This window comes from Quisquiliibacterium transsilvanicum, assembly GCF_014202215.1.
Lineage (GTDB): Bacteria > Pseudomonadota > Gammaproteobacteria > Burkholderiales > Burkholderiaceae_E > Quisquiliibacterium > Quisquiliibacterium transsilvanicum.
Map to the genome: position 1 here is coordinate 1 of NZ_JACHGB010000001.1, position 56,838 is coordinate 56,838.

Below are 56,838 nucleotides of genomic sequence, written 5' to 3' on the forward strand. Positions count from 1 at the left end.
CGGCCAAGGCACCACGCGGTTCATCTCGTCGAGAAACTGCCGCTTGCGCGTGCGTTTCGTCGTCAGGTTCAGTCCAAGGTCAGCTTGCTTCATGGCTCACATCGTCGCTCGCAACACGGGTCCCGGACAAGCTGATCGCGGGTCGATTTTGCAGACCTTCCTTAGCCGGCAGGACCGTCCAGCAGTACTGGTTTTTCTGGGCACGTCTGCTGCTGCGGATCCGCAAGCCGCTGATCGTCGGGGTGACTGGTACTGCGGGAAAGACCACCACGGTGAGCATGATCGGCGCGGTGCTGGAGCGCCCAGACGCTGCCCGAGTGATCGGCCCGGCCGCACACACCGTGCGGAACATGAACGACGACATCGGGCTGCCGCTGACGGTGATGCGCTACGAGCGCTGGCTCAACCCGCCCGAGACATTGGCCGCAGTGCTGCTGCTGCCTTTCCGGACTCTGGCGCTGGCGCTGTCGCCGCGTTACCCGAAGGTGCTGGTGCTGGAGTTCGGTACGCATTCGGAGGGCCACCTGCACTGGCTGGTGAAGGTTGCGCGCCCGGATATCGGGGTGGTCACCACCATCGGCCCTGCGCACCTGGATACCCTGAAGACCATCGCGGGCGTGGTCCACGAGAAGGGCGCGGTGGTCCAGGCGGTGCCCGCCGCGGGCCTGGTGGTGCTGGGCGCTGACCACGAGCATGTCGCCGATCTCGAGGCGCTGGCGAAGTGTCGGGTGATCAAACTGCCGGGGCGTGGAGTGGAGCTTGCCCGTGAAATAGCCCGGGCCGTTGGCCTTCACCTGGGGGTTTCGACGCAGACGATCGAGGCCGCGCTTGCAAGCCATCGCCCCGAGAAGGGGCGTCTGAACCTGCTGCAGCTTGGGGATCTGACGGTGATCGACGATCACGTCAACGCGAACCCACTGTCGATGCGGCTGGCGCTCGACACCCTGAACGAGCTTGCTCGGCCAGGTCAGCGTCGGGTGGCGATGATGGGCGCCATGCTCGAGCTCGGCGAGGAAACCGTGCGCTATCACGAGCAGTTGGGGGCGTTCGCGCGTCAGCGGGCGGATGTCGTGATCGGCGTGGGTGAGCTTGCCCGGCAATTCCAGCCTGATCGCTGGTTCGCCAGCAGCCCGGAATGCGCCGACCACGTCGAGGAATTCCTGCTGCCCGGTGATTTCCTTCTGGTGAAGGGGTCGAGCTCCATTCAGATGAACCTGATCGTGGACCGGTTGCGGACCCGTTCGGATGCGGGCTCGCCGCCTGGTTCACCCGGCTGATGCTGATTCAGGCCGCTCGGTAAGCGTCTTCGCCTTTCGCAGTGCGCGCACGGCCGCGCCGGCCAAGGCATTCCGGTAGAAGTTCACGTGGTAGACGTCCCGCGCGCGGTCGGTCCAGCGCGTGTGCCATTCCATCAGCGGGCCATAGAACTCGACGCGGCGGATCTCGTCCTCGCGGAACAGGGCCTCGAACATCTCTTCGCGCAGCAGGGTGGCGGGCGAGAAGGGATGCACCGATTCGTCGTGGGTGGTCTTGAGAATGACGATCTCGTCACCGTGGCACACGCAGAGCTCGCAGGCCACCAGCGATTCGCCGAAGAAGTAGCGGTAGACCCTCGCCTTGCCCTGCAGCGCGAAGCGCTGGAGCATCCGGCGGTAGAACTCGAACTGCCGATGCTCCACGTTCACCGCGGTGCCCTCGGCGGCCTTCCAGCCGCGCGACTCGAGCGCCGCGTAGTCGGCCACCGCGCGGATCATGTCCTCGGGCCGGGTCAGCACCTCCATGCGGGTGGCGATCGATTCGCGCACCAGCCGGTTGCGCTGCTTCTTGACGTTGGCGCGCAGGTTCTTGCCGCGTGCGGCCCAATAGTTTTCGAAGCTGCCGTCGAGCTCCACCCAGGCGGTGCGGATGTAGTCGACGGTGTCGACGCGCGCGGCCTCGTCGGGCCGGGAGAGGAAGCGGGGGTCGAGCTGGCGCATGCTGAACTGCAGCGCGAGCGGGGTCTCGGCGATCAGCGTGTCGCAGGCTCGCTCCATCCGGGTGTCCTGCGCCTGGATCCATGCGCCCAGTGGCATCTGCGGGGCCACGAAGGCCTCTGGGCGCACGGGGTCGCTCAGGTCCAGCAGGGCCAGCGCCCTGGGATGTTCGGGCGCGCCATAGCAGGCGAAGCGCAGCCCGGGCCTGCCGAGGGTTTCCGCGCAGGTGAAGACGAATTCCGGAAGGAGCACGGCGCTGTCTCCCGCGTGCGCGGCGAGTTCACGCCAGGATTCGCGCTGGTAGCGGTCGTCTGCGTCGAAGGGTTCGATGTGCCAGTCCATGACGTGCCCGTGAACGAGTCCGGACTTCAGTCATGGAAAGTTGGTACTGCTTACACTGCGATCGGCAACGGTGAACTCGTGCGCGCGGCGGCCGCGTCTCTAGGCACTGTCCGGCCGGGTTCGTTCAGTACGGCCAGTGCGATCCCCGCCAGCCCAGCCGCCCGGTGCGGCTCCTGAAGGCTGGCCGCGCGGGCCCGTCCAGGAACCGCTCGAGGTCGCGCGCCTTCAGAAGCTCGCGGAAGGCGGTGTCCAGGAAGCCCTTGCGCATCGACTGCTGCGGCAGGTCGACGTCGCCGAACCAGTTCGCCTCCAGCATCACTGGGCCACGCTCGCAGAGCGCTACGTCCCAGCCTTGGCAGAGAAATCCGGGGAATGCCATTGCGCCGCGGCGGACGTAGTCCAGCGCCTCATGGAAGCCGGGCAGCCGGAACCCCAACAGGGGCTCCCCGGAGACGGGGTGCGCGCGCAACTCCCGCTGGTGCGGGCCGACGCCTGCGATCACGCGAATCACCTCGCCGGTGTGCAGGTCCACGTCCGCGAGCATGTTGCCGCTGGTGCCGTGTACGAAGTTGTCCGAGTCCAGGGTTCCCAGGTTCACCTTCCAGACCACCCGGTGGATGCTCACGCCCTCGCGGCCGATGAACGGGTGGACCCGGAGGCTGGAAACACGGTAGCCGCAGATGCGGGCGATCTCGGGATGAGCCGAGAGCGCCTCCTGCACAAGCCACCCCATGCCGGAGCGGTCTTCCAGCGAGCGGCAGAACTCCATGATCTCCACGCGCGTGCCGTCGCCCAGCGTGAGGAACCCGTCGGCATGGGCCACCACCCTCGTGTTGCCGCGGCCGTAGGCGCCGAAGGAGGGCTTAAGGTAGATCGGGAACACAGCATCATTTGCGATGAACGCGGCCAGCGCCTCCGGCGTGTCCAGCCTGCGGCCGGGACATGGACGGGCGGCCTGGCAGTACAACGCCGGCATCTCAGGGATTGGGAATCCGTAGCCCTGCATCAGCGTGTAGAAGGTGAGCTTGTCCAGAGCAAGGAACTTGGAATAGACGTCGACCAGGATGTCCTCGAGTACCGCCTGGCCGCGGTAGCCGCAGAACTCCAGCTTCTCGGCCATGTCGAGATCGTTCTCGTAGAGGCGGAAGTCGAAGTACTCGGAAATGCCCAGCCGGCCCGGGCCGCGGCGCAGTTCGTAAATCTCACGAATCAGGTCGAGGTAGGGGCGCCCGGTTGCGTCACGCGCGTCCTTGAGTAGCGACAGCAGTGCGAACTTGCTCATCGGCCGGCTCCGTTGAATCGATCGTGTCGCGGCAGGCGCAGATGCGAGGGCTGTCTCATGAGGCACGTCCGTGACGCTCCACGAACTTCCGTAGCCGCGCGTCGTAGAGGCCCTGCCCCGATGCGATCTGTGGCAGTTCGATCCCACCCGGCGAATTGCATTCGACGATCACGGGTCCATTCCGGGTGATCGCGACATCCCAGTGCTGGAAGCGGAACATGGGGATCAGGGCGGAGGCGAGAAGCACGAGATCGCAGGCTTCCCGGAACAGGGGCAGTTGCCAGCCGAGCAGTCGAGCGCCCGTGTCGGGGTGTGTCGAGTGAGTCGTCATGGCAGCGCCAACTCCCGCGATTACCCGCTCGATCTCACCGGATTCCAACGACACCCGCGCAGCGAGGTTTCCGGTGCGGCCATGCCGGCCGAAGTTGTCCGTCATGTTGGCTCCCGTGGGTATGCGCCAGACCACTCGGAACAGCTCCGGGCCATGATCGTCCAGCAGCACGATGAATCGCAGGGTGGCCACGGTTTCTCCGCACACGGCGGCGATGAGCTCATGCTGCTGCAACCGCTCCTGGAACAACCAGCCAAGCGCGGGCGTTGCGCCGGGCGAGGAGCGGGATAGGCTGTCGGCGAATGCCGAGACGGAGACCTGTTGGCCGCTGGCCAGGACGAGTTCGTCGCGGGTGCGGTCGATGCTGTCCACGGCTGCAGCGCCGCCGCCGGACACACCAAATACCGGCTTCGAGAAGAAGGGGTAACTGATCGCCTCCCTGAGGAAATGCTCGACGTCCTGCGTGTGACGTAGCACCGGAACGTTGCCTAGCCGACGGCCCGCCGGATGGAAGAGTCCGAGGACCCGTGGCACCGGGATGCCCTGCAGCACGCATATCGCATGGAAGACGCACTTGTCTTCGATGATGCCTCGCCACATCCGGCCGTTGAGCCGTTCGTCGAGCCAGCCTTCCATGCGCCAGCCGGCGAAGTCCACCTTGTGACCGCCGAAGGGAAGCGGCTCGTACAGCCTGTACTGGAAGTAGTCGGACAGGCCGAGCATGCCTCCCGAGTTTCGCAGCCTCAAGAGTTCGCGGGCGATGGACAGCCAGGAGCGCCCGCTGATGAGGCGCGCCTCCCTCATCGCTACGGCCAGGTCGGACAGCGCTTCCAGTCGGCTCATGCGTTCTCACTGCGCTCAGGAAGCCGCGCGACGCTTCACCCATCGAACAAGGCCCAACGGCGCCTTGATCGCCCGGTACCTGAGCACCGTGAGGTGATAGACGTGGCGCGTACCGGTGATGAAGGGTGCAATCGCTTCCTTCACCTGCCCGTAGATCTCGAAGTCCCGAGTGGGGGGCTCCCTGGTCTGGCTCCATTCCAGGATGAGGTAACGCTGGATGACGCCGGGCGCATAGGCACTCAGGGACTCGTCGTAGGTTGTCTTCAGGAAATAGGTGATTCCATCGCAGTCGATCGCGATCTGTTGTGCCGCGGGGCGGTCGCCGAACATCAGGACGAACATGCGCAGATCTCCGCGCTCGGCAGCGGCCCGCAGCATGTCGCGGTAGAAGAGGCCCTGTGCATCGTCGAAGCCCACCGCGGTTCCGGCTTCGCCCTTCCAGCCGCGTGACTCGGTGTCCGAATAGAGGTGAAGGAATTCGTCGATGCGTTCGGCCGACTCCCAGACCTGCAGCGAGGCCGGCCCGATCTCCGCCTCGGCCTTGCGCAGTCGGCGCTCCAGGTTCTTGCGCGCTCGCGTCGGGATGGCGGCGTAATAGTCGGCGAAGTCGTGGCCGACGAAGATGGCGCCCGTCTCGAACCGGGGACTGATCTCCACGTCTGGTGCGGCGGCCGGCATCGCCACGAAGCGCTCGTCCAGGTGCAGCAGCGTCAGTGCGAGTACGGTGCCTGGCAGCGCGCGCAGGAGCGAGCGCGCTGCGTCCGCCACGTCTTCGCCCGGGGCGAGCAGCACTGCGGCAAGAGGCGCCTGCGACGGTTGGAAGCCCTCGCATCGCAGTGCGGCTGGCCGGGTGAGCAGCATCATCGCCGCCGGCGTGTCAGGCTCGCGGCGACCGATGGCGACGAGTTCCTCCCCGGTGCCGAAGTGCCGGAGCGCCGGGAGCAGGAACCAGCTCTGTATGAGTGGTGATCGGCAGCCGCGTCGGTTCAGCTCGTCCCATGCGCGCGTCCAGCGGGCATGCTCGTGAGCCGGAACGAGGCTCCAGTCGAGCGCGGGGAGGCGCGGCCGATCGATCGCCGCAGTCATTGGCGCGTGCAGTCGTCCAGCACCGCGGCGAGCTCGGCCGCGCGGTTGCCGCGTTCGAAGCGCGCGGCGCGCTCCAGCGGGAGCACCGCGGCGGATCCGTCCTGCACTGATTCCAGGAAGGGGCCGAGGCCGGCCAGGATGCCTTCGGCGTCCTCGATGGGAAGCACGGTGCCCACGCTTTCCTGCTGGAGCAGCTTTGCGGTGTCGCCGTTGGCGTCGAGCAGGGCCAGGATGGGCCGCCGCGCGCGCAGATATTCGTAGGCCTTTGCGGGAATGGCCGGGTTGGATGTGTATCCCTGGAAGATCAGCAGCACGTCCGATGCAAGCATCTCGGCCAGCGCCTCCCGGTACGGAACCGGCGGGGCCAGCGTCACCGTATCTTCCAGCCCCAGCGAGGCGATTACGGGGGCGTAGGTGCTGTCGTACGCGGAGGCGCGGAACACGATCTGGAGCCGACAACGCCACTCGGGGCGTGCTGCCAGGAAGTCCGCCACTGCGCGCAGGAACTGCGAGGGGTCGCGGTCCGGACCGGGGTAGAGCACGCCGCTGTGCAGCATCCTGATGGGGCGCTTTGGCTCGTGCGGCGCATCGACGTTCAGCTCGATTCTGGCCGAGCGGAACGCATCCTCGTCGAAGCCGTTGGGAATCACCACGGCGCGTTCACGCGGGAACTCGGGATAGCGCTGGGCGAAGATCTCCAGTGCACCGTTGGTGCAGAACACCACACGTGCGGCACGGCGTGCGCACAGCCGCTCGATCCACAGGCGCGACCTGCGGATCTTCATGTCCCCCGGTGCCCAGGCCTGCCTGCGATCGTTGTACTCGACCATGGGGTCGCGGAAATCCGCCACCCAGGCGATGCCTGTGAGTCGCTGCAGCGCCCAGCCCACGATGTGGGCGGTGGCGATGGGATAGGTGGACCAGATGGCCTTCGGACGCAGGCGCCGGCTCATTCCCCATCCCTTGAGCACTGCGCCCGGCAGCCATCCGATCCAGCGGTCCGGCACTGCCGCCCAGCCGGGGTAGGAGCCCCGGATCGCGAGGTGCCTGGCGGTATCGACGGCGAATGCGCGCTCAACAATCACGTCGGAAGGAATGTCCTTCATTCGCTCGTCGGAGACCCCTGGATAGGCGCGCGGATGCGGCGCCAGCACCATCGGCTGCCAGCCGAAGCGGGCCAGGTGGCGGCAGAAGCCCAGCGTGCGCTCGAGGCCGCTGCTGCCCTTGAACGGGGGAAAGTGGAAGGCGATCAGCAACACCCTTGGCAGCGGGGCTGCGCCAGTCTGGTCCACGGGGGTGCGACCGTCGTTCTGCATGTCTTCCTTGCGTTCCGGGGATTCAGGCCCGGATCAGGCCGCGCCGCAGCCTGGCCTTTGCCTGGTGCCGCAGTCGCGCCACCGCGCCGCGAAGCCCCGAGTTGAACACGGAGTAGAGGGCGACCGAATAGGCGGTCTCGGTCCAGCGCATCTTGTGCGGCTCGCATGCACCCATGAAGTCGTAGGCGCGCACGCCTCGCTGCGCCAGGGCGTCGAAGTAGAGCCGGCGCAGCACGGTGGCTGGCGATTGACTGGAAAGGTCCTCGACGTAGCTGGTCTTGAGACCGATGGCGGTGTCGCCGAAGCGGATCGCAAGGCAGTAGGCGATCGGCCGCTCGTCGAGCAGCAGCAGCCCGGCGAGCAGTTGGCCGGCGGCCGCGGCGCGTGGAAGCAGCGTGGGGTAGAACCGCTGCTCGCGCTCCTTGGCAGTGATCGACGAGCCGGCCGTCTCCTTCCAGGAGGTCTTTTCGATCTCGATGATGGCGTTCCAGAGGGTGTCTGTTTCCGCCGCTCCATCGATGATCTGCAAATCGAGCGTGCCCATGTCCCTCAGCCGCCTCTCGCGCCGCTGCGTCTCCTTGCGGAAGTTCTGGCTCAGGGCCCGCAGGTACTGGTCCAGGTCAGCGGGGAGGATCAGGTAGGGAGAAGTTGTCTCCTCTGACCTCACGACGCGTCGTCCATGGTTGCCGGCAAGCTCGTCGAGCATCCGGTTCGATCGGCCGCCGAGCGTGGTCCGGAACAGGAGTCGATCCCAGCCCGATACCTGTCGTGCAAGATGGTCCAGCATCGCGTTCAGCGTGTCCGCGGACCCCGCTCGGACGAGCAGTCCGTTGCGCCCGCCGTTCAGTTCCGTGAGAACCGCCAGGGCGTCGGAGTCGGGTGCAGTGCCTCCGTACTTGACCCAATAAAGGGGCAAAATGCCGCAGACACCCCGCGCGTCGGATGCCACCACGATCATCCACTGACCGTCGTCGAGGAAGGCATCGATCAGCGCGCCGGCCCATTCGTGGGTGGAGGTGGCATCCATTCCCTCCGGGCACGCGGCGTCTTCGGCCAGGAGCGCATTCCAGGCGGGCCCCAGGCGGTCGAACTCAGCTCGCTGCGAGATCAGTTCGACGCGCAAGCCACTGCCTCCGCGCAATAGCCGTTGATGGTGTCGGCGTATCCGTCCATGTCCTCGGTCGTCAGCAGATGGTGAACGGACACCAGCAACAGCGTGTCCCTCAGGTGAACGGCATCGTCCACGACGTCGGCGGCGGCGGTCTCGAAGAGCACCCTATGCAGCGTGCTTCCGAAGGTCCACACCGGCACCTCGCGTTCGCGCAGCCGCAGGTCGTGCGACGAGCGGTCCGGCACCAGCACAGGGTAGGCCAGCGGCGAGATCCGCGGCGGCAGCACCGGCAGGGCGCTGCGGATCAGCGCGGGCGGGTCCAGCCGCGCGGCCAGCGTGCGGTAGTTGTCGCGCCGCGCACGAACGATGGCAGCGAGGTCCACGCGGGACATGATGTGCTCGGACATCCACGGCAGCCGCGAATGCGCCAGCCGCTCGCTGAAGAAATACTCCTTGGCCTGGCCTGCCGAGATCGAGTCTGCGACGCTGGCGGCGGAAGGCTGCGGTGCGGCTTCGCCGGCCGAGGGCCGGGTCAGCCACCGCTTGGCCCGTACCCGCCCCCGCTCGGCCAGCCCATAGGCCCGCGCCACCAGCGAGTCCTCCCCCAGGCCGGTGATCACCTCCTCGGCCAGGCGCTTGGCGCGCACCACGGAACTCTTCAGCGGCGCGCGCTCCAGCGGCGGCAGCTTCAACTGGGCCTGCGGCGAGAGCCACAGCCCGCCGCCCACGCCCGAGGGCACCAGCTTCCAGAACGAGTAGATGGCGGCGTCGGCGCGGCGGCCCGCCAGTTCCAGCGGGTCGATGGACACCGCGGCGTGGGCGCAGTCCTCCACCGCGAGGATGCCGCGGGCGCGCAGCTCGGGAAGCAGCGGCTCGAAGCCCGACGGAAAGCCCAGGAAGTTGATGAAGAGTGCCGCCACCACGTCGCCATCGAGCCGGCGGCGGACGTCGTCCAGGTCCACCTGCAGGCCTCGGTCGATCCGGTAGAACACCGGCCGCATGCCGGCGCGCAGCACCGGTTCCACCACGGAGGGGCAGTGGAAGGCGGGCAGCAGCATGCGGTCGCGCCCGTCGGCGCGCAGCGCGCGGGCCAGGTGGTAGATGGCAGCGCGGGCGTTGTAGAACCGGCGCACGCCGGCACCGTCCACCAGCGCGCTGAGGCTGGGCGTGGACGGGCGCTTGGTGAGGTCGGTGATGCGCAGTTCCGGATGTGGGGGCAGCATGGGCGTTGAAGCCGGGCGACGCAGTGGCGGACGTCCGGCCCGTGCGTCGGCCGAATCGCCTCCGAATATAGCCCAGCGCCGTGTCGGTTCGATGTGCCGAATGTCAGCTTGACCGTTCATGCGCCCAATTGGCGCACAGGGCGGAGCGGTGACTTTGTCGAGCGACCGGGCGGTGCAGGCGCGCTAGAGTTCGCGTGTCGGCCGTTCGGCGTCGCCTCTTGCGGCGCTGGTGCAGGCCGGCGAATGGTTCCCAGGGGAGGGGGTGCGGGTGTCCGAAGCAGTGCAGCCTGCGGCCGTCGAGGCCGCAGCGCCAGGGAACTGGAGCTTGATTGGGGTGGAGGATCTGCTGGCCGGCCATGCGGCCCGCTGGGATGCGCTCAACCGGCGCCTCTACGCCGGGCATCCGCTGTCGGACAGCCGCTTCGTGTTCGCGCTGCTGCGCCACTTCCCGGGCAGGTGCGTGCGCGTGGCGGTGTTGGGGGCCCGTGAGGAGCCCCGGGCCATCCTGCTGCTGGAGCGGGTGCGTCCGGGACTATGGAGCACGTTTCAGCGCAGCCAGGCGCAGGCATCGCCGGTGCTGCTGGCCGCCGAAGACCTGCCGGCGTTGCCGGCGTTGTTCCGCGCGCTGCCCGGCTCGGCGCAGGCCATCGACTTCATGTGCCAGGACCCGCACTTCTCGCCGCTGCTCTCGCGGCCGGTTGGGCGGCCACGCCGCTTCACCCGCTACACGCTCACCGCCGTCATCGACCTGCGCGGCCACTTCGACGCCTACTGGCGGGCGCGCCCACGGGGCCTGCGCCAGACCATCGCACGTTCGCTGCGCCGGGCCGAAGCCGAGGGCGCGCCGCTGCACCTGCGCACCGTGGAAGACCCGGCGACGATGGAAGAGGCGGTGCGCCAGTTCGGTCTGATGGAGAGCCGGGGCTGGAAGCACGGCGAGGGCACCGCGGTGAGCCCTGACAACGTCCAGGGCCGCTTCTACGCCGAGGTATTCCGCGCCTTTGCCGAAACCGGCCAAGCGATCTCCTATGAGATCTACGCCGGGGAGGAGGCCATCGCGCGCCAGCTTGCGCTGGCCAGCGGCCACATGTGCATCACCCTGAAGACCACTTATGACGAGCGTCACCGCGAACTTGCTCCCGGTCGGGTGCTGGATTACGAGATGCTACGGCTGGAGTTCGATCGCCGCCGCTTCGACCGGATCGAGCTCTACACCGACGCGGACCAGGCGCAGCTGCGCTGGACCACCAGCGACCGCTGGATCGAGCACGTGACCTGTTTCCGCTCGGTGGCGGCCGGCAGCACCTACACTATGGCCCGCGCGCTGCTGACCGGCCTGCGCCGGCTGTCCGGCGGGCCCGCCGCGCAACCCGGAAACTCCTGAAGCCGCCATGTCGGAACTGCTGTTCGAACTGCCCTTTCGCACCGCCCAGCGTAGCCCTGCACGCCAGGCGCTGGTTTCCGGCAAGGCCGCCCTCGATTACGCCGGCTTCTGCACGCAGGTGGACGCCTTCGCCCGCGCCGTCACCGCCCTGGGCCTGGAGCGCCAGGACCGCGTGGCCGTGTGGCTGGACAAGCGCCCCGAGACGGTGATCGCGCTGTTCGGCGCGGCCCGCGCCGGCTGCGTGTTCGTGCCGGTGAACCCCATCCTGAAGCCGGAGCAGGCGGCCTACATCCTGCAGGACTGCAACGTGCGGCTGCTGGTGACCAGCGCGGACCGCCTCGCCAGTCTCGGGCCGCACCTGGCGCATTGCCCGGACCTGCGCCACGTGGCGGTGCCCGGCGGCCACGAGGCCGGCGCCGCCGGCGAGGCGGCGGTGCACGGTTTCGAGGAGCTGATGGCCGGCGCAGGCGCGGCGCCGCTGCACCGGGTGATCGACGCCGACATGGCCGCCATCCTCTACACCTCGGGCAGCACCGGCCGGCCCAAGGGCGTGGTGCTGTCGCACCGCAACATGGTGGCCGGCGCGCACAGCGTGGCCTCCTACCTGGGCAACCACCCGGACGACCGGCTGCTGGCGGTGCTGCCGCTGTCCTTCGACTATGGCCTGTCGCAGCTCACCACGGCGTTTTCGGTGGGCGCCTGCGCGGTGCTGCACAACTACCTGCTTCCGCAGGACGTGGTGCGCGCGCTGGCGCGCGAGCGCATCACCGGGCTGGCCGCGGTGCCGCCGCTGTGGATCCAGCTTGCCGCGCTGAAATGGCCGGAGGGCATCGACGAGCACCTGCGCTACTTCACCAATTCCGGCGGGGCCATGCCCACTGCAACGCTGGCCGCGCTGCGCGAGAAGGCGCCGCGGGCGAAGCCCTTCCTGATGTACGGGCTCACCGAGGCCTTCCGCTCCACCTACCTGCCGCCCGAGGAGGTGGACCGCCGCCCAACCTCGATGGGCAAGGCCATCCCCAACGCCGAGATCCTGGTGGTGCGCGAGGACGGCAGCGAGTGCGAGCCCAACGAGCCGGGCGAGCTGGTGCACCGCGGCGCGCTGGTGTCGCTGGGCTACTGGAACGACCCCGAGAAGACCGCCGAACGCTTCCGCCCGGTGCCCGGCCAGCGCCGCGAGCTGGTGATGCCGGAGATCGGGGTATGGTCGGGAGACACGGTCAAGCGTGACGCAGAGGGCTTCCTCTACTTCGTGTCACGCAGGGACGAGATGATCAAGACCTCGGGCTACCGGGTGAGCCCCACCGAGATCGAGGAGGTGATCTACCGCACCGGGCTGGTGGCCGAGGCCGCCGCCTTCGGGGTGGAGCATCCGCAGCTCGGCCAGGCGGTGGTGGTGGTGGCGCAGCCGGTGGCGGGCGGCGCCGCGGATACCGAGCGCCTGCTGGCCGCCTGCCGCGAGGCCCTGCCCAACTACATGATGCCCGCCCGAATCGACTGGATGGAGAGCTCGTTGCCCCGCAATGCCAACGGCAAGATCGACCGCAAGACGCTGTCCACCGAGCGCCGCGGCCTGTTCGGGGCGGCCCGATGACCGGCATCGCCTTCCCGCAGCACGCGCCGGCGCGCGCCTTCGAGGTGGTCGACGGCGAGCTCGCCATCGGCGGCATCGGTCTCACGCGGCTGGCCGCGCGTGTCGGGCGCACGCCCTTCTATGCCTACAGCCGCGCCGCCATCGCCACGCGCGTGGCGGAGCTGCGCACGGCGCTGCCTGCGGCAGTGCAATTGCACTACGCGATCAAGGCCAACCCCATGCCGGCGGTGGTGCAGCTTTTGGCGGGGCTCACCGACGGGCTGGACGTGGCCTCGGCGCGCGAGATGAAGGTGGCGCTGGACACCGGCACGGCCCCGGAGCACGTGAGCTTCGCAGGCCCCGGAAAGACCGAGGGCGAGATCGCCCAGGCGGTGGCCGCCGGCATCACGCTGAACCTGGAGTCGGAGCTGCAGCTCGAGCAGGCGCTGGCCGCGGGCGAGCGCCTGGGCGTGGCGCCGCAGCTGGCGCTGCGCGTGAACCCCGCCTTCGAGCTCAAGGCCTCGGGGATGAAGATGGGCGGCGGCCCCAAGCAGTTCGGCGTGGACGAGGAACTGGCGCCGGCGCTTGCCGCGCGCATCGAGGCCGCGGGGCTCAAGCTGCGCGGCTTCCACATCTTCAGCGGCTCGCAGAACCTGAGCGCCGAGGCCGTCGTTGACGCGCAGCGCAAGACGGTGGAGCTGGGGCTGCGCCTGGCCGCGGGCCTTGCGCGCGGCATCGACTGGCTGAACATCGGCGGCGGCTTCGGCGTGCCCTATTTCCCCAGGGAGCAGCCGCTGGATCTGGCGCCGATCGGCGAGCAGCTGGAGGGGCTCTGCGCGCAGGCGCAGGCCGCGCAGGGCGTGCCGCTGGTGCTTGAGCTGGGCCGCTACCTGGTGGCCGAGGCCGGCATCTACGTGTGCCGGGTGCTGGACCGCAAGGTCTCGCAGGGCCATCCCTTCCTGGTGGCCGACGGCGGGCTGCATCATCACCTTGCCGCCTCGGGCAACTTCGGGCAGGTGATCCGCAAGAACTATCCGGTGGCGGTGGGCAACCGCATCGACGCCGCCGACCGCGAGGTGCAGACCGTGGTGGGCCCGCTGTGCACGCCGCTGGACCTGCTGGCCGACCGCATGGAGATGGCCCGGGCCCGGCCCGGCGACCTGATCGTGGTGTTCCAGTCCGGCGCGTACGGGCCCACGGCGAGTCCCGCCGCGTTCCTGTCGCATCCTGAAGTGGTGGAGGTGCTGGTATGACCGGGACGGCGCTGCCGTTCTTCGAGGGCGCGTTCGACATCGGGCGCGGCGGGGCCGCGACGCTGGAGGCGGGCGGCAGCCAGGCGCTGCGCCACGACGCACAGGACGTGCAGGTGCTGGCCTTCGGGCGCATCCACCTGAAGGACGCGGGGCTGGCCGCGCTGGAGCGCGAGCAGGGCCTCGGCGTGGCGCTGGCCGAAGGCTGGCGGCGCCACGGCGCCGAGCTGCCCGCGCAGGTGTCCGGCGAATACCTGCTGGCAGCCTGGTGCCCGGCCGAGCGCCGCGGCCTGGTGGCGGTGGACCGCTTCAGCACCTACTCGCTGTTCTTCGCCGAGCGCGACGGGCGGCTGGCATTCTCCACCCGCCCGGGGCAGGTGTGCGCGCTGCTGCAGATGCCGGCGGAGCTCGATTCCCGCTCCGTCCATGCCTTCGTCCACTTCCACATGATCCCGGCGCCGATGTCCATCTACCGCGGTGTGCGGCGGCTGGACGTGGCCGAAGGGGTGTTCGTGGCCGACGGCAAGGCGGTGGCGCGCCGGCACTGGACGCCGGTGTTCGTGGAGGACCGGCCCTTCGACTTCGAGCGCGAGAAGGCCGCCTTCATGGCGGCGCTGCGGGAAGGCGTGGCGCAGGCCATCGAGGGCGTGCCGCGCGAGAAGCTGGGCTGCTTCCTGTCCGGAGGCACCGACAGCTCCACCATCGCCGGGCTGGTCACCGAGGCCTACGGCGCGCCCGCGCGCACCTTCTCCATCGGCTTCGACGTCTCCGGCTACGACGAGAGCCACTATGCGCGCATTGCCGCCAAACGCTTCGGCACCCAGCACACCGAGTACGTGCTCACCCCGGAGGACGCGGAGAAGGGGCTGGACGTGCTGGCGCGCACCTACGAGCAGCCCTTCGGCAACTCTTCGGCCGTGCCCTCGTACTTCTGCGCGCGCATCGCCCACGACGCCGGGGTGGAGCGCATGCTGGGCGGCGACGGCGGCGACGAGCTCTACGGCGGCAACGAGCGCTACGCCATGCAGTGGCTGTTCTCGCTCTACGGCCACCTGCCGGGCGCGCTGCGCACCGGCGTGATGGAGCCGCTGCTGCTGGGGCCGCTGAGGAACACGGAGTTCTGGCCGGTGCGCAAGGCGCGCGGCTACGTGGAGCAGGCGCGGGTGCCGCTGCCCGACCGCCTGGGCAGCAAGTACAACCTGCTCACCCGCTTCGGCGCGCAGAACGTGTTCACCGAGCAGCTGCTGGCCGGCGCCGGCGGCTACGACCCGGTGTCCACCGAGCGCGAGGTCTGGCGCGCTTGCGACGCGGGCAGCCAGGTGAACCGGCTGCTGGCCTACGACTTCAAGTTCACGCTGGGCGACAACGACCTGGTGAAGGTGACGCGGATGTGCCACGCGGCCGGGGTGGAGGTGTCTTTCCCGATGCTGTGCGACGCGCTCACCGACCACTCGCTGCTGCTGCGCCCGGACCAGAAGCTGCACCGGACGAAGCTGCGCTGGTTCTTCAAGAACGCGCTGCGCGGCTTCCTGCCCGACGAGATCATCGAGAAGACCAAGCACGGCTTCGGCATGCCCTTCGGCGACTGGCTGCTGCTGCAGCCGCGGCTTGCCGCACGCGCCGGCGGTGCGCTGGAGGCGCTGGCCGACCGCGGCATGATCCGCCGCAGCTTCCTGGACGAGCTCAACGCCGCGGTGCGCAGCGGCCACGCCGGCTTCTACGGCACCATGGTCTGGGTGCTGATGATGCTGGAGCTGTGGCTGGAGGCCTCGCATGATCGCTGAGCCGCTGCTGCGGATGGCCACCGCCATGGCCTCGCCGGGCGGCGGGGGCGGGCGGCTGTCCACCTTCATCTTCCACCGGGTGCTGGCCGAGCCGGACCCGCTGCTGGCCGAGGAGCCGGATGCACGGCGCTTCGACGAGCTGCTGCGCTGGATCGGCGGCCAGTTCAGGGTGCTGCCGCCGCTGGAGGCCTGCGAGCGCCTGCGCAGCGGCTCGCTGCCGCCGCGGGCCGCGGCGATCACCTTCGACGACGGCTACCGCGACAACCACGACGTGGCGCTGCCGCTGCTGCGCCGCCACGGCATGCGGGCCTGCTTCTTCGTTGCCACAGGCTTTTTGAACGGCGGCGCCATGTTCAACGACCGGGTGATCGAGGCGGTGCGCGGCGCCGGCGAGCGCCTGGCGGACCTGGGCTGGCTGGGGCTGGGCGAGTTGCGGCTGGGCAGCGTGGAGGACGGGCGCGCAGCCATCGACCGGCTGCTGCCGGCGGTCAAGCGCCTGCCGCTGGCCGAGCGCGAGCGCGCGGTGGCGCGGCTGGAAGATCAGCTCGGCGCAGGCGCGAACACTGGACTGATGATGAGCGACGCGCAGGTGAAGGCGCTGCACGCAGCCGGCATGGCCATCGGCGGCCACACCCGCACCCACCCCATCCTGAAGGTGCTGGACGACGGCGCGGCCCGCGAGGAGATCGCCCGCGGCGCCGACGACCTGCGCGCAATCACCGGCGAGGCGCCGGTGCTGTTCGCCTACCCCAACGGCCGGCCCGGCGAGGATTTCGACGAGCGCCATGCACCGATGGTGAAGGCGGCGGGCTTCCGCTTTGCCTTCACCACCCGCGCCGGCGTGGCGGTGCCGCAGACCGACCCCTACCAGTTGCCCAGATTCACGCCCTGGGACCGCAGCGCCCTGCGCTTCCAGGCGCGCATGCTGCGCAACCTGTTCGAGCGGGTGCGGGCGTGACGGCGCCGAGCATCGTCGCGGCCGGTGCCGCGGACCGCGCGGACTGGGATGCCTACGTGGATGTGCACCCGCAGGCCACGGTGTTCCACCGGTATGCCTGGCGCGAGGTGCTGCAGGAAGGCCTGGGCTACGAGCCCGAGTACCTGATGGCGAAGGAAGGCGGGCGCGTGCGCGGGGTGCTGCCGCTGATGTGCGTGCGCAGCCGCTTGTACGGCACCACGCTGGTGAGCCTGCCCTTCTGCGCCTACGGCGGCCCGCTGGCGGACGATCCCATGGCGCTGCAGGCGCTGGACGAGCACGCGCAGGCGCTGGCGCGCGAGCGCGGCGCCAAGTACGTTGAGTACCGCTTCCTGGGCGAGAGCCCGCTTGCCGCGCCCACGCAGGACCTGTACCAGACCTTCACCAAGGCGGTGCCGGAGAACATCGGCGAGCTGGCCGCGGTGCCGCAGAAGCGGCGCAGCCTGCTGCGCAAGGCGCAGGCGCTGGGCCTGGGGGTGAGCGTGGATCAGGACGTGGCCAGCTTCTTCGAGCTGTATGCGGACAACGCGCATGCGCACGGAACGCCCGCGCTGCCCAAGCGCTTCTTCAAGGTGCTGTGCCAGAAGCTGGGCGACACCGCCGACATCCTCATCGTGCGCGACGCGCAGGGCAGGCCGCTGAGCGGAATGCTCAACTACCACTTCCGGGACCGGCTGCTGGCCTACTTCGCCGGCGAGAACGACGGCGCGCGCAGCACCTACGCAAACGACTTCAAGTGCTGGCAGCTGCAGGTGCACGCAAGGCGCAGCGGCCGCACGGTGCTGGACTACGGCCGCAGCAAGGCCGGCACCGGCTCGATGGACTTCAAGAAGCTCTGGGGCTTCGAGGCCACGCCGCTGAGCTATGCGTTCAGGCTGGTGGGTGTGCCGGAGATTCCTCAGAACAACCCGATGAACCCGAAGTACCAGCTCGCCATCCGCACCTGGAGGAAGCTGCCGCGGGCGGTAGTGGATTTCGTGGGGCCGAGGGTGATCCATGGGCTGGGGTGAACGCCCGCGAGGGATGCGCCCGCGATGAAGTTCCGCAAGTGGGGGTCGGGCGAGGTCTCGATCGCCCAGGGCACCCTGCTTGTGGTGGGTATGCGCTGGACGGACCGCGCCATCGGCCTGCTCAGCACCATCATCCTGGCGCGGCTGCTGGTGCCCGAGGACTTCGGCGTGGTGGCGATGGCCACGATGGCGATCGGCCTTGCCGCGGTGTTCCTGGACCTGGGCGTGAACATCGCGCTGATCCAGAATCCCAACGCCACCCAGGCGCACTACAACGCCGCATTCACGCTGCGGGTGATGCAGACCACGTGCCTTGCGCTGCTCATGTGGTTCGGCGCGCCGCTGGCGGCCGACTACTTCAACGACGCGCGGGTCACGCCGGTGCTGCGCTGGCTGGCGCTGGGCATCGTGATCGGGGGCTTCGAGAACGTGGGGGTGATCACCTTCCAGAAGGAGATGCGCTTCGGGCAGGAGTTCAAGTTCGCCTTCCTGCGGCGCTTCATGGCCTTCATCACGGTGGTGACGGCGGCCTGGTTCCTGCGCAGCTACTGGGCCCTGGTGATCGGCACCCTGGCGGGCAAGGTGCTGGGCGTTGGCCTGAGCTACCTGGCGCACCCGATGCGACCCAGGTTCAGCACGCAGAAGATCGGCGAGATCTTCTCTGTTTCGCAGTGGGTGCTGGTGCGCGGCATTGGCGCCTACCTGGACAACAACCTGCACCGGATACTGGTGGGACGACGGGCGTCTGCGGCCACGCTTGGCGCGTACACGCTGGCGGACGAGATCTCGGCGATGCCGTCGTCCGAATTGCTGGCGCCGCTGAATAGGGTGCTGTTTCCTGGGTTCGTGCGCGCGAAGGATCAGCCAGGGGAGTTGAAGCGGTTGTTTCTGCTGGCGCAGGGATTGCAGACGCTGGTTGGCATCCCTGCTGCGGTGGGGCTTGCGCTGGTAGCGCCGGAGGCGGTGGCGGTGCTCCTGGGCGAGCGCTGGATGGCGGCTGTGCCGTTCGTGCAGCTTTTGGCGCTGGCCGGCGCATTGCAGGCCATCACCACCAGCCCGGGCTATGTGCTGATCACGCTGGGGGCGGTGCGATGGTCTGCCGCGGTGGTGTGGTTCCGCGTGGCCCTGTTCCTGCCGCTGGCCTTCCTCCTGTTCCCGGCTTCCGGCGCCGAGGACTTGGCGATGCTGCGCGTACTTTGCATGGCAGCGGGCCTGGGGCTTTCCATCCTGCTGCTGCTGCGGACGTTTCCCGAGGTCCGGCTGAGGGAGGTCCTGGCTACGGTGAGCAGGCCCATCCTGGCGGCTGGGGCGATGGCGGCAGCGCTGACATGGGGGCTGGGCGGCGTCGCGCTGCCGCCGTTGGTGGCCCTGGCGTTGAAGGTCGCGGTCGGTGCGCTCGCCTATGCAGCCGCGCTGGCTCTTCTCTGGTTCCTGGTTGGCAGGCCGCCGGGGGCGGAGCGCTATCTTGTGGAAAAGGTCGAGTCCATCCTTGGACGCAAGGGTCTTGCAAAGTAGGTTGGGGCGGCAGGCGCCCGCCGTGCGCGAGCTACAGTGCGGCGGGATGCGCGAGGAGGCGGAATGAAGGATCGTGTTGGTGTGCACCCCGTGAGCGAGATCGACGAAGTCGAGGCGAAGCCTGACCTCGGTGTCATCTTCGCGCGATATCGCGACCGGCAATGGCTGTTCGTGACGCCAGGCGGAAACTGGGGCGATCACCTCATCTACGTGGGTGCTGAGAAGCTCGCCCGGTCATCGGGCCTGAAATGGAGCGACGTCGACTTCGCCGGGTTCCAGGCGATGAAAGTACCCCCGGAATCCTGCATCTATCTGCATGGGGGAGGTGGCTTCAACTCCTGGGGCAGCGGGCGGCCGTTCGACATGCTGGCGCGCGCGGCCAACGTTCCCGGCGCCGTCGTGGTGCAGGGGCCGCAGACATGCGAGGTTGGCAACCCCGACGTTGGCGCCCGGTTCTCGCGACTGATGGACGAAGCCAGATGCGCGAGTGTGTTCGCGTTCGCGCGCGAGCGGACTTCGTGGGAATACATGCGCCAGTTCATGCCCGGTGCCGTGGTCTTCGGGCTGGCGCAGGACACCGCCCTCCATCTCGAGCCAGCAGACGTCCTGTGGATGGCCGGACTCAAAGATCGGCCACGCGGACGCTACGACCTGCTGATCAGCCGCCGGGACGACGAAACTCCGGGGACCGTGCTGCCGTCGGAAACGTATGAGTTGTCTCTGGATCCGGCGATGTATGCGGACAGCTTCGCGCACTGGATGAGGATTCACCTGTACGCGCGGAGTATCGTCACCAACCGGCTGCATTCCGCAATCCTCGGCTCGATTGCGGGCATCCCGGTCACGCTGCTGCCTGGGAGCTATCACAAGAATCGCAGTATTTGGGAGTTCAGCCTCCGGGAGCGCGGGGTGGCGTGGGCGGACAGCGCGCCGCCTGGCGGCGGACGCGGCTTCGATCTCCTTTCGCTTTGCCCGCCGTTCCTCAGACGAAGCTGGAAGGTGCAGCGGCTGGCGATGCGGCTCAAGGGAATGCCGGGGTCCTGATGTACGCGCGGAGCGAAGCCGCGAACGCGGCGCAGGAGGTGACGCCCCGGGTGACCGCTATCGTGCCGACGCTGGCGGAGCGCACGCGCCGCGAGGGGCTGCTGAGGGCGATCGATTCGCTCAGGAATGCTGCGTCAGAGCGTCTGAGGATTCTCGTCGTCGTGAACGGGAGCCGCTTCGATCCCGAGACTGTCTCTCTTGTTCGGGACGCTTCCGACGTCGACGTCGTGCAGATCGAGGTCGGATCGCTGCCCTACGCCCTCGAGGTCGGCCGCGGACTGGTGGAGACTCCCTATTTCTGCTTTCTCGACGACGACGACGAGTACCTTCCGGGTGCCATCGATCTTCGTCTGCGCGCACTCGAGGCCGAGCCGAAGGCGGACCTGGTCGTGACGAACGGTCAGCGATACGACGGCGAGCATCGTTTTGTGGCACTCAAGCCGCTGGATGGCGTGTCTAGGGATCCGCTGGGCAGTCTCTTCGAAGGGAACTGGCTGGCATCCTGCGGAGGGCTATTCCGCTCCGACCGTGTGAGCCCCGAGGTGTTCACCGACATCAACGCGTATACCGAATGGACCTGGATCGCATTCAGGCTAGCGCTCGAAGGCAGGCGGGTTGCCGTGCTCGACACGCCGACGTTTCGAATCAACGAGACCGCAGGGTCCGCATCGAAGTCCGATGCCTATCGACGTGCGTTCCTGGAGTTGTACCGGAGGATGCTACAGGCAGCGTTGCCGAAGGAAGTCCAGCGAACGGTCAGGAGTCGGATCAGCGATGTATGGCATGACCTCGCTGTGATCGAACTGGGCAGAGGAAATCGGGCGAAAGCCTGGAGATGTCATCTGGCTAGCATGCGGTCCTCGCATGGGATGCGCTACCTGGCGTTTACGCGTCGGTTGGTGACACAAGTTTGACGAGCTGCGATGATGGGGTCCGCCAAGCCCGCCATGTGCCTCAATGCCATCCTATTCCAAGGTTAACGTGTAACCATGGATTTTCGGTGCCTCATCAAACCTACGGGGCAGTGCGGATGAACATTACGTCGGTTTCGTGATCGAGCATGAAGACCAAACCCCGTAGCTTGGGCACGTAGTTGAAGCGACCATAGATTCGATGGCGAGCGTCCTTGTACGCCACTTTGGGAAGAATCCCGTCCACAGGCTGAACAGTGGCCTCGAAGGTCTCCGCATCAATCCGGTAGAGGTTTGCGTCGTTGCGCTTCCATAGCCAGTAAACGTCCACGACGGGGTCGTAAACCAGCGACGCCCCTTGGTCGATGCTTGGCGCGGCAGGACCCCTGAGCTCGACGTTGCTGAGGGCGCCTGCGTTTTGCAGATCGTAGATGCGTGCAGGGTATGACCCCCATGGAATCCTGAACAGACGGTTGCGCTTGGTGTCCACGGCGTAGGGCGTGTCGTACTGTGTCGTCCCCTTTGGCCCCAGATCGAACCAAGTGTTGCTGCTCTGTTGCCACTTGTAGAGGTGGTTATCCTTGAATTGGTGAATGTAGAAGTCGCCATTTGCTGCCATGCCCGTGCCAACGGGGCCTCCAATTGTTCTCGGAGCCGATGTGATGAGATTTGGCGGACCGTACTCGTTCGTGTTTGGGTCAAAAGTGTCCACCAGATTGGTGGCTATGGGCTGGTTGCCCCACGGGGCACCACCGAAGAAGATGATCCTATCAAGGGCCTCGCTGTAAGCCAGGTTCCGATAAGTGTGCCGCGAGGCTGGGCGTCCATCGGGATAGTAGGACGTGTCCCAGGGTGTGCTGGTGCTGGGATCGATCCGCCGAGTCCAGACGGGGGAGTCGCTTGCGAGCCCGATGGAGAAGATCTCGTTTCCCGCGTAGTCAAGATGTCCCCCTCCTGCGATGAACAGTTCGCTGGTCTTGGTTCGTATCACTCCCCCGGAGTAGGAGAGAATGCCAGCCTTACCCATATTCCCGGCTGCACCCTTGTATCCGGTCCACGCTTCGGTTTCCTCCAGGCGGCTGCCGGGAACCGCGCGCCACTCGAAGACCTTGGCTGAGCTCAACCATGCGGGCAGTGCGCCTGTCTCAGGGTCGGAAGCGGGGCTTTCCTCGGAGGTGGCATCGCTGCTTCCTCCGGGAGTTGACTGCGCCGGCGGAGATGGCGGTTGAGAGGACGGGGGTCTCGCCGCGATCGGCGTTGCGGCCCATGGCCTCGAGCCTGATCCAGACGTGAAGCTTGGAGGCACAGGTAGGCTCGGACGTGCATGTTCACTGCCCATGCCTCGCGGGAGAATCGCCCATTTCGGGTTGGTGGCCCAGCCCCAGCCGGCGTAGTGCGACGAAGCGAAGCTCTCCCAGGCGGCGTCACTGCCCGGCAGCCCTGCCGTGCCCGCCAGCGCCGTCAGCGCAGCGGTGGCGTAGCCTTGATCCAGATTGTTCGAGCTGTTGCTGTTGGGCTTGCTGGAAGGGGCCCAGCGCGTGTTCAAGTCGTAGCCGGCATACTCGGCGTGCAGCGCGTCCCAACTGGAGTAGAAGGTTCCCGTCTGGGCGTCGAGCACCGGGATCTTGTAGTCGGCGAGGTGGTATCCGATGAGTCCGCCGTAGTTCGCTGCGTTCACGAAAAAGGGCGCGAACCACTCCCGGAGCGCATGTGCAGGGAAACCCAGTTCGTACGCTCGGTTGAGGCTGTACATCATGAACGAGTACTGCCAGGTGGCCTCGTAACGAGCTACCGAGTTGGTGCTGCCATAGGCAGTGTTGCCTCGCTCCCAGTACCGCAGCGGATTCTCGCCCGACAGCCGGCCAGCGGTGCAGTCGCCCTTGCTGTTTGCCCATTGCCAATCGGGTCTCGAGGTGTTTTCGCCACGCACGACGCCACGGGCGCCTTCGAAGCGCGTGATTGTGTCTTCGACCGCATCGCGGAGCCAGGTGTGCGCGGCCTTGTCCGCGTCGGCTGCCGCCCAGGCGGCTTCCGACAACATCCTGAAGCCCCATGCGATGCCGCGGAGCTGGCCATTGACGGCCAGATACTCCGGGCTCACGTTCCGCGAGTAGCAGTACTCTCCGTACCCGTTTCCGGAGGTGTCGAGCAGGCTGAAGCCGGCCCAGAATTGCAGCTGCTCGTAGTAGAAATGCTCGCCAGTGAGCAGGTAGGGGATGAAGAACGGCTGCGGCTGATGCGCGATATCAGGAACCCATCCGTTGCCGGAGCGCTCGCCGACCACGTTCACACGATCGGCCGCGCGGGTGTAGTTGTAGCCGAGAGACGTGTAGGCTAGCGTCGGTCGCGCGTATCCTGAAAGCGGGCGGCCAAGGGCCGATAGAGTGCGGCCCCGGTCCGCAAATTTGGCCGCGTTGCCTTCCCTCAGGTGCATCGGCCAGGAGGCCGCCAGATCGGCTTGTCCAAGTGCTACGTCCTTCAGTGCGGCACTGCCGTCGTAAAGCCAGGAAACCATCCACTTCGGATAGGGGCCGAGATCCGGTCGCCCGCCGGCCACCGTCATGTCCTTCTGCCATAGGCCCTTTTCAAACAGCCCCTTCGGCGCCGCCGCCCAGGCGTCGAGCGTGGACTGTTTGGTGCTATCGGTGAGCCGGATGGATGCGTCGTAGTTGGGAAGGGCTTGCGTGCGGGCCAGGTAAGCCAGCCCGTAGTCGATGTCGACCCCAGCGGGCGCGCCTCCGGTCCAGAACACGCGGCTCCAGCGCGACATGAAGTTGTGGTTCACGCCACTGGCAGTCATGACCGTCACGGGCGAGGACGCACCGGTCTGCACGCTGAGGTCGTACGTCTGGTTCTGTACCTTCTCCGTGTCCGTCGCTTCGAGGATCACGCGCACCCGCGTCTTGGCGATGGACGGCCAGAATTGCACCTCGAACACTGGTCGTAGGGACTTGTAGGCGTCCGAGCCCATGTCGCTGCTCTTGCCGGCATGGTCCGCGATGATCGCGGTGGTCACGACGGGGCCCTGGGTCCATAGTGTGTAGTGTCCCCGGGAGAGTATGTCGCGCGCCGACGCCTTGCCCGCGTCGCCGCCGTTGAGCGTCATGCGTGCGTCGAAGTCGAAACCCGGCGCGAGCATCTCGCTGGGGGACAGGCCCGCAGGGGCCGCGCAGGGGCCGTCCGTGAAGGATACCGAGAGGTCCCCGCTGGGGGACACGGCCGGAAGAACTGCGGAGACCACGGCGAACCGCACCGATCCATCCCCGTGCCTGGACTTGACATCCACCTGCGATGCCTCGGCCAGTACTCCGTTGATCAGCACGCGGGGGCACTGTGGGATCTCGCCTTGCACGAACGGCCTGCCGAACTGCAGCGGCTGGTTGGCGATCGGCTGACCGCTTGCGCTGCGTACTCGAAGCACGTTCGGCGCACCGGCTGCCGCGAGGTCGGCGTTGGCCGCGTCATTGGCTCGGCGCTCGATGCGAGTGCCCTCGCCGGTTCCACCAAGGGCGAGATCCGCACCTCCGTCGGCACAGCCTCCCGTCAGGAGCGGGATGCAGGTGATGGCAGACAGAAAGAGCATCGGTAGGGCATCGAAACGAACTGGAACCACCATATTGTCTGCGACCTCTCGAGCACTCGTCACCTGCGAAGTTGCACGCTTCCAGCGTGACCAAGATCACACTGGGATCGTGACAAACGGAGCGATGTTCGCAGGGGGTGGCGTACAGGAAGGCGCTGTGCCGATGGCGGGCGGCGCTCGGTCGATGAACGGCCCCTTGGCTGTGCGAATTCTTCCCTGCGCGACCGGGAGCGGCTTGTATGATCGACAGTCAGGCAGGGGTCCGTGCGCGCGGCGCGGCCTGCCTCCGCTTAGAAGGCATCCGATGACGCAGTTGACCGAGAGACTCAGGGATCGCTTCTACAGGAACGAGCAACACCCGTACCGGATCTTCGAGGCGCGGGTGGAGGAGTCACTCGCTTCGGATGCCGTTCTGCTCGATGCCGGTTGCGGGCGGACCGCCCCCGTGCTGGCGAAGTACATTGGCCGCGCCCGTCGCCTGATCGGCGTCGAACTTGTGGAGTTCGTCGACGTACCGCAGGGAATCGAAACGTACAACACCGATCTAGCGAACATTCCCATCGAATCCGGCAGCGTGGACCTGATCATTTCGAGGAGTGTCTTCGAGCACCTGCAGGATCCAGCAAGCGTGTATCGGGAGTTCTCGCGCGTGCTCAAACCGGGGGGGCGCGTGATCTTCCTGACCGCGAACATGTGGGATTACGGCACCCTGGTCGCGCGACTGGTGCCCAACAGATTCCACGCCAGGATCGTCAAGGTCGTGGAGGGGCGGCCCGAGGAAGATACCTTCCCCACCGCCTACAAGACGAATACGCCGGGCCAGATCCGGAAGCTCGCCGATGATTCAGGGTTGTACGTCGAAGCGATCGAGTACCTGAACCAGTACCCGAATTACTTCATGTTCAATGGAGCGCTGTTCCTGCTCGGCATGGGGTACGAACGCATCACGACCCGCTTCGAGATGCTGAAGTACCTGCGCGGATGGTTGCTGGTCACCCTGTCCAAGCCGGGCGCCGCAGCGAATTGACTGCGAGCGGTTCAGGGATGCTCGGAGCGGCGGCCCGCCGTGCCTGGTTCGGCCGGCCTCTTGCGTGAACGCTTGACCAACTCCGCGACGACTGTCGCGTTGTGCTCCCAGGTGTAGGGACGATCAAGTACAAGCCGTCTGGCCTCGGCGCCCAGTCTGGCGCGAAGATCGGGTTCGTCGCAAAGCCGTCTCAGGCTTTCAACGAGTTGCTCCGCATTGGCAGGATCGAACAGCAGCGCGTCGCGCTCGTGGGTGAGCACTTCCCGGATGTTCGGTGCATCCGGAGCGATGACCGCAGAACCGGCAGCCATGTATTCAAAGAGTTTCAGGGGCGACGCCCAGGCCGTCACGGCCGGCTGCAAGGCAACGTCGAAGGCCGCGATGTAACCCGGGACTTCATTCCTCGGGACGAAGCCTGTGATGCGGGCCCGGTCACCGATGTCGAGCTCCGCGATCCTTGCTTCGAGCCGGGCGCGGTCCAGCCCGTCGCCTACGATCAGCAGGTACAGGGGTAGGTCGCGCCGCTGCGCCACGAAGTCGATGATCTGCGGCAGCCCGTGCCAGTCCCGGACGAAGCCTACGAAGCCCAGCACGATGCGCCCGCTCAAACCCAGGTGGATCTTGGCTGCTTCACGCTCTGCACCGCCGGGATACATGGCGAGATCTACCCCATTAGGGATGACGATGATGCGCTTCTCGGGAACTCCGGCGGCGCGGACGTAATCCGCAAGTGCATTGGTAACTGGCAGCACATGGTCGGCGCCGCCCCAGATTCGCCGATCGGACCACGCAGCGAAGCGTTTCAGTTTCAAGCCTCCGTATGCGGCACGTTCCACGGTCAGCGGGGCATTCACTTCAAGGAGCAATGGCACGCCCAGCGCGCGTGCAACGAACCGGCCTGCATGGAGGTGCAGGTTATAGCGCTCGTAGATGGCATCCGGCTTGAACGCAATGGCGGCCCGGGCCAGCCGGCAGAGCGCTGCCAGGCTGTAGAGGAACTCGAGCACCTCGTAGACCGCGCCCGGCAGCATCCGCTTGAGTCGCTTGATGAGACCGCTGGTTTCGCCAAGCGTCGAGCCCTCCGACAGGTGAGGCCCGACGATCAGCACCTCATGTCCCGCCGTGCGCAGCGCGCGCGTTAGTTCTGTCATATGGACGAACTGTCCATCTGCGGAGGCGATGCGGTGGTGGAAGAGGATCTTCACTGCGAGCCGTTCGAGGGGTTCAGTGCAGCCGAACGTTGCCGAACGCCACGGAAGGGCGTACCTGTTGCCCAGGGGCTGGCTGGGGCAGTCTGGCGCTGGCATCCACCGTTCCAAGTCGCCGGGCCGCGAAGACGATGATGGCGAGGTAGTAGGCGAAATCCCAGTAGCCGATATTCAGGAAAGCGCCGCCCACCGCGTACGCGATCAGGCTCACTTGGATCATTCTGAGGAGCAGGCGCATCGAGTCATGTGCCGGCCCGGGTGGCAGAGCCTTTCGCGTACGGGCGCATTGCCACCAGACGGTCAGCCAGAAGGCGAGGAACAGGAGCAACCCGGGCCAACCATGCTCGCCAAGATTCTGGAAGTAGATGCTGTGGGCTGAGTGAACGGCGTCAGGCGTCGGGCTGTAACGAGCGGAAGAGCGAAAGCTGTAGTACTCGAAACCGCCTCCGGTGATCCGATCCTTGGCCACCCTGTAGGCGGTGGTCCAGGTGTTGATGCGGCTCATCGCAGACTCGTCCTGCTCGTAGGTCTGGATGGTCTCCATTCGATTCCAGTACTTCTCCGGCATCACGAGCACAGCGGTGACCACCCCGGCAACGATGAGCGGTATGGCGAGCAACTTGCGGTCGCTCTTGAGCAGGAAGAAGGCCGCCATTGCACCGATGGCGAGGAAGGATCCTCTGGAATGCGAGCCGAAGACCGAGACGGCACAGAGGAACATCGAGCCCAGAAAGGCGGCCTTGAGCCACCAGGGCTTGACTACGGTTGACAGCCAGTAGAGCAGCGGCAAGGTCATCACCAGCCCGGTGGCGAGGTGATTGTTGTCCTGGATGGCACTCTCCAAGGGGCCATAGACCTTGTATTCGCCGCCATGGGCGATGGTGAAGATGCCGCCCTTTGTGCCGAAGAATGCGACCGAAAGCGACATGACCATGATCAGGGCGATGATGCGCGCACGACTGGTCAGCAGTGCCAAGGTGACGAGGCACATGGCCTGGATCTTGACGACGTCGGCATACTTGTTGAACGCACGGGCCGGCTCCAGCGCGAACGCAGTCGTGACCGTGGCCCAGGCAAGGAAGACCAGGATGATCCAGTACTGCCGGACGCTGTCTCTCCACTCGCCTTCCTTGGAGGCTAGTAGGCCGAGAAGGGTAACGCCCGCGTAGAGCTTGGACCATGAGATCTCGCCTGCGAAGCCCCAGGTGTAGCGATGAATGTTCATCATGCCCAGCCAGACGAACACCAAGGCGCCGATGAACGGACGCCTGAAAGCCAACGGCATTCCTCCAATGAGCAGAAGGGCTAGGGCGAGATCGCGGAGCGCCATGGTCGTTTTCGCGTGCTGTCTAGCGCAGGTCGAGTTGCTTCTTCAGCGTGCCGAATCGCTCGGCGTCCTTCACCGCTTCGTCGCCTTTCGCCAGCGTCTCGCGAGCCTGATCCGGGCGGCCGGCCTTGATCTGGACATCCGCGAGAGCGAAGTAGCCTTCGGCAAGTTCGGGCGATTCGGCGATCAGTTGGCGCGCGGTGGTGGCCGCTTGGAGGTACTGCCCCAGGCGTGCCTGGATCCGCGCCTTGCGCACGAACATGTCCGCCCGGTAGATGAAGCCGGGACGGGAGCGCTCGATCACATAGTCCAGGTTCTGGATCGCGGCGCGCAGCACTGCCTCCGCATGGCTGCGCGAAACTTGTGCACTAAAGGTCCTGAACTCCTGCACGATGGCCCAGCAGTAATGGTGCATGCCAGTCCAGGCCGGGTCGCTGGCCCAAAGGCGACGTGTCGTCTCCGGATCCTTGAACCGGAGCGGCCCGCCCTCCACATACATGCAGTGCGGAGGAAGCAGCCGCCACTCGTTCGGCTTCACGTTCGGGTTCGTTGCGACGGCGCTGACCATGGACGGCAGGCCCAGCATCGTGGCCATTGCGAATATGCGGAGGATTCTCTTCACGCAGCCAATCTCCTTTCCATCCCCGCGCCAGTCTCCCGCTCCAGGAACCGATCAAAGCACACCAGCGACCAGATCGCCGAGCTCCAGTCCCTGCGGCCCGTGGTGTGCTCGTCGTACATGCGGGCGAGCGTGGCCGGGTCGAACAGTCCGGAGCCGGCCAGCCGGTCTCCGGTGAGGGTTGCTTTCGCGGTTTCGTTCAGGGGCCCGCGGAACCACTTGGCCAGCGGCACCGCGAAGCCCATCTTCTGCCGGTAGAGGATCTCGTCCGGCAGCATGGGTTCCAGGGCCTTCTTCAGCACCAGCTTGCCTTCGCCGCCCGAGAGCTTCAGGCGTTCCGGCAGGGTGGCGGCCCATTCCACCAGCGGGTGGTCCATCAGCGGCTCGCGCACTTCAAGCGAGTGCGCCATGCTGGCGCGGTCCACCTTGGTGTTGATGTCCCCCGGCAGGTAGGTCTTGTAGTCCAGGTACTGCACCAGCGCCAGCGCCTGGTCGGTGGGGGCGGTGCGCGCATGTCCGCGCAGCACTTCCACCGCATTGTAGCCGCCCAGGCGGCGGCGGAACTCGGGGGAGTAGAGCGCGCGGCGGGCCTCGTTGCTCATCACCGAGACGGTGTGGAAGTAGGCGTCCACCGAGTCGCGCGCCAGCGCCTGGAAGGTGGTCTTGCCGCGGAACATGCGCGGCATCCAGTCCAGCTTGGGGTAGAGCTGGCCCAGGGGGCCGAACACCATGCGGCGCAGGCCCAGCGGCAGGCTGGAGCGAAGCCGCTCTTCCATGGTGTGCAGCTTGTAGCGGCGGTAGCCGCCGAAGGTCTCGTCGCCGCCGTCGCCCGAGAGCGCCACCGTCACCCGTTTGCGTGCGAGCTGGCACACCCGGTAGGTGGGCAGCGCGGAGCTGTCCGCGTAGGGCTCGTCGTAGAGGTCGACCAGGCGCTCCAGCAGGCTGAAGTCGTCGCTCTTCACCTGTTCCACCTGGTGGTCGGTGCGGTAGCGCTGCGCCACCATGGCGGCGTACCCGCTCTCGTCGTGCGAGGCCACGTCGAAGGCAATGGAGCAGGTCTTCACCGGATCCGTGCTCAGGCGGGCCATTGCGGCCACCACGGCGCTGGAGTCCACCCCGCCGGACAGGAAGGCGCCCAGCGGCACCTCGGACATCATGCGGATGCGCACCGCCTCGGCCAGGCGCTCGCGCAGCTCGGCGCAGGCGTCTTCCAGGCTCACGGGGCGGTCGGCCTCGAAGCTCACGTCCCAGTAGCTGCGGGGCTCGGGCCGGGGCTCGCCCACGCGGTAGCTTAGGGTGCAGGCCGGCGGCAGCTTGAGCGCGCCGCGGTGGATGGTGCGGGGGTCCGGGATGTAGCCGTAGGCGAAGTAGTCTTCCACGGCGAAGTCGTCGATGCTGCGGTCGAAGCCGGGCAGCAGCGTGAGGCACTTGAGCTCCGAGCCGAAGGCGAAGCTGCCGTCGGCCAGCCAGCCGTAGAACAGCGGCTTCACGCCCATGCGGTCGCGCGCCAGGAACAGGGTGCGGCGGTTGCGGTCCCACAGCGCGAACGCGAACATGCCGCGGAAGCGCTCCACGCACTTCTCGCCCCACTGCTCCCAGGCGTGCACGATGACTTCGGTGTCGCTGTGGGTGTGGAAGACGTGGCCCAGTGACTGGAGTTCGGGCACCAGTTCCTGGAAGTTGTAGATCTCGCCGTTGAACACCACGGCCACGCTGCCGTCCTCGTTGAACAGCGGCTGCTGGCCTGTGGCGATGTCGATGATCGACAGCCGGCGGTGGCCCAGCGCCACGTGCGGCTCCAGGTGCAGGCCGCCTTCGTCCGGACCGCGGTGCACGATGGCGTCGGTCATGTGCGTGACCAGCCCCCGGTCGAAGACCTTGGGCGCGTTGCTGCTCGGAGAGAAGAGACCGGCAATGCCGCACATGTTCGGGGGTGTTCCTCAGGTGTGCAGGCCGGGGTCGGCCCGCTGCGCGGCGCGGGCGGGCAGCACGCCGGCGCGGATCAGTTGTTCCACGTATACCCGATGGTAAGCGTTGACCATGGTGTCCAGGCTGAACTTCGTCACGGCGAGCCGACGTGCGGCCGCTCCGTGGGCGGCGAGGGTGGCGCGGTCGGTGAAGTAGGCTTCGATGCGGTCGGCCAGGGCCGCCGTGTCCTGGCTGGGCACCAGGCGGCCGGTGCGTCCGTCCTCCACCAGCTCGGGGTTGCCGCCGACGGCGGTGGCCAGCACCGGCAGGCCGCTGGCCATGGCCTCGAGGATGGCGTTGGAGATGCCCTCGGCCAGCGAGGGCAGGCAGAGCAGGTCCAGCGCCTGCAGCCACTCGGGCACGTTGTCCTGCGCGCCGGCGAGCAGGGTGTGCTGCGCAAGCTGCAGCCCGGCGATCCGCCCGGCCAGCGCCTGCCGCTCCGGGCCGTCGCCCACCAGCACCAGCCGGGCCTGCCGGGCAAAGTCCTCATTGCGCCCGGCCACCTTTGCGAAGGCCTCCACCAGCATCGGCAGATTCTTCACGCCGGACAGCCGGCCCACTGCGCCCACCACGAAGGCCTCGGCGGGCAGCGCCTGGGGCGCCAGCCGGGCGCGCACCGCGGTTCGGTCCTGCGGGGGAGTGAAGCGCGCGGTGTCCACGCCGTTGCAGATGTTGGTGACGCGCACGGCGGGCACTCCCACGCGCTCGGTGAGATAGCTGGCCGTGGGCGACGAGAGCGCAATCTGGTGGTGGACGAAGTGCCGCATCACGCGGCGCATCGTCAGCAGCTTGCGGTTGGCGCCGGCCAGGTCGGCCATGTCCCAGCCGTGCTCGCCGTGGATGCGCACCGGCACCCGTGCCGCCCAGGCCACCAGCTGCGTCTCCAGGGTGCCGGCGTTGCGGGTGTGGAAGACGGCGGGGCGCAGGCTGCGCAGCAGGCGGTACAGGCGCGGGAAGATGCGTGCGGTCTGCCCGGCCGGGCGGTGCAGCTCGTGGATGCGCACGCCGGGGCGGCGGATGCGCGCGGCGAAGCCGGGGTTGGCCTCGGTGAGGGCGATCACGCAGTGGTCGGCGAACTCCGCCGGCAACCGGTTGATCAGGTTCACCAGGCCGTTCTCCATGCCGCCCACGTCGAAGCGGTGGACGACGTGGGCGATCAGCGGGCGCGCGGCCGCGCCGGCCCGGTCGCCGGGCATCAGAGCCCCGCGGCGGTGGCGCCGGCCTGCAGCCCCTGGACGGCCTTCGCGAGGCGGGCGCGGGTGTCGTCCAGGGAGCCCTCGATGGGCACCCATGCTACGAAGGCCAGCGACTCGTCGCCGCGGCCGCGCAGCAGGTCCAGCGCGGTGTGGATCTTCACCCGCCTGGGGTCGGCGAGAACCCGGCCGTTCAGCCAGAACCATTCCCAGGCCAGCACCGCGCCTGCGGGGCTGGCCAGGCGGTATTCGTTCACCGGGCCGACGGGGAAGCCCGTACCCAGCGCAGCGGGCTCGCGGGTGCTGCGGGCGGTGATGCGCCAGGCCTGGCCCGAATCGACGCGACCGGGGTTCATGCCGTTCTCGTAGGTGATCATCTCGCCGTGCCGGTGCTGGCGCACGTAGTGGGTCACCATCATGCCAACGCCCAGGTCGTGCACCACGCGGCCTTCGAGATGACCGACGCCGCCGTCGTAGACCGGGCGGTAGGCCTCGGCCGGCGGCGGCTGCGCCTCGCGGGCGATCAGCGCGGCCAGCGGGGCCAGCTTCACCGTGGACTCGCCCTGGTCCTGCAGCGTTCCGGTGCCGGCGACCGCGCCGCCGATGATGCCGGCGGCGAGCACCAGCCCGAGGGCCAGGGCGGCGGGGCCGGTGGACCGAGCGGCAGCTGCGGCGGTCATGTCAGGCGCAGCGGCGCGGTCTTTCCAGCGCGAGCCGATCCAGAACACGATGGCCATGACGATGCCGAAGAACACCCAGCCGTAGATGAGGTGGTCGACGCCGACTGCGAGCTTCATGCCGCTGAGGTGGCCCAGCATAACGATCAGGTAGGCGCGCAACCAGTTGGCCACCACCGCCACCACCACAGTCATCGCAATGAACAGCGCCCGCAGCAGCCAGGAGTGCCAGGAGAGGTAGGCGTAGACGGCAGACAGCGGCAGCGCTGCCAGCAGGTAGCGTAGCCCGCTGCAGGCCTCGACCACCGACCAGCGGCCGCTGGGCAGCTCGAAGAACAGCCCGTCGCGCGCGACCGGGACGCCGGACAGGCGCACCGCAGCCACGGTGAAGTCCGCGGTGCGCTCCATCATCACCGGGTAGAGCCCTTCGCCGAAGGGCACCGCGAACAGCAGGAAGGCCAGCGGATAGGCCAGCGACCAGACCAGCCGCCAGCCGAAGACCAGCGCCAGTGCGCTGGGCAGCATTCCCACCAGCGCGAACTGCTCCACCACGTTGACGCCCGCCAGCCGCCCGAGCATCCAGGCGGCGCAGGCAAGCATCAGCGGGATGGCCGCCGGCCAGAAGGGCGCCAGCGGCTGGGCGAGCACTTCGCGGCGGTTGTGCCAGGCCAGCCAGAGCGCCATCGGCACGATGAGATAACCGTGCTGGTAGTTCTCGGTGTTCCAGACCTGCACCATGGCGCGCAGGGTGTCGCCGAAGGCGAAGCCCATCAGCGCCAGCAGCGCGGCCAGCAGCGCGAGCGCGGCGGCCCCGGACATCGATGCGTCGGGGCGGGCGGGAAGGGGGAGGCTGCTCATCAGCTGGCGCAGGCCTTTTCCAGTTCGTCGCTGAAGGCTTGGTCCACCCTCTGCCAGCGGAATTCGCGCAGCAGCCGGCGGATGCGCGGCTCGGTGCGGTGCAGGTTCAGGTAGTGGCGGAAGCGCGTCTTGGCATTGGCGCTGTCCACCCGGGGCTGCTCGGGGTCGAACTCCCACGGGTGGAAGTAGACGATGGCCGGGCGCTGGTCCACCGCGTTGACGCGGCGCAGGCCCCAGGCCGACACGTTGTAGGGCAGCAGCCGGAAGTAGCCGCCGCCGCCGATCGGCCAGTTGCGTCCGCCCCAGCGCACCGTGGTGACCGGGATTTCCAGCAGGCCGTCGCCGGTGCGCCAGGGAAAGCGCGGCGCGTCCGGCATGCCGTAGTGGTCGTGCACCACCGGGTAGACGCTGGAACTGTAGCGGTGGCCGGTTTCCAGCAGCACGTCGTGCGCCCAGAGGTTGCCCGCGCCGATGGAGAAGCTGGGCGCGCGGTAGCCGATCACCGGGCAGCCGCCGGTCTGCTCGAGGATGTCGCGGGCCTTGACCAGGTCGGCGCGGAACTCGGCCGGGGTCTGGTCGCTGGCGCGGTGATGCTCATAGCCGTGGCTGGCCAGCTCGTGGCCCGCGTCGACGATGCGGCGCACCAGCATCGGATAGCGTTCGGCGATCCAGCCCAGGGTGAAAAAGGTGGCGCTGGCCTCCTGCTCGGCGAGCATCCCGAGCAGCAGGTCGACATTGCGCTCGACGCGGCAGGGCAGGCTGTGCCAGTGCGCGCGGTCGATGTAGGGCGCAAACGCCGAGACCTGGAACCAGTCCTCGACGTCGATGGAGAAGGCGTTGGCGATGGGGCTCACTCGCTGGGCTCCTCGTCGGCCACGCGCCGGGCGTTGCGGGCGCGCAGCGCGGCGAGCACCTTCTTGAGCATGCCGTAGGTCATGCTGGTGGAGGCTTCGAGCAGGGCCACGCGGTCTTCCAGCTGCGCAATGCGGTCGGCGTCCTGAGGCGCGAATTGCACCGTATAGGCGCTGGCCGGGCCGGGTGCGATGGCCGCCACGCCCGGGGGCACGTCCTGCAGCCCGGTTTCTTCGCCGAGCTCGGCGGCCGCTTCCTCCACCTGCTCGGCGGTGACCCGGTGCAGCTCGCCGAGGTACGCGGCCAGCAGGGTGCGGTCGCACAGCGTGTTGATGCGGCGGGGAACGCCGCCGGAGTGCGCGAAGATGCTGTCGAAGGCGGCCTCAATGAAGGCTGGGTTCTCCTGCCAGCCCACGTGGCGCAGGCGGTGCTCCACGTAGGCCTGTGTCTCGGCGCGGTCGAGCGGTCCCAGATGGTAGGAGGCGATGATGCGCTGCTTCAGCTGGCGCATCTCGGGGCGCTGCATGATCTCGCGGAACTCCGGCTGCCCGACCAGGAAGCTCTGCACCAGCGAGCGGGTGCCCACCTGGAAGTTGGACAGCATGCGCAGTTCCTCGACTGCGCGCGGCGAGAGGTTCTGCGCTTCGTCCACCACCAGCAGCGCCCGCCGGCCCTCGGCATGCAGCGCGCGGAAGTGCTGCTCCAGCTGCACCAGCAGGGCGGCCTTCTGTGTGCCCGCATGCTCCAGCCCGAAGCTGGCGGCCACCAGGCGCAGCAGGTCGTCGGCGTCCACCTGGGTGCTGACGATCTGCGCGGCGATGATGGTTTCGGCCGGAATGCGGCGCAGCAGGTTGCGCACCAGCGTGGTCTTGCCCGCGCCCACGTCGCCGGTGATGACGATGAAGCCCTCGCCCTGATGCAGGCCGTACTCCAGGTAGGCCATGGCGCGCTTGTGGCCGCGGCTGCCGTAGAAGAAATCCGGGTCGGGGTTGAGCTGGAAGGGCTTGCCGGACAGGCCGAAGAAGGACTCGTACATGGGGGATCAGAACCTGGTGTCGAGCGAGCCGAAGATGGCGTTCTCGTCGTAGCCGCTGAAGCCCGTGGCGCCGCTCACCTTCTGGACGCTGCGCCGCACGCCGATGCCGGCGCTGGTGTCGCTGGTGAGGTTGGTGATGTAGCTGGCCGACATCGTGGTGAAGCGCGACGTGCGGTCGGTCGTCGCGGATTCGGTGTCCTGACGGCGCACGGTGAAGCGCAGCGATGAGCGCATATCGAGCCGGGTATTCAGGCTCAGGCGCACGCCCCGCTGCTGGAGGCTGCCGGTGAACTCCGGGAACTCGATCTCGCCCAGCGTGTTGCGCACCGCGGTGTCGCGCGTGGTTCTATAGACGGTGAGGAGCAGGGCGCCGCGCGGAAGCTGGTACCCCACGTTGGCGGTGAGCCGCTTCTGGTAGACCGCGACGTCGGTGGTGAGGCTGGCCGCCAGCACTGGGTCGCCGGATTCCAGCAGCTCCTGCAGTGCCGGCGAGGTGACGATGGGGCCGCGATCCGGGACGATGACGCTGCCGCCGAAGCCGGCGCTGGGGTTGAACAGCAGCAGCGCGGCGTCCGAGCCGGAAACCACGCCACGGCTGTAGGCGAGCCCGAAGTTGAAGCGGCGGGCGCTGTGCGAGACCGACAAGCTGCTGTTGGTGCCGTAGAACTGGTCGACCCACTGTGCGCTCAACGAGGTGCGCGAGCTGGGCGCCCAGACCACGCTCACGCCCGGGCCCACGCCGTAGTCCTTGCCGTCGATGTTCAGCCGGTCGATCTGCATGTAGTTGGCGGAGACGCCCAACCGCAGTTCCGGATTGAGCGCGTACCAGAGGTTGGCGGCGGCCGAGGTGCGGCCCGCGGTCAGGCCGGACTTGTACTCTCGCTCGTTGGCCTGCCCGGACAGCGACCAGCCCCAGCCGGAGAAGCGCGGCCCGCTGCCGATGGATGCGTTCAGGCGGTGGTCGGCGCGCAGGCCCAGCACATTGCCGCCGCTCACGTTGTTCATGCGCAGCGAGTAGTCCGCGCGGTAGCTGGCGTTCGAGCCCAGCCGGCCGGTGAGGTAGGGCGAAATCTCGAGACCGGAGTAGCGGCGGCGGTTTGACTGCAGCGATGCGGTATCGCTGCTGGTGACGCCGAACGGGGACAGCGCGATGTCCTGGATGAACGCCGACGCGTCGATGCCGTAGCGGTCGCCGGGAGCCCGGGCCGAACCGTTGGCGCGCAGCGCGTAGCGCAGCAGGTCGAGAGAGTCGGCGCCCGGAGCGGTTTCGGACCGGTAGAAGTTCCGGACGGAGAAGCGCAGGTCGCCCTGGAGACGGGCCTTGTTCACCGACGCGTGGACGTAGGGGCTGACCTCGGTGACGAAGCCGGCCTTTTCGTTGCCGTCGCTGCGGCGCAGGATGTTGTCCGAGAAGGTCTGAGCCACGCGCAGCCCGGGCAGGAAGCGCAGGTCCTGGAAGGCCGAGAGGCCGCCGCCGCCGCCGGAGGACAGCGCGTCCCCGGAGCCGGCAGTCGTGCCAGAGGCCGACGATCCGCCTGCGGAGGACGACCCGGAAGACCCGCCCCCGGAGGACGATCCGCTGTCCTGCGCGAAGGCGCCGCCCGAGAAGAGAAGTGCGATCGATACCGCGAGCGTGCCGCCGAGCTTCCTATGCCTGACCATACCCGTATCCGTAGTAGCCGCCGTAGCCGCCGCCTTCGGTTCCAGTGGCCTTGTTCAGCACGAGGCCGATCACCTCGGAGCCGTCGAGCATGGCGAGCGATTCCTTCATGGCTTCCCGCGGCGTCTTGCCGGCTTCCACCACGAGCACGATCTGCCCCATGTAACTGGCCAGCACGCGGGATTCGGTGGTGACCAGCAGCGGCGGGGAATCGAAGATGACGACACGGTCAGGATACCGCACCGAGATCTGCTCCAGCAGCCGGGTCATGGCCGCGCTGGCGAGCAGCTCGGTGGCCTGCTGGTGGCGGCGGCCTGCGGGGAGGATGGCGAGCTTCTCCACGTTGGTGGGCAGCACGAACTGCTCGACGTCCAGGCGGTCGTCCAGCAGCAGTTCCATCAGTCCTTCCTCGGTCTGGATGCCCAGCTCGCGAGGCAGCGACGGGCGGGCGACGTCGGCATCCACCAGCAGCACCTTGTGGTCGCGCTCGGCAGCGATGCTCATCGCCAGGTTGATTGCGCAGAAGCTCTTGCCCTCTCCGGGGAAGGAGCTGGTGACCATCACCCGCTTGCCGTTGCGGATGGGGGCCACGCCCTTTCCGAAGGCGTTGGCGATCAGCGGGCGCTTGATGACGCGGAACTCCTGCGAGATGCGGCCCTCGTTGGTGTCCGGGGGTACGAAGCCGCGCAGGCGCAGGCTCTCGATGTTCAGGCGCACCGGCTCGGGCTGGGGCCGCTGCGGGGCGGCGGGTGCGGCTTCCGCGGTGGCCGGGGCGACGGCGCTGGCCGCATGGGCGACTTCGCTTGCGTCGCTGCGCTCCATCAGCGCCTCGATGGTCGAGGCCTTCTCCCTGGGCTCTGCGGGCGCGCCCGGGTGGGCAGTCGTGCCCGCCTTCGGTGCTGCGGGGTCTCCGCCGGTGAGTCGGCTCACTGCACGTTCGATCAGGCTCATGTGTCGGGATCCGTCCGCGGATTACGTGGTGAGGCTGCGCAGCGACAGCCAGGTCATCACGGCAAGGAACAGGCCGATGTAGGACAGCGCGCTAGCCGAGAATGCGATCAGCCCCCTGCGTGCCGCCGCATTCGTCTTGGCGTCAGTGACCAGGGTGACTGCGCCCAGGATGGGCATGCCGCTCACCTGGCGCAGCGTGCGCAGATCGAAGAAGGTGGGGCGGAGCTGGTCGCGCAGGAAGGCCACGCCCGCACCGGCGCCCAGCGAGAGCACCAGCACTGCCGCCAGCAGCAGCGGACGGTTGGGCCACACGGGCTTGGGCGCTACCCGTGGCGGGTCGACAACGCGGAACTCGGCGCCGCCGCCGGAGGCTTCGATATCGGTGGACATCTGCGCGGATTCGCGGCGGGCCAGCAACAGCTCGTAGTTGCGCTTGTTGACGTCGTAGTCGCGGTTGAGCTGCTGGTACTCGGCTTCCACCTCAGGGACCGCGTTGGCGCCGCGCTGCGCCTCGGCAAGGCGGGCCTGGTAGTCGCGCACCTTGCGGGCGAGCGAGGCCACAGTGACTTCGGCTTCGGTGACCGAGGCGCGCAGCTGCTGGTGTACCGGGTTGGAAACGGTGCCCGGCCCCTGGGTGCCGGCGGACGCCGCGCGTTCGGTCTCGGCCTTGATCTCCTCGGCGCGCAGCTGCTCCAGCTGCTGCATCACCCGCTTGACGCCCTGCACGTCGGGATGCTGCTCGGTGTAGCGCAGCATCAGTTCGTCCAGGCGCTGGCGCTGGGTGTTGATGCGGTCGTCGTATTGCGAACGGAAGGCGCTGCCCCCCGCGCTGCCGAACATCATTCCGGTGGCCGGAAGCGTGGGCGGCTCCAGCGCCAGCTGGCGGCGCAGCTCGTCGCGCACCGTCTCGGCCTGGTTCAGTTCCAGCCGGGCGGCTTCCAGCTGTGACTCGAGTTCGCCGGCCCGCGTGACGTAGTCGCGCGCCAGGCTGGGCATCATCTGGATGTTGCGGATCTTGAAATCCTTGAGCGCGCTCTCCGCCCCAAGCAGGCGCTGCTCGTACTGGCGGATCTGCTCGTCGATGAAGCGGCGGGCCTGCTCGGTGTCGCGCCGCTTGTTGCCGAGGTTGGACTCCACGAAGATGGACAGCAGCGACTGGACCACGGCTTGCGCGGAGCGGGGCTGTTCGTGGTTGTAGGAGATGGTGTAGAGGTTGGCCGCGCCGCGTACCGGGGCGAACTGGATCGACTTCATCAGGCCGTCGATCATCGCGTCCCGCTCCTGGGGCGTCTTGGTGGTGAGGTCGAGGTCGGAGGTGCGCATCACGCGCTCCACGTTGGGCCGGCTCACCAGCGTGCGGCCAACCATTCCGATCTGCTCCTGCATGTTGGGCTGTACCGCCAGGCCCTTCATCAGCGGTGCGAGGATGGTCTGGGTGTCTACGTAGACGCGGGCGGTGGCCTGGTACTGGTCCTTGAGCGTCATCACGTAGAGGGCGCCGGCCAAGCCGATGAAGGCCGAGGTGAGCAGCCCCCACCAACGGTAGGTCCACACCCCGCGCAGGATGGTGCGGAGGAGTTGAAGAATTTCTTGCATCTAGCGGAACTCCGTTGCCGGCCGGGGGCTCAGAACCAGCTCTCCGGGATGATGATGACGTCGCCCGGGCGCAGCTCCACGTTGGCGGTGACGTCGCCGCGCTTGAGCAGATCGTGCAGGCGGATGTTGTAGGCCTTGTTGGCCTCGGTGGCGCGGATCAGCACCGCGCGGTTGCCCGCGGCGAACTCGGTGATTCCGCCCACGGAGATCATCGCGTCCAGCACCGTCATGTCCTGCTTGTAGTTGAGCGCCGCCGGGCGTGCCGCCTGGCCGACGATGCGCACCTGCTCGCTGGTGGGGCCCACGAAGCCCTGCACGACGATGGTGACCACCGGGTCCTGGATGTACTTCTTGAGCTTTGCCTCCATCTCGCGCGCAAGCTCGGTGGGGTTCTTGCCGATGGCCACCATGTCCTCGACTAGCGGCGCGGTGATCTTGCCGTCCGGGCGCACCGGAACGGTGGCCGAAAGCTCGGGGTTGCGCCAGACGGAGATGTTCAGGGAGTCGCCTGCGCCGATCAGGTATTTGTAGTCGGGCGTGGCGGCTTTCAGCGGCGCGGGCGGCAGGCTGGAAGCGCAGCCGGCCATCAGCAGGGCGGCAAACAGGGCGGCGAACAGTCGGATCATGGGCAACTCCTGGGGATTGCGGTCAGCTTAACGCCGGACCGCACAATTTTTCGTGACCGTTTGTCGGCAATGATATGCAGTGTCGACGCGGCCGCGGGGACCGCGCGAGGAACTATTTCATCACCGCCCGGCGAGCAGAGCGGCGAGATTGCTGGAGGGTACAGCGTAGCTGATGCCGCTGGGCGCGGAGATGGCGCTTTCGCGCGAACCCTTCACCGTGACCATGTTGACCACCCCCAGCACCCGTCCGTCGCGGGTGTCCAGCAGCGGGCTGCCGCTGTTGCCCGGGTAGGCGGTGGCGTCGAGCTGGAGGATCTCGATGGGGCGACCCCGCAGCCGGTTCACGGCGCCGGCGTCCAGGCCGGAGGAACTGCGGCCGGGGATGGCCATGGGGGCGATGGCCGCCACCAGGCCGCGATGGGTGGCCGGATACAGCCCGAGGGCCGCGCCGATGGGAAAGCCGATCAGCACCACCTCCACGCCCTCGGCAGCGGCGTCCGGCGCGGACAGTTGGAGAGCCGGCATGGCGGGGCCGTCGAAGCGGAGTATCGCGAGGTCGACGTCGCGGTTGCTGGCCTGCAGGGTGAGCGAGGACACCCGCACGCCGCCTCCCGGTGCGGGTGCGGCGAGCACCAGCCGTTCCTGGGTGGCGGGCTCGAGGGTGGGCAGCACATGGGCGCAGGTGGCCACGGTGTTGCCGTCGTCCACTGCGAAGCCGGTGCCGGAGAAGCGGAACTGGGGGTTGCGCAGGCGTTCGAAAGTGCCGATGGCCACGATGGAGGGCCGTACCTTCGCGACCAGCGCGGGCAGGTCGCGGGCGGCGGCGGGGCGTGGCGCGAGCAGCGCGGTGCCGAGAAGTGGGGCAATCGTGAGCAGGCCGGTGCCGCGCAGCATCAGGCGGCGGTCTTGGCGCATGTTCAGCCCGCTTTGGCGATGGTGAACGGAGCTTCGGTGCGCGGCCCGGGGATGCGTGCCGGCAGGATCCGCGGCGGGCCGTTGCGGGCCACCTTCGGGTCGAACGCATGCTGGTCGAACGGATAGAACGCCCGGATGCGCTGCACGTAGGCCAGGGTCTCGGGGTAGGGCGGCACACCGCCATGGCGGTTCACCGCGCCTTCGCCCGCGTTGTAGGCGGCCAGGGTGAGCACCACATCGCCCTCGAAGTAGGAGAGCAACCAGCGCAGGTAGCTCATGCCGCCGCGCAGGTTCTCCAGCGGATCGAAGACGTTGCGCACCGCGAAGCGCTCGGCGGTTTCGGGGATCAGCTGCATCAGGCCCTGGGCATTCTTCACCGAGCGGGCCATGGGGTCGAAGCCCGATTCCACCCGGATCAGCGCGAACACCAGCCGGGGATCGAGGCGGAATTCGCGGGCCATGCGCACCACCGCGGCCACCAGCGCCTGCTGCTCGATGCCGCCGCGCGGCGCGCGGAACTGCGCGGGGTCGCTCACAGTGGGGGTGGGGCCCCGGTCGGCCTGCGCGACCTGCGCCGCCTTCGTCAGGCACTCCGGCAGGCGGTCTTCGCTACCGCGGATGGCCTCCGACAGGCGCGCGCCCACCGCGCTGCCGGCGTCGGCGGCGCGCCGGAACAGCGTGCTGGCGATGGAGTCGTCGCGCTCGACGCCGCGGCCGTTGGCGTACATCCAGCCCAGGCGCAGGAAGGCGTCGGGGGAATCCGAGCGGGCTGCCTTGCAGTAGAGATCGTGGGCCGCGGCGAGATCGCGCGGCACGCTTTCGCCGTGCTCGAGGCGGGTGCCCTGTTCGATCAGCTGTGCTGGGGAGGGGGTTGCCTGCGCGGCCAGCTGGGCCGCCTTGGCAGAGGAGGGCGCCGCGTGCGCGGGGCTTTCGCCAACCCGAGGAGGGGAGCCTGCTGCCTGCGCGAGGGCCGTGGCGCCGAGCAGCAGAAGCGCGACCGGGGCGATGCGCAGCGATCGTGCAATGGGTGCCGCTCGGCGGAATGTCACGGTGCAGTACTCCTTGCCTCGGGACTGCCCATTGTAGACTTCATGGGCCTCCAAGAGAGGAATTTTGTCGCCGCGCGGAAACCGTGCGGGGCGTATCGTTCGCGCATTCCCATCGCCTTCTTCCAGGATCTCCATGAGCACTGTTGCCGTCGTTGGGCTCGGATACGTCGGGCTGCCGCTGGCAGTCGAGTTCGCCAAGGTGTTTCCCACCATCGGTTTCGACCTCGCCGAGGCGAAGATCGAGCACTTTCGCCGGCACGAGGATCCCACTGGCGAGGTCTCGCGCGAGCAGTTCGAGGCCGCGACGATGCTTACGGTGACCAGCGACCCCGGCCAGCTGGCTGCTGCCGACTTCATCGTCGTGGCCGTGCCCACCCCGATCGACGACGCGCACCAGCCGGACTTCGGCCCGCTGATCTCGGCCAGTCGCTCGGTGGGCACGAACATGAAGCGCGGTGCCACCGTGGTCTACGAGTCCACCGTCTACCCCGGCGCCACCGAGGAGGAGTGCATCCCGGTGCTGGAGAAGCACTCCGGGATGAAGTGGATGCAGGACTTCCACGTGGGCTACTCGCCGGAGCGCATCAACCCGGGCGACAAGGAGCACACGCTGCCGCGCATCGTCAAGGTGGTGTCTGGCGACGACGAGGCCACCCTCGAGGCCGTGGCGAAGCTCTACGAGGCGGTGGTGACCGCCGGCGTGCACCGCGCCAGCAGCATCAAGGTGGCCGAGGCGGCCAAGGTGATCGAGAACACCCAGCGCGACCTGAACATCGCGCTGATGAACGAGCTGGCGCTGATCTTCGAGAAGATCGGCATCGACACCATGGAGGTGCTCAAGGCCGCCGGCACCAAGTGGAACTTCCTGCCCTTCCGCCCCGGGCTGGTGGGCGGACACTGCATCGGCGTGGACCCCTACTACCTGACCCACAAGGCCGACAAGCTGGGCTACCACCCGCAGGTGATCCTGGCCGGCCGGCGCATCAACGACGGCATGGGCAAGTTCGTGGCCGAGCAGGTGGTCAAGCGCCTGATCCAGGCCGGCAAGAACGTCAAGGACGCGCCGGTGGTGGTGCTGGGGCTGACCTTCAAGGAGGACGTGCCCGACCTGCGCAACTCCAAAGTGATCGACGTGATCCGCGAGCTGGAGTCCTTCGGGGCGAAGGTTTACGTGCATGATCCGGTGGCCGAGGATGCGGAGGCGCAGCACGAGTACGGGGTGTCGCTGACGCCGTGGGACGAGCTGCCGCAGGCCAGCGCCATCGTGGCGGCGGTGGCGCATCGCGAGTACCGCGACATGCCGCTGGGCGAGCTGACGGCGAAGCTGGTGCCGGGCGGGGTGTTCGCGGACGTGAAGTGCGCGTTCGACCGCGGGGCGCTGGAAGGGGCGGGCTTCAATGTGTGGAGGTTGTAGACTGCGGCCGGCCGCAGGGGCATGGCGCCCGCGGCCTGCGCGACAGCCTCGCCTCCGATGACTTCGCCTTCCCTGGGCCCCGCCCGATGAACGCTTCCCGCATGTCCCCCGACAACGCGCTGCTCCCCGCGGAGTTGCACGAGCGTCTGCTCGAAAATCCCGCGCACTGGCTGGTGACCGGCGTTGCCGGCTTCATCGGATCCAACCTGCTGGAGGCGCTGCTGCGCGCCGGGCAGCGCGTGACCGGCATCGACAACTTCTCCACCGGCTTCCGGCGCAACCTGGACGAGGTGCGCGCGCTGGTGGGCGACCAGGCCTGGGCGCGCTTCCGCTTCATGGAAGGCGACATCCGCGAAGACGCGGCCTGCCGCGACGTCTGCACCGGCGTGGACTACGTGCTGCACCAGGCGGCGCTGGGATCGGTGCCGCGCTCGATCGACCGGCCGGTGGATTCTTTCGACTCCAACGTGTCCGGATTCGTGCGGATCATGACCGCGGCGCGGGATGCGGGGGTGAAGCGCTTCGTCTATGCGTCTTCCAGTTCGGTCTACGGCGACAGCCCGGAACTGCCGAAGGTGGAGGACCGCATCGGCAAGCCCTTGTCGCCGTATGCCGCCACCAAGTTCGTGGATGAGGTATTCGCCGAGGTCTATGCGCGCACCTACGGGATGCAGTGCGCGGGGCTGCGCTACTTCAATGTGTTCGGGCCGCGGCAGGATCCGGATGGGGCGTATGCGGCAGTGATTCCGCGATGGATCGCGTCGCTGGTGCGCGGATCGCAGGTGGCGATCAACGGCGACGGCGAGACGAGCCGGGATTTCTGTTTTGTCGCCAATGCTGTGCAGGCGAACGTGCTGGCTGCGCTGGCGCCGGCGCTGCCTGCGGGGCATGAGGCCTTCAACGTGGCGGTGGGGGAGCGGACCACGCTCAACCAGCTCTTCGGGCTGATCCGGGAACGGGTGGCGCGGGAGCGGCCCGAAGCCGGGGCGGTGGTGCCGCGCTTCGCGGAATTCCGCGCGGGGGATGTGCGGCACTCTCTCGCTGACATTGGCAAGGCCGAGTCGATGCTGGGCTATGCGCCCACGCACCGGCTGGGGCAGGGGCTGGATGCGGCGATGGGGTGGTATCTGCGTTGAATCGGGGACTGGCGCGCGTGCCGGGCGCTTCTTTCAAGCGGCACTCGTCCGTGCGCGCGACCCTTCAAGAAAGAAAACGGCCGGACTCTCGTCCGGCCGTCTGCACTGCGGATCCCGATAATGCCGGGATCCTGTCGACCGCGATCAGGCGGCGCGACGGCGGCGGGAGACGAAGCCCATTGCACCCAGCGCGAGACCGGCCAAGGCCAGCGTGCCCGGCTCGGGGACGAACACGGCGCTGACGTCGCCGGTCACGAAGATCGGGTTGGTGCCGGAAAACTGGTCGTTGTCGCCGTTGACCTGCACGTTGATGTAGAACGGGCTCGGATCGAAGAAGTACGCTGCGCCTTCCGGAGTCAGCGTGAAGTTCGTGAACTTGAAGTCATACGCGCCCGGGGCGGCCGTGAGGTCGCCGCTGCCAGAGGTCAGGTCGGTCGTGAAGGCGACTTCGTAGTCATCGGTGGTCGTGCCGCCACGGACCGCGTTGTAGCCGGCGTCAAAGCTCAGCGTCGTGTCCTGGTCGGGGTCGATGTACAGCGTGAACGCACCCGTTGCACCAGTGAAGTTGGCGCCGGCGTAAGTTCCCTGGGCGCTGAACAGCGCGTAGAGCTGGTAGCCGCCGAGCGCGTTGATCTGGACCGGCGCGACGAGATTCGCGCCTTCGTTCTTGTAGAACGCATTGAACGTGGCGTACGCGCTCGCGGTGAACGTGGTCGCGCTCGTGAGCGTGACGTACTCGGCGAAGCCGCCGTTCAGCTTGTCGGCCGTGAAGGTGTTCACAGCGTTGCCGGGCACGGAACCTTCGGCAACCTGGAAGTCCATGAATTCGGCGGAAGCAGGCGCCGCAGCAAAGGCGAAGGCAGCAGCCACTGCGGCGGAGGTGAGAGTGCGTTTCAACATGTGTTTCTCCTCTGGGAGGTCGGTGACTAAGGCGCCGCAATCATTTGGGCCTGCCTTGCGCGATACATCATGCACGTGGCGTGCCAGCTCCTGAAAACGTATATAAAACAACGAGATAGAAGATCTTCTGAGGCCTGGCTGAATGGGTGGTGTAAAGGATTTCGACACCACCCAGATGGCCTCACGCCGGTGTCCGGTGGTTGGCCAGCCGGTGCGCCCGATGGCCACGGGGCACCGGCCGACCGAAGGCGCCTGCGAGCTCCCGCGCGGCGCGTAAAATTTCGCGAAACTCCCTGTCGCCCTGGTCCCGGTGGACCGCGTGGGGTGCCGCCCGCAGCCTTGCGAGCGCGCGAACCGAACGAACAGGCGGCGGCACGCGCCGAACGAGATGCCCTTGAGCAACGGACAGGATTCGCCCGTACGGAAGAAAACCCGCGAAGAAATCGCCCAAGCCTATTCATCCGAGCCCTGGTGGTACGACGTTCGCGGCTTCCTTATCCTCACATTCGCCTATCGGAGCACGCTGTGGAACCAGCTGCGCTTCTTCGGGCCGAACATGGGCGCCAATCACCTGGAGGTGGCGATCGGCACCGGCACGCTGTTCGAGATGATCCTGGGCTGGCGCCGGCGCAAGGGGCTGCCCAGGGTGAAGGTCACCGGAGTTGACTATGCCGAGTCCATGCTGGCGGGGGCGATGCATCGATTCCGGCGCGAGCCGGACATCGCGCTCGAGCACGCCGACGTGGCCGCGATGGATTTCCCGGACGACTTTTTTGACACCGCCAACGTTGCCAACGCGGTCCACTGCTTCCCGGACGTTGCCGGCGCGCTGCGCGGCATCCACCGGGTGCTCAAGCCGGGCGGCACGCTGGCGGCCAACGTGCTGCTGTATCCGCGCGGGCCGCAGCCCTTCCGGGGGATTGCGCAGCGCATCAATGACTGGGGCATCCGCAAGGGCATCCTGGTGACGCCCTACGAGCAGGCGGACATTCGCGCCCGCTTCGTGGCCGCGGGATTCGAGATCGTCCGCGAGGAGGTCTCGGGCAACTGCTACAACCTCCTGGCCGCCAAGCCGGCGCGCCGGGGCTGAAGGGGCCGCATGCTGCCCGTACCCAAGATCGTCTGGCTGGAGATGACCAGCCCGCAGCGCCCGGCACGCATCACCGAGCCCGAGGCGATGACCGACGCCGAGCAGGTGGCGTCCTACGTCAAGGCCTACGAGTGGGGCGGACCCACCTCGGCACTGCAGTTGCATCACATGCGCGAGCTGGCTTCGCTGATCCGGCCGGGCGACGTGGTGGTGGACCTGGCCTGCGGGCCGGGGCCGCTGCTGCTGGAGCTTGCGCCGCTCTACCCGGAGGTGGAGTTCATCGGAGCGGACCTGTCGCCGACGATGCTGGAGCACCTGCAGCGCGCTGCGCGCGAGCGGGGGCTTTCCAACGTCTCGGTGCTGCAGGAGGACATCCGCACGCTGCCCTCGTTGGAGGGCAGGAAGGTGGACCTGGTGATCTCCACTTCTGCGCTGCACCATCTGCCGGACGACGACAGCCTGCGGCAGGTGTTCACGCGGATGAACTCGCTGCTGGGGGCCGACGGCGGCTTCTACCTGTTCGACTTCGGGCTGCTGAAGTCTGCGCGCACCCGCGAGATCTTTGTGGCCGAGGTGGCCAAGCTCGCGCCGCCGATCACCGCGCATGACTACGACGTGTCGCTGCAGGCGGCCTATCCGGTGGACTACGCGCTCGAGAGCGCGCGCGCCGCGCTGCCGCGGCCCTACGTGGAGGCGCCCTGTGCCTTCGTCGACTTCTTCTACTTCTTGCAGACCGCGCCGCGCACCACGCCCTCGCCGAAGGTCCAGGCCCGGCTGGACGAGATCTGGCGCGGGCTGTCTGTACCGATGAAGGCGGAACACGCGATGCTGCGGATGCTGCGGCGCAGGAGGGAGGTGCGGTGAGCACCGAGCCAGCGAGGCATTCGTATCGACGAACGGCGGCAGCAATGCCTCTGTTTCCTGCGCGACGTCACGTGACGCTTACCGCTGGATCTGGTTCGGGGTGCTAAAGTCATCGACACGTTGGAGGATGCCATGGCAGTCACCGCAAGGTCCCTGGGAATCGACAAGCTCGACCTGAACGAAAGGCTGGCCCTCGTCGAGGAAATTTGGGCGACCATCTGCGCCGATGCGCGGCGATTCCCCCTCAGCCAGTCTCAACGAATCGAGCTGGATCGACGGGTCGCTGACGATGACGAATTCCCCGACGACGTCGTTTCGTGGGATGAGGTCAGGGCATCGATTCGAGTTCGTCTCGGACGATGACCGTCAGGATCGTATTCCGACGGGCGGCAAGCGCCGAGTTCGAGGAAGCTGCGATCTGGTATGAAAGTCAGCGTCACGGCCTCGGCGATGAGTTCTCGTCCGAGGTTGGCCTGGCGATCGAGAAGGTGGCGGAGAATCCCGCGCGTTACCCCGTGGTGTTTGGCGACATCCGGAGAACTGCTACAAGGCGCTTCCCGTTCGCGATCTATTTTCGGGTCCGCGAGAGCGTCGTGGTCGTGCTTGCTGTTTTCCACGGCCGACGTGACCCCAGCGTATGGAAACGTCGCGCGTGACTGCTCGGCTCAGCCCGCCGGCCCCCGCCGCGGACTCTTGAGCACCCGCCGCGCGATCGCAATCGCGAGCTTCTGCAGCGGGTTCGCGTTGCCGAACGGCCGCCAGGTGCGCACCAGCCGGCAGCGGTAGGCGTCGAAGTGCATTCCCCACGGGGCGGCGAGCACCTTGCCGCGGCCCAGCATCATCTTCAGGGCCTCTGTGGCGGCGATGCCGGCGGCCAGCTCGCAGGCCATCGGCGTGGACGGGCCCCGGTGCTCGGCCAGGTTGGCGGCCGAAGGGTCGACGAGATAGGTGCGCTGCAGCAGGGCCGGTGACAGCCCGATCAGGAAGCGGATGGCCATCTCTTCCTCGGTGGTGCAGCCTTCGAGCCGGAAGTACTCCTCGAAGCTCATCCGCCCCGGCAGGAAGTTGAGCAGCGCGGCGCCCATGCCCAGGGGCGCGACGGTGATCGCCGGGATGCCGCGGCGGTGGCACTCGGCGAAGACGGCGCGGCGGGCATCGAAGGCGAAGTAGTCGAGTGCGTCGACGTAGACCGCGACGCCGTCCAGGAAGGCCGAGAGGTTGCCGGCATGGACGCCCTCCGGGAACACGCGGATGTCCAGCTCGGGGTTGATGTCGCGCGCCATCTCGGGGAGCACTTCCGCCTTGGGGCGCCCCAGGCTGCTGGTGCGGGCGCCCGCCTGGCGGTTGAAGTTCACCAGGTTGAAGTGGTCGAAATCCGCGACATTGAAGGCGCCGACCCCGAGCCTGGTGAGCGTGAGCAGGTGCGAGCCGCCGACGCCGCCCATTCCGGCGATGGCCACCCGCTTGCCGCGCAGCGTCCCCTGCTCCTCGCGGGTCACCCACCCGATGTTTCGGGAGAAGGCCTCGTGGTAGGAGAAGCTGGGGACGGCGGGCTGCTGCATGGGGTCCGGGGCGCGATGTAAGGGAACCGGACGACTTTAGCACTCCGGTCGGGCGTGGGAAAATGCGTGTGTCCTGGCGATCTCGGGAGATTGGTCCTGATCGCCGCAACCAACCGGGAGGTGCGGTGCGCAGCTGGTTGACCGACCTTCTCCTGGCGGCGCGCGACATCTTGCGTCAGCCGCGGCGCTCCGCGCTGGCCGGCGTGGCAATCTCGGGCGGAGTGATCGCGCTGATGCTCGCCGGCGGCTTCGTCGAGTGGAATTTCTGGAACTACCGCGAAGCCACCATCCATTCCCAGCTCGGCCACCTGAGGGTGCACAAGGAAGGCTTCACGCAGGCAGGGCAGGCGGATCCGTTCGCCTTCCTGCTGCCGGAGAAGGCGCCGCAACGGGCAGAGATCGCCCGGCTGCCGGGCGTGAAGGAGGTGGCGCCGCGGCTGTTCTTCAGCGGGCTGGTGTCGCTGGGCGACGCCACCGTGTCCTTCGTGGGGGAGGGCGTGGAGCCGGGGCGCGAGCGGGAGCTCAGCGGCGGGCTGCGCATCCTTGAGGGCAGGCAGCTCACCGATGCGGACACCGACGGCCTGCTGGTGGGCGAGGGGCTGGCCGCGAACCTGGGCGTGAAGCCGGGCGACCGGGTGGCGCTGGTGGCCAACACCGAGGCGGGTGGCGTCAACGCCATCGAGGCTACGGTGACCGGCATCTTCTCGTCAATCTCAAAGGCCTACGACGACGTGGCGCTGCGCCTGCCGCGGGCGGCTGTGGCGAAGCTGCTGCGGGCGGACGGGGCGCACGCCTGGGTGCTGCTGCTGGACCGCACCGACCGCACCGACGAGGTCTTCGAGGCGCTGCGCAGCCGCTTCGCCGGCAGCGGCCTGGAGTTCAGCCGCTGGATCGACTCCTCCGACTTCTATCGCAAGAGCCGCGACCTCTACGCCAAGCAGGTCGTGATCATGAAGCTGATCATCGGGATCATCATCGTGCTGTCGATCAGCAACTCGCAGATGATGAGCGTGATCGAGCGCACCGGCGAGGTGGGCACCGCGATGGCGCTTGGCAGCTCGCGTGCCACGGTGCTGCGCCGCTTCTTCATCGAGGGCCTGGTGCTGGGCGTGGCGGGGGCGGCCGCAGGCGTGGTGCTGGGGCTGCTGCTGGGCTGGACCATCTCCTGGATCGGCATTCCCATTCCGCCGCCGCCGGGCATGGCGCATGGCTATGACGGGGAGATCATGGTGACGCCCGGCATCGTGGCCGACGCGGTGGTACTGGCGGTGCTCACCACCTGCGCGGCCAGCGTCTACCCGGCCTGGAAGGCTTCGCGCCTGGTGATCGTCGACGCCCTGCGCTTCAACCGTTGAGGCGGCACCCGAGATGCTCAAGCTCGCCCTGAGGAACCTGCTGCGCCAGCGCACCCGCACCGCGCTGACCCTGGCGGCGATCGTCTTCGGCGTGGCCGGGCTGGTGCTCAGCGGAGGCTTCGTGCGCGACATCTTCGTGCAGCTGGGCGAGGCGGTGATCCACTCGCAGTCCGGTCACCTACAGGTGGCGCGCGAGGGCTTCTTCACCCATGGCTCGCGCAAACCCGAGGATTACCTGATCGAGAACGGGGGCGCGATCGCGGCGAAGGCGCAGGCGCTGCCGGGAGTGGAGCGGGTGATGGCCCGCGTGCTGTTCTCCGGGCTGATCAACAACGGCCGGGCCGACCTCGCGATCGCGGTGCAGGGCGTGGAGCCGGGCAAGGAGGCCGCGCTGGGCAGCCATCTGATGCTCTCCAGCGGCCGGCGGCTCACCGATGACGACGCTTACGGCATCCTGCTCGGGCAGGGGGTGGCGCAGGCGCTGCAGCTGGCGGTGGGCGACCGGGTGGTGCTGGTGGCGAACATGCACGGCGGCGGGCTGAACACGCTGGACCTCGAGGTGGTGGGCACCTTCCAGACCTTCTCGCGCGACTTCGATGCCCGCACCGCGCAGATCTCGCTGCCCGCGGCGCGCGAGCTGCTGGATTCGCGGGGGGTAAACACCCTGGTTGTGGAACTGGCAAGCACTCCGGACACCGACCGTGCAGCCGGGCAGCTGCGCGCCGCGCTGGCGGGCTCGGGGCTGGAGGTGCGCGCCTGGCCGGACCTCAACGACTTCTACGCCAAGACCGTCACGCTGTACGAGACGCAGTTCGGCGGCCTGCGGCTGATCATCCTGGCGATGGTGCTGCTGTCGGTGGTCAACAGCGTGAACATGGGCGCCTTCGAGCGGCTGGGCGAGTTCGGCACGATGATGGCGCTTGGAAACCGGCATGCCGACGTGGTCCGGCTGATCGTCACCGAGAGCGCGCTGCTGGGGGTGGTGGGATCGGTGCTGGGCGTGCTGCTGGGGGTGTTGCTGGCGCTGCTGATCTCGGCGGTGGGCATCCCGATGCCGCCGCCGCCGAACGCCAACGTGGGCTATGTCGCGTCGATCCGTGTGGTGCCCTGGGAACTGGCGCTGGCCTTCGGCATCGGTGTGGCGGCCACGGTGGCGGCCTCGTTCGTGCCGGCGCGGCGCCTGCTCAAGGTGCCGGTGGTGGACGCATTGCGCCAGAACGTCTGAAGGGAGCCAGTCGACCGTGTCTGCCTGGGTCGCCGCCGTTGGCGACCGGGGCGTTCAGGCCGCAGCCCGCGCCTCCGGGCTCAGCAGGCGCTTGAGCAGCGCGGCCTCCTCCTTCGGCGAGAAGAAGTAAGGATAGAGCGAGCGCATCGACTTCGTAAGCTCACGGCGACCGCCGTAGCGTGCCACCTGCTCCTCGCCCCAGTCCAGGGGGAGCATCAGCAGCACCGCGGGGGCGCCGACGCGGGGGCAGATACGCTCCGGGCCGTGGGCCTTGAAGCCGAGCATCCTCCGGTAGAAGAGGACGTGGCGGGGATTCACCTCGGCCAGCAGATGGGAGGCGCCAAAGCGACGGCGCGCGAACAGAAAGGCGACATGGAACATCATCGCCAGCAGGTCCAGCGAGTGTTCGCTCCGGTCGATGGCAAACCGCGTGAACTCACACAGGCACGCACCTGAGGCGCGCAGTTGGTCGATTTCCTGCGGGTACAGCGACTCGACGCTCATGCCGGCGGGGGAGTCGATGCCCACGGTGATGGTTGCCACGGCGTGACCGTCGTCGTAGGCGATCAGGGTGAGGCGGTTGGGATCGTCCGGCAGGGGGGCACTGGAGTAGCCGCGCCAGCCATACATTTTGTGGATCAGGTAGCTGGCGTGGCTGCGCCTGCCATGGGTATCGGCGGTGCGGATCGCGAAGCGCCCGGAATTGCTGGCGGGCAGCTCGATGAGGGGTTGCGCGTCCGTTTCTGCGAGGACGTGACCGGCTTCGACAGATTCGAGGCCCGGCAGGTCATTGCCGACGCCGGCAAATGACCGTGCGTTGAAGGAGTTTTCCAACGGCTTCCATTCCCTAAAGGGGCCGGGAATGGGAAAGCTTGCAGGCTCCCGGCAGCGGAAGTGTAGCGTAAAGGAAGAACTGGATTGACTTCAAACCGGCAATTTAGTACCGCGCGTCGATTTTGGCCGGTCTTGGCCGGTTCATGCCTTGACAACTGGCTTGAACTAGCCCAGGGCGCGCAGGCGTCCGCAGATGCCGTCTTCCTCGTCCGCGGAGAAGGCCAGCGGGTAGAGTGAACGGACCGAGCCGGCCAGTTCGCGGTGTCCGCCGTAAAGCGCAATCTGGCTCTCGGTGTAGGACAGATCGAGGCGCAGCAGGACGCCGGGAGCGTTGACCCGCGGGCAGGTGCGCTGCGAACCGATCACTTCGAAGCCGAGCATCGCCTTGTAGAAGCGCACGTGCCTGGGGTTGACTTCGATTAGAAGGTCCGAGCAGCCATTGAGCCTGCGGGCGTACATATAGGCGATGTGGAACAGCATGGCCAGCAGCTCGCGCGACTGCTCGCTGCTGTCGACGGCGAGCTTGGTGAACTCGCAAAGGACGGCGCCGTGATCGCGCAGCGCATCCACTTCGCGCCGGTAGAGGGTGTCGACCAGCAGTCCGCGCCAGGAGTCGAAACCGACGGAGAGCGTGCCCAGGGCGCGCTGGCCGTCCGAGGCCACCAGCGTGATCTGCTCCGGGGTGGCCTGGCAGTCTGCTGTGGCGTAGCCGCGCCAGCCGTACATCTTCTGGATCAGGTAGCTCGCGGTGCTGCGCCGGCCCTCGGTGTTGGCCAGGCGGATGCGGAAGCTGGTCGGCGAAGAAGGCGTGGGTCGCGGCTTGAGCGCGATTGGTGCCATCCTGGGTTCCTGCGGCATCGCCCAGTTGAAATCCGAGCCCGAGATGATGGTGTCGCGGTCCAGGAAATCGTTGTCGGCTACACAGGTCATTGCGGTCATGGCGGCTTCCACCTGATCAGGGATCTCTCGCTGCGGTCTCTCGAATGTTGTTGATCTTTGATTCGAGGATGCGCCCGCTGGTGGGGCGCGTCACAGGGATTCCTGACGGTCGGCGGATTCGCTCGCTTCGGCGGCGATCCGTCATCGACCGGGTCGCCGCCGGAGGGCAATGCTCATTCGAGCCGCTTCAGATACTCCTTGGTGAACATACGCGCCGGCAGGTTGCGCGCGGCGAGTCCGGAGTAGTCCAGCACCGATTCGTCGCCTTCCTTCAGTGCATCGGTCATCACCAGCCGGGTGGGGCGCACGCGGCCGCCGAGGGTCTGGTAGTTCTCGAAGCGGCAGGTCTTGAGCAACTTCCCGGACATCGCATGGAATTCGGCCCGGTGCGGGTGCAGGTCGGAGGCGCGCACCCAGTAGCGGATCTTCGGGTAGGTCATGCCGCGCTCGGTGGCGGTGAGCTCGAGCACGTGGTGGTCCTTGCCGTCGATCTTCTCCGAGCCCACCAGCCGGGCTTCGTAGTCCTTGGCGAACTGGGTGCGCGCCAGGTCCCCGTTGGCCACCTGGCCGGTGAGCCTCTGCGACAGCGACAGCCGCACGGGCTGCGACACGCTGGGCATGAACATCCAGAGCTCGCGTCCCTTCATCAGCAGGTTCTGGCCGCGCTCGACTTCGGGTTCGAGCGTCTGCACGATGGTGTCTTCGCTGTCGCGCGAGAGGATGCGGTAGCGGCGTGGCTCCTGGGCTTCGCCGCGGATCGTCGAGCCGACGCGCACTTCCACGGAGAAGGCGTCGCGCGGGAAGCGGATCTCGTCCGCGCGCCGCACGATCTCGCTGGCGCGCTCGCGCGCGGCTGTGTCGTCTTGGGCCGGGGCGCCTGCTGCGGTCGTGGGCGCCTCGGCGGACTGGGTGCCAGTCGCGGCTGCGGCAGGTGCGGACAGCCCGGCGGCGGTGGAGACCAGCCGGGAGTCTGCGGGCGACTGCGCGCCGGCGGCCAGGGCGGTGCCGAGCAGCAGGGCTGCGATGACCGCCTTGGGTCCGTTGATCGGTTCATGCATCGCTAGTCTCGCTCTCGATCGGTTACATTCGGTCATCGCCGGGCGCGCGGATGATGCGTCCGGGCTCGCGGAGTGGCGGATGGCCCTGGTCTCACTGGAACACGTGTCGCGGCAGTACCGGCTCGGGGGGCAGGTGGTGTCCGCCCTGCGCGACGTCAGCCTGGACATCGCCGAAGGGGTGTTCCTGGCCATTGCAGGGCCGTCCGGAAGCGGCAAGTCTAGCCTGCTGAACCTGGTCGGGTGCATCGACAGTCCCACCGCCGGTCGGATCGTGATCGACGGGCGCGACGTGAGCGGGCAGACGCCGGATCAGCTGGCGGAGTACCGGGCGCGCAAGGTCGGCTTCATCTTCCAGACCTTCAACCTGTTCCCTGTGCTCAGCGCCTACGAGAACGTGGAGTACCCGCTGCTGCAATTCGCAGAGATATCGCGGGGCGAGCGGCGCGACCGGGTGAACCGTTTCCTGGAGCTGGTGGGCCTGACACGCCACGCGAGGCACCGCCCCAACCAGCTTTCTGGCGGCCAGCGCCAGCGGGTGGCGATCGCCCGCGCGCTGGTGGTCAATCCGCGGATCGTCCTGGCCGACGAGCCCACCGCGAACCTGGATCATGAGACGGGCACCGAGATCCTGCGCCTGATGAAGGCGATCAACCAGAAGTACCGCACCACCTTCGTTTTCTCCACCCATGACGATCGAGTGATCGCGGCGGCGGACCGGCTGGTGCGCATCGAGGATGGGCAGCTCACGTCGCTCGGCGTGCGGCACCCGGGCGACGGACGCTGGGTGATGGTGCGGCCGGAGCTGGTGGCGACGACGGTGTTCGCAGACCCGGTCGGCGGCCCGGAGGCTGACTCTGCCGCTTTGTCGGCGGGGGCGCAGGAACTACATTGACCGCGCGCTGCGCCGTGACGAGGGCAGGGCGATGGCCCGGGGCGGGCGGCGACGAAAGCTAGCAAGTGAGGAATTCGATGCGGACGGGGAACATCTTTGGCCTGCGGCGGGGCGCGGCCTGCGCGGCGGCGTTGGCCGCGGGACTGGCGGGCGTGCCGGGGCAGGCCCAAGCCGTCGGCGCCGATGGGCAGCCGGCCCGCTGGCAGGGCTGGGTGCAGGCCGGCGGCGCCTACACTTTTGCGAGCCCCGCGCACTGGTCGCAGCTGCGGGGCCGGGCTGAACTGGCCGGCACCGGGCAGCTCGGCGCAGGGATCAAGTGGAAGCTGTCGGCCCGCGCAGGATACGACGCGGTCTACGAAGGTACCGACTTCTATCCCGGGCCGGTGCGCCGCGACCAGCGCAGCGAGCTGGAACTGCGCGAGGCCTATATGGATTTCTCGGCGGGCGACTGGGAGTTCCGCCTGGGCAAGCAGAACATCATCTGGGGCGAGATGGTCGGACTCTTCTTCGCCGACGTGGTGTCGGCGAAGGACATGCGCGAGTTCGTCCTGCCGGAGTTCGAGCAGATCCGCATTCCTCAGTGGGCGGCGCGCGCCGAGTGGTTCGGCGAAAACACCCATGTGGAACTGGTCTGGCTGCCCGCGCCGGCCACCGACCGCATCGGCAAGCCCGGCGCGGAGTTCTACCCCTATCCGCCGCCGCTGCCCGGGCTGGCCTACGACATCGAGGGCGACGAGCGGCCGTCGCGCAGGTTCTCCAACGGCGGTTTCGGGGTGCGCGGATCGACGATGGCGGCGGGCTGGGACCTGTCCGCCTTCGCCTACCGCAGCCCGGACAGCGCCGCCACCTTCTACCGCACGGTTCTCGACGCGCCGCAGCCCACTGCGGTCTACCGGCCGCGCTACGACCGGATCACCCGGGTTGGGGGCACGCTGTCGAAGGACTTCGACGGCGTGGTGCTGAAGTCCGAGGTGATCCACACCGACGGGCGCAGCTTCACCAGCGCCCGGACCGATGCGCCCGACGGGCTGCTCGAGCTTCGGACGCTCGACTGGATTGCCGGGGTGGATCTCACGCCGGCGGATGCCTGGCGGGTCAATGCGCAGGTGTTCCAGCGCATCTTCCTGGACCACGACGCGAGCATCGGCCTGCGCAAGCACGAGCACGGCGCTAGCCTGCTGGTGTCCCACGACCTGGGCGGCGGCGTGGAGGCCGAGATGCTGGCGATCTCCAGCCTGGTGCGCAGCGACTGGATGCTGCGGCCCGCGGTCACCTGGAAGGCCGGACACTCCCGCCTGCGGGTGGGGGTCGACCTCTTCGGCGGGGCGTCCTTCGGGATGTTCGGGCGCTACGCGGACCGCGACCGGGTGTACGCGGAGTATCGCTACAGCTTCTAGGCGCTGTGGGCGGATGCCGGGGCGCGTTGCCCCGGCGGCGGGTCAGCGACCCGCCATCCCGCGACCCGCCGCA

General features: G+C 67.9%; 48 protein-coding genes. 21 read left to right on the plus strand and 27 right to left on the minus strand.

Annotated elements, in window-relative coordinates:
* Positions 1-242 precede the first annotated feature (242 nt).
* Positions 243-1,277, plus strand: coding sequence for a Mur ligase family protein (locus HNQ70_RS00005; protein WP_343060565.1), 1,035 nt, complete (start codon positions 243-245; stop codon positions 1,275-1,277).
* Here the strand turns inward: HNQ70_RS00005 and HNQ70_RS00010 are convergent.
* The 7 genes from HNQ70_RS00010 to HNQ70_RS00040 all read right to left on the minus strand — a co-directional run bounded on the left by HNQ70_RS00010 (position 1,266) and on the right by HNQ70_RS00040 (position 9,507).
* Positions 1,266-2,315 (minus strand): GNAT family N-acetyltransferase, encoded by a 1,050-nt coding sequence (locus HNQ70_RS00010; protein WP_183963091.1) that lies wholly within the window; start codon positions 2,313-2,315, stop codon positions 1,266-1,268. The genes HNQ70_RS00005 and HNQ70_RS00010 overlap by 12 nt on opposite strands.
* A gap of 124 nt (positions 2,316-2,439) precedes the next feature.
* Complete coding sequence (locus tag HNQ70_RS00015) at positions 2,440-3,597, minus strand: sugar-transfer associated ATP-grasp domain-containing protein (protein ID WP_183963092.1); 1,158 nt, start codon at positions 3,595-3,597, stop codon at positions 2,440-2,442.
* A gap of 55 nt (positions 3,598-3,652) precedes the next feature.
* Positions 3,653-4,771, minus strand: coding sequence for a sugar-transfer associated ATP-grasp domain-containing protein (locus HNQ70_RS00020; protein ID WP_183963093.1), 1,119 nt, complete (start codon positions 4,769-4,771; stop codon positions 3,653-3,655).
* 15 nt (positions 4,772-4,786) lie between these two features.
* The gene (locus HNQ70_RS00025) at positions 4,787-5,857 is read right to left on the minus strand and encodes a GNAT family N-acetyltransferase (RefSeq protein ID WP_183963094.1); all 1,071 of its coding nucleotides are present in this window, start codon (positions 5,855-5,857) and stop codon (positions 4,787-4,789) included.
* Entirely contained in the window at positions 5,854-7,173 is a 1,320-nt protein-coding gene (locus HNQ70_RS00030) for a glycosyltransferase (protein ID WP_183963095.1), read from the minus strand. Before HNQ70_RS00030 ends, HNQ70_RS00025 begins: the two co-directional genes overlap by 4 nt.
* Positions 7,174-7,195: 22 nt before the next feature.
* Positions 7,196-8,296, minus strand: a complete 1,101-nt coding sequence (locus tag HNQ70_RS00035; RefSeq protein WP_183963096.1) for a GNAT family N-acetyltransferase — start codon at positions 8,294-8,296, stop codon at positions 7,196-7,198.
* Positions 8,281-9,507, minus strand: a complete 1,227-nt coding sequence (locus HNQ70_RS00040) for a DegT/DnrJ/EryC1/StrS family aminotransferase (RefSeq protein WP_183963098.1) — start codon at positions 9,505-9,507, stop codon at positions 8,281-8,283. Before HNQ70_RS00040 ends, HNQ70_RS00035 begins: the two co-directional genes overlap by 16 nt.
* Before the next feature lie 268 nt (positions 9,508-9,775).
* Here HNQ70_RS00040 and HNQ70_RS00045 point away from each other — a divergent pair, with 268 nt between their 5' ends.
* The 9 genes from HNQ70_RS00045 to HNQ70_RS00085 all read left to right on the plus strand — a co-directional run bounded on the left by HNQ70_RS00045 (position 9,776) and on the right by HNQ70_RS00085 (position 20,957).
* Positions 9,776-10,891, plus strand: coding sequence for a GNAT family N-acetyltransferase (locus HNQ70_RS00045; protein ID WP_183963100.1), 1,116 nt, complete (start codon positions 9,776-9,778; stop codon positions 10,889-10,891).
* Between the two features lie 7 nt (positions 10,892-10,898).
* Complete coding sequence (locus tag HNQ70_RS00050; protein WP_183963102.1) at positions 10,899-12,485, plus strand: acyl-CoA ligase (AMP-forming), exosortase A system-associated; 1,587 nt, start codon at positions 10,899-10,901, stop codon at positions 12,483-12,485.
* Positions 12,482-13,717, plus strand: a complete 1,236-nt coding sequence (locus HNQ70_RS00055) for a pyridoxal-dependent decarboxylase, exosortase A system-associated (protein ID WP_183963103.1) — start codon at positions 12,482-12,484, stop codon at positions 13,715-13,717. Before HNQ70_RS00050 ends, HNQ70_RS00055 begins: the two co-directional genes overlap by 4 nt.
* Positions 13,714-15,498, plus strand: coding sequence for an asparagine synthetase B family protein (locus HNQ70_RS00060; protein ID WP_183963104.1), 1,785 nt, complete (start codon positions 13,714-13,716; stop codon positions 15,496-15,498). Before HNQ70_RS00055 ends, HNQ70_RS00060 begins: the two co-directional genes overlap by 4 nt.
* On the plus strand, positions 15,488-16,456 hold the full coding sequence (locus tag HNQ70_RS00065) for a polysaccharide deacetylase family protein (protein WP_221302578.1): 969 nt from the start codon (positions 15,488-15,490) through the stop codon (positions 16,454-16,456). The genes HNQ70_RS00060 and HNQ70_RS00065 overlap by 11 nt, the downstream gene beginning before the upstream one ends.
* Positions 16,453-17,484: a FemAB family XrtA/PEP-CTERM system-associated protein gene (locus tag HNQ70_RS00070; RefSeq protein WP_183963105.1), complete on the plus strand. Its 1,032-nt coding sequence runs from the start codon at positions 16,453-16,455 to the stop codon at positions 17,482-17,484. Before HNQ70_RS00065 ends, HNQ70_RS00070 begins: the two co-directional genes overlap by 4 nt.
* A 24-nt stretch (positions 17,485-17,508) precedes the next feature.
* Positions 17,509-18,999 carry a lipopolysaccharide biosynthesis protein gene (locus HNQ70_RS00075; RefSeq protein WP_183963106.1) on the plus strand — a complete coding sequence of 497 codons (1,491 nt, stop codon included), beginning with the start codon at positions 17,509-17,511 and terminating at the stop codon, positions 18,997-18,999.
* Positions 19,000-19,089: 90 nt separating this feature from the next.
* The gene (locus HNQ70_RS00080; RefSeq protein WP_183963107.1) at positions 19,090-20,043 is read left to right on the plus strand and encodes a polysaccharide pyruvyl transferase family protein; all 954 of its coding nucleotides are present in this window, start codon (positions 19,090-19,092) and stop codon (positions 20,041-20,043) included.
* Positions 20,043-20,957, plus strand: coding sequence for a glycosyltransferase family 2 protein (locus tag HNQ70_RS00085; protein WP_183963108.1), 915 nt, complete (start codon positions 20,043-20,045; stop codon positions 20,955-20,957). The genes HNQ70_RS00080 and HNQ70_RS00085 overlap by 1 nt, the downstream gene beginning before the upstream one ends.
* Before the next feature lie 100 nt (positions 20,958-21,057).
* On the opposite strand, the gene HNQ70_RS00090 is transcribed toward HNQ70_RS00085, so the two are convergent.
* Complete coding sequence (locus tag HNQ70_RS00090; protein ID WP_183963110.1) at positions 21,058-24,537, minus strand: hypothetical protein; 3,480 nt, start codon at positions 24,535-24,537, stop codon at positions 21,058-21,060.
* Between the two features lie 304 nt (positions 24,538-24,841).
* Between HNQ70_RS00090 and HNQ70_RS00095 the strand changes: the two genes are divergently transcribed.
* Positions 24,842-25,564: a class I SAM-dependent methyltransferase gene (locus HNQ70_RS00095; RefSeq protein ID WP_183963112.1), complete on the plus strand. Its 723-nt coding sequence runs from the start codon at positions 24,842-24,844 to the stop codon at positions 25,562-25,564.
* A gap of 11 nt (positions 25,565-25,575) precedes the next feature.
* Here HNQ70_RS00095 and HNQ70_RS00100 read toward each other — a convergent pair whose 3' ends face one another.
* The 14 genes from HNQ70_RS00100 to HNQ70_RS20335 all read right to left on the minus strand — a co-directional run bounded on the left by HNQ70_RS00100 (position 25,576) and on the right by HNQ70_RS20335 (position 42,099).
* Positions 25,576-26,769 (minus strand): glycosyltransferase, encoded by a 1,194-nt coding sequence (locus HNQ70_RS00100; RefSeq protein WP_183963114.1) that lies wholly within the window; start codon positions 26,767-26,769, stop codon positions 25,576-25,578.
* Between the two features lie 19 nt (positions 26,770-26,788).
* Entirely contained in the window at positions 26,789-28,102 is a 1,314-nt protein-coding gene (locus HNQ70_RS00105; protein WP_183963116.1) for a putative O-glycosylation ligase, exosortase A system-associated, read from the minus strand.
* A 19-nt stretch (positions 28,103-28,121) separates the two neighbouring features.
* Positions 28,122-28,721: a tetratricopeptide repeat protein gene (locus HNQ70_RS20475; RefSeq protein WP_183963118.1), complete on the minus strand. Its 600-nt coding sequence runs from the start codon at positions 28,719-28,721 to the stop codon at positions 28,122-28,124.
* Positions 28,718-30,643, minus strand: a complete 1,926-nt coding sequence (locus HNQ70_RS00115; protein WP_183963120.1) for an XrtA/PEP-CTERM system amidotransferase — start codon at positions 30,641-30,643, stop codon at positions 28,718-28,720. The genes HNQ70_RS20475 and HNQ70_RS00115 overlap by 4 nt, the downstream gene beginning before the upstream one ends.
* A gap of 15 nt (positions 30,644-30,658) precedes the next feature.
* Positions 30,659-31,882 (minus strand): TIGR03088 family PEP-CTERM/XrtA system glycosyltransferase, encoded by a 1,224-nt coding sequence (locus HNQ70_RS00120; RefSeq protein WP_183963122.1) that lies wholly within the window; start codon positions 31,880-31,882, stop codon positions 30,659-30,661.
* Positions 31,882-33,414, minus strand: a complete 1,533-nt coding sequence (gene xrtA / locus HNQ70_RS00125) for an exosortase A (RefSeq protein ID WP_183963124.1) — start codon at positions 33,412-33,414, stop codon at positions 31,882-31,884. The genes HNQ70_RS00120 and xrtA overlap by 1 nt, the downstream gene beginning before the upstream one ends.
* The gene (locus HNQ70_RS00130) at positions 33,414-34,268 is read right to left on the minus strand and encodes an XrtA system polysaccharide deacetylase (protein ID WP_183963126.1); all 855 of its coding nucleotides are present in this window, start codon (positions 34,266-34,268) and stop codon (positions 33,414-33,416) included. The genes xrtA and HNQ70_RS00130 overlap by 1 nt, the downstream gene beginning before the upstream one ends.
* Positions 34,265-35,302: an XrtA/PEP-CTERM system-associated ATPase gene (locus HNQ70_RS00135; protein ID WP_183963128.1), complete on the minus strand. Its 1,038-nt coding sequence runs from the start codon at positions 35,300-35,302 to the stop codon at positions 34,265-34,267. The genes HNQ70_RS00130 and HNQ70_RS00135 overlap by 4 nt, the downstream gene beginning before the upstream one ends.
* A 6-nt stretch (positions 35,303-35,308) precedes the next feature.
* Positions 35,309-36,964, minus strand: a complete 1,656-nt coding sequence (locus tag HNQ70_RS00140) for a TIGR03016 family PEP-CTERM system-associated outer membrane protein (protein WP_183963130.1) — start codon at positions 36,962-36,964, stop codon at positions 35,309-35,311.
* Positions 36,951-37,913: an XrtA-associated tyrosine autokinase gene (locus HNQ70_RS00145; protein ID WP_183963132.1), complete on the minus strand. Its 963-nt coding sequence runs from the start codon at positions 37,911-37,913 to the stop codon at positions 36,951-36,953. The genes HNQ70_RS00140 and HNQ70_RS00145 overlap by 14 nt, the downstream gene beginning before the upstream one ends.
* 21 nt (positions 37,914-37,934) lie before the next feature.
* Positions 37,935-39,509 (minus strand): XrtA system polysaccharide chain length determinant, encoded by a 1,575-nt coding sequence (locus HNQ70_RS00150; RefSeq protein WP_183963134.1) that lies wholly within the window; start codon positions 39,507-39,509, stop codon positions 37,935-37,937.
* Between the two features lie 29 nt (positions 39,510-39,538).
* Entirely contained in the window at positions 39,539-40,135 is a 597-nt protein-coding gene (locus HNQ70_RS00155) for an XrtA/PEP-CTERM system exopolysaccharide export protein (RefSeq protein WP_183963136.1), read from the minus strand.
* Positions 40,136-40,255: 120 nt separating this feature from the next.
* The gene (locus HNQ70_RS00160; protein WP_183963138.1) at positions 40,256-41,050 is read right to left on the minus strand and encodes a S1 family peptidase; all 795 of its coding nucleotides are present in this window, start codon (positions 41,048-41,050) and stop codon (positions 40,256-40,258) included.
* A 2-nt stretch (positions 41,051-41,052) separates the two neighbouring features.
* Positions 41,053-42,099 (minus strand): transglycosylase SLT domain-containing protein, encoded by a 1,047-nt coding sequence (locus tag HNQ70_RS20335; RefSeq protein WP_183963140.1) that lies wholly within the window; start codon positions 42,097-42,099, stop codon positions 41,053-41,055.
* 133 nt (positions 42,100-42,232) lie between these two features.
* Between HNQ70_RS20335 and HNQ70_RS00170 the strand changes: the two genes are divergently transcribed.
* Together HNQ70_RS00170 and HNQ70_RS00175 are read left to right on the plus strand one after the other, a co-directional pair.
* Positions 42,233-43,513, plus strand: a complete 1,281-nt coding sequence (locus HNQ70_RS00170; protein WP_183963142.1) for a nucleotide sugar dehydrogenase — start codon at positions 42,233-42,235, stop codon at positions 43,511-43,513.
* Positions 43,514-43,614: 101 nt separating this feature from the next.
* Entirely contained in the window at positions 43,615-44,649 is a 1,035-nt protein-coding gene (locus HNQ70_RS00175) for an SDR family oxidoreductase (protein ID WP_183963144.1), read from the plus strand.
* A gap of 144 nt (positions 44,650-44,793) precedes the next feature.
* Here HNQ70_RS00175 and pepA read toward each other — a convergent pair whose 3' ends face one another.
* Entirely contained in the window at positions 44,794-45,951 is a 1,158-nt protein-coding gene (gene pepA, locus HNQ70_RS00180; protein ID WP_183963146.1) for a flocculation-associated PEP-CTERM protein PepA, read from the minus strand.
* On the opposite strand from pepA, the gene HNQ70_RS00185 reads away from it, so the two are divergent.
* From HNQ70_RS00185 to HNQ70_RS00200, 4 genes are all read left to right on the plus strand, one after another.
* Positions 45,944-46,639 (plus strand): class I SAM-dependent methyltransferase, encoded by a 696-nt coding sequence (locus HNQ70_RS00185; RefSeq protein ID WP_246434498.1) that lies wholly within the window; start codon positions 45,944-45,946, stop codon positions 46,637-46,639. The genes pepA and HNQ70_RS00185 overlap by 8 nt on opposite strands.
* A 9-nt stretch (positions 46,640-46,648) precedes the next feature.
* Positions 46,649-47,503, plus strand: a complete 855-nt coding sequence (locus HNQ70_RS00190) for a class I SAM-dependent methyltransferase (protein WP_183963150.1) — start codon at positions 46,649-46,651, stop codon at positions 47,501-47,503.
* A gap of 132 nt (positions 47,504-47,635) precedes the next feature.
* Positions 47,636-47,866 carry an addiction module protein gene (locus HNQ70_RS00195; protein ID WP_183963152.1) on the plus strand — a complete coding sequence of 77 codons (231 nt, stop codon included), beginning with the start codon at positions 47,636-47,638 and terminating at the stop codon, positions 47,864-47,866.
* Positions 47,863-48,159, plus strand: a complete 297-nt coding sequence (locus HNQ70_RS00200) for a type II toxin-antitoxin system RelE/ParE family toxin (RefSeq protein ID WP_183963154.1) — start codon at positions 47,863-47,865, stop codon at positions 48,157-48,159. Before HNQ70_RS00195 ends, HNQ70_RS00200 begins: the two co-directional genes overlap by 4 nt.
* A gap of 9 nt (positions 48,160-48,168) precedes the next feature.
* Here the strand turns inward: HNQ70_RS00200 and HNQ70_RS00205 are convergent, their stop codons facing one another.
* Complete coding sequence (locus HNQ70_RS00205; RefSeq protein WP_183963156.1) at positions 48,169-49,065, minus strand: ThiF family adenylyltransferase; 897 nt, start codon at positions 49,063-49,065, stop codon at positions 48,169-48,171.
* Between the two features lie 137 nt (positions 49,066-49,202).
* On the opposite strand from HNQ70_RS00205, the gene HNQ70_RS00210 reads away from it, so the two are divergent.
* Complete coding sequence (locus tag HNQ70_RS00210) at positions 49,203-50,420, plus strand: ABC transporter permease (protein WP_221302579.1); 1,218 nt, start codon at positions 49,203-49,205, stop codon at positions 50,418-50,420.
* A 13-nt stretch (positions 50,421-50,433) separates the two neighbouring features.
* Positions 50,434-51,645 (plus strand): ABC transporter permease, encoded by a 1,212-nt coding sequence (locus HNQ70_RS00215; protein ID WP_183963160.1) that lies wholly within the window; start codon positions 50,434-50,436, stop codon positions 51,643-51,645.
* Between the two features lie 54 nt (positions 51,646-51,699).
* Here the strand turns inward: HNQ70_RS00215 and HNQ70_RS00220 are convergent, their stop codons facing one another.
* The 3 genes from HNQ70_RS00220 to HNQ70_RS00230 all read right to left on the minus strand — a co-directional run bounded on the left by HNQ70_RS00220 (position 51,700) and on the right by HNQ70_RS00230 (position 54,476).
* Entirely contained in the window at positions 51,700-52,479 is a 780-nt protein-coding gene (locus HNQ70_RS00220; RefSeq protein ID WP_183963162.1) for an N-acyl amino acid synthase FeeM domain-containing protein, read from the minus strand.
* Positions 52,480-52,644: 165 nt separating this feature from the next.
* On the minus strand, positions 52,645-53,418 hold the full coding sequence (locus HNQ70_RS00225; protein WP_246434500.1) for an N-acyl amino acid synthase FeeM domain-containing protein: 774 nt from the start codon (positions 53,416-53,418) through the stop codon (positions 52,645-52,647).
* 173 nt (positions 53,419-53,591) lie between these two features.
* Entirely contained in the window at positions 53,592-54,476 is an 885-nt protein-coding gene (locus HNQ70_RS00230) for an outer membrane lipoprotein-sorting protein (protein ID WP_183963164.1), read from the minus strand.
* 79 nt (positions 54,477-54,555) lie between these two features.
* On the opposite strand from HNQ70_RS00230, the gene HNQ70_RS00235 reads away from it, so the two are divergent.
* Positions 54,556-55,368 carry an ABC transporter ATP-binding protein gene (locus tag HNQ70_RS00235; RefSeq protein ID WP_183963165.1) on the plus strand — a complete coding sequence of 271 codons (813 nt, stop codon included), beginning with the start codon at positions 54,556-54,558 and terminating at the stop codon, positions 55,366-55,368.
* A gap of 77 nt (positions 55,369-55,445) precedes the next feature.
* Positions 55,446-56,765 carry a DUF1302 family protein gene (locus HNQ70_RS00240; RefSeq protein ID WP_183963166.1) on the plus strand — a complete coding sequence of 440 codons (1,320 nt, stop codon included), beginning with the start codon at positions 55,446-55,448 and terminating at the stop codon, positions 56,763-56,765.
* Positions 56,766-56,838: the final 73 nt, after the last annotated feature.

Excerpts from the sequence above, each read along its gene's own strand:
- HNQ70_RS00010 (WP_183963091.1), bottom strand. The coding sequence starts at position 2,315 with ATGGACTGGCACATCGAACCCTTCGACGCAGACGACCGCTACCAGCGC.
- HNQ70_RS00015 (WP_183963092.1), bottom strand. The coding sequence starts at position 3,597 with ATGAGCAAGTTCGCACTGCTGTCGCTACTCAAGGACGCGCGTGACGCA.
- HNQ70_RS00020 (WP_183963093.1), bottom strand. The coding sequence starts at position 4,771 with ATGAGCCGACTGGAAGCGCTGTCCGACCTGGCCGTAGCGATGAGGGAG.
- HNQ70_RS00025 (WP_183963094.1), bottom strand. The coding sequence starts at position 5,857 with ATGACTGCGGCGATCGATCGGCCGCGCCTCCCCGCGCTCGACTGGAGC.
- HNQ70_RS00030 (WP_183963095.1), bottom strand. The coding sequence starts at position 7,173 with ATGCAGAACGACGGTCGCACCCCCGTGGACCAGACTGGCGCAGCCCCG.
- HNQ70_RS00040 (WP_183963098.1), bottom strand. The coding sequence starts at position 9,507 with ATGCTGCCCCCACATCCGGAACTGCGCATCACCGACCTCACCAAGCGC.
- HNQ70_RS00050 (WP_183963102.1), top strand. The coding sequence starts at position 10,899 with ATGTCGGAACTGCTGTTCGAACTGCCCTTTCGCACCGCCCAGCGTAGC.
- HNQ70_RS00055 (WP_183963103.1), top strand. The coding sequence starts at position 12,482 with ATGACCGGCATCGCCTTCCCGCAGCACGCGCCGGCGCGCGCCTTCGAG.
- HNQ70_RS00060 (WP_183963104.1), top strand. The coding sequence starts at position 13,714 with ATGACCGGGACGGCGCTGCCGTTCTTCGAGGGCGCGTTCGACATCGGG.
- HNQ70_RS00065 (WP_221302578.1), top strand. The coding sequence starts at position 15,488 with ATGATCGCTGAGCCGCTGCTGCGGATGGCCACCGCCATGGCCTCGCCG.
- HNQ70_RS00075 (WP_183963106.1), top strand. The coding sequence starts at position 17,509 with ATGAAGTTCCGCAAGTGGGGGTCGGGCGAGGTCTCGATCGCCCAGGGC.
- HNQ70_RS00085 (WP_183963108.1), top strand. The coding sequence starts at position 20,043 with ATGTACGCGCGGAGCGAAGCCGCGAACGCGGCGCAGGAGGTGACGCCC.
- HNQ70_RS00090 (WP_183963110.1), bottom strand. The coding sequence starts at position 24,537 with ATGCTCTTTCTGTCTGCCATCACCTGCATCCCGCTCCTGACGGGAGGC.
- HNQ70_RS00095 (WP_183963112.1), top strand. The coding sequence starts at position 24,842 with ATGACGCAGTTGACCGAGAGACTCAGGGATCGCTTCTACAGGAACGAG.
- HNQ70_RS00105 (WP_183963116.1), bottom strand. The coding sequence starts at position 28,102 with ATGGCGCTCCGCGATCTCGCCCTAGCCCTTCTGCTCATTGGAGGAATG.
- HNQ70_RS00115 (WP_183963120.1), bottom strand. The coding sequence starts at position 30,643 with ATGTGCGGCATTGCCGGTCTCTTCTCTCCGAGCAGCAACGCGCCCAAG.
- HNQ70_RS00120 (WP_183963122.1), bottom strand. The coding sequence starts at position 31,882 with ATGCCCGGCGACCGGGCCGGCGCGGCCGCGCGCCCGCTGATCGCCCAC.
- xrtA (WP_183963124.1), bottom strand. The coding sequence starts at position 33,414 with ATGAGCAGCCTCCCCCTTCCCGCCCGCCCCGACGCATCGATGTCCGGG.
- HNQ70_RS00135 (WP_183963128.1), bottom strand. The coding sequence starts at position 35,302 with ATGTACGAGTCCTTCTTCGGCCTGTCCGGCAAGCCCTTCCAGCTCAAC.
- HNQ70_RS00140 (WP_183963130.1), bottom strand. The coding sequence starts at position 36,964 with ATGGTCAGGCATAGGAAGCTCGGCGGCACGCTCGCGGTATCGATCGCA.
- HNQ70_RS00145 (WP_183963132.1), bottom strand. The coding sequence starts at position 37,913 with ATGAGCCTGATCGAACGTGCAGTGAGCCGACTCACCGGCGGAGACCCC.
- HNQ70_RS00150 (WP_183963134.1), bottom strand. The coding sequence starts at position 39,509 with ATGCAAGAAATTCTTCAACTCCTCCGCACCATCCTGCGCGGGGTGTGG.
- HNQ70_RS00155 (WP_183963136.1), bottom strand. The coding sequence starts at position 40,135 with ATGATCCGACTGTTCGCCGCCCTGTTTGCCGCCCTGCTGATGGCCGGC.
- HNQ70_RS00160 (WP_183963138.1), bottom strand. The coding sequence starts at position 41,050 with ATGCGCCAAGACCGCCGCCTGATGCTGCGCGGCACCGGCCTGCTCACG.
- HNQ70_RS00170 (WP_183963142.1), top strand. The coding sequence starts at position 42,233 with ATGAGCACTGTTGCCGTCGTTGGGCTCGGATACGTCGGGCTGCCGCTG.
- HNQ70_RS00175 (WP_183963144.1), top strand. The coding sequence starts at position 43,615 with ATGTCCCCCGACAACGCGCTGCTCCCCGCGGAGTTGCACGAGCGTCTG.
- HNQ70_RS00190 (WP_183963150.1), top strand. The coding sequence starts at position 46,649 with ATGCTGCCCGTACCCAAGATCGTCTGGCTGGAGATGACCAGCCCGCAG.
- HNQ70_RS00195 (WP_183963152.1), top strand. The coding sequence starts at position 47,636 with ATGGCAGTCACCGCAAGGTCCCTGGGAATCGACAAGCTCGACCTGAAC.
- HNQ70_RS00200 (WP_183963154.1), top strand. The coding sequence starts at position 47,863 with ATGACCGTCAGGATCGTATTCCGACGGGCGGCAAGCGCCGAGTTCGAG.
- HNQ70_RS00205 (WP_183963156.1), bottom strand. The coding sequence starts at position 49,065 with ATGCAGCAGCCCGCCGTCCCCAGCTTCTCCTACCACGAGGCCTTCTCC.
- HNQ70_RS00215 (WP_183963160.1), top strand. The coding sequence starts at position 50,434 with ATGCTCAAGCTCGCCCTGAGGAACCTGCTGCGCCAGCGCACCCGCACC.
- HNQ70_RS00225 (WP_246434500.1), bottom strand. The coding sequence starts at position 53,418 with ATGACCGCAATGACCTGTGTAGCCGACAACGATTTCCTGGACCGCGAC.
- HNQ70_RS00230 (WP_183963164.1), bottom strand. The coding sequence starts at position 54,476 with ATGCATGAACCGATCAACGGACCCAAGGCGGTCATCGCAGCCCTGCTG.
- HNQ70_RS00235 (WP_183963165.1), top strand. The coding sequence starts at position 54,556 with ATGGCCCTGGTCTCACTGGAACACGTGTCGCGGCAGTACCGGCTCGGG.
- HNQ70_RS00240 (WP_183963166.1), top strand. The coding sequence starts at position 55,446 with ATGCGGACGGGGAACATCTTTGGCCTGCGGCGGGGCGCGGCCTGCGCG.